The sequence below is a fragment of the Nitrospira sp. genome (assembly GCA_024998565.1).
In the GTDB taxonomy this organism is placed as follows: domain Bacteria; phylum Nitrospirota; class Nitrospiria; order Nitrospirales; family Nitrospiraceae; genus Nitrospira_A.
In genome coordinates this window covers 114663-172333 of sequence record JACOEM010000007.1, presented here as the reverse complement: position 1 = coordinate 172333, position 57671 = coordinate 114663, and the positions used below count along the sequence as shown (strand labels likewise).

Below are 57671 nucleotides of genomic sequence, written 5' to 3'. Positions count from 1 at the left end.
CACGAGAGACGTTCACGATACTCGCGTTACGGCCTCTTGAGCATGATCGCGTCTTCGTAAGCCAGCGGTACCGGGTGGGGGTGCCGGAGCTGACCGCTGCCGAAGACGACATACTTTTCACAGGTGAGCTGTGTCAGCCCGATCGGGCCTCGCGCATGGTGACGCGTGGAACTCAATCCGACATCGGCGCCAAATCCCAAACTGTCGCCGGCATTCAGACGCGACGAGGCATTGACCAGGACCGAACCGGCATCAACTTCTTTGGTGAAGCGCATGGCGGACTCATACGATTTCGTCGCGATGACGCAGGTGTGACTCGGGCCATGCTGCGCAATGTGGGCCAATGCGTCGTCGAAGCCCGGGACCATTTTGATCGCCATGGTCGGACCTTGAAACTGCCGATTCCAATCTGCATCCTGCGCCGGTTTGACGGCCTTGTGTCCGGTCATGAGCATCTGGCCCATGAGCGCCACGGTCTTCGGACAGCCCAGCACGTCGATCTTAAATTCGTCGAGCAATCGCAGAATCAGCGCCGACAAGAGCGGCCTGGCGATGCCTTGATGAACCAGCAACGTATCCAACGAATTGGCGGCCGACGGTTCCTGCACTTTGGAATTCACCACGATATTTTGGGCCAAGGGGATGTCGACGTCGCCGTCGATGTACACGTGGGTGATTCCCCCGTCGTGACACAGGATCGGCATCTTGGCCTGCTCCTGCACCACCTTACGAAGCCCTGCGCCGCCGCGAGGAATGATGGCGTCCAATGCCTTGCCGGACTTGATCAGCTCCAGCGCCGCTTCCTTCTCCGGGCGTTCGATGATCGTACAGGCTCCGGAAGGGATCCCGGCTTCTGCGGCGACCTTCGAGAGACAGGCGGCAATAGTCTGTTGCGTCAGCGTCCAATCCGGAGAACCGCGGAACACACAGACGTTACCGGACTTCAGGCAGAGCGCCAATGCGTCGATCGTTTCGAGCGGCGACAGTTCCGACACGATGCCGATCACCCCGATCGGCACACGGACACGACTGACTTGGAGTCCATTGGGCTCATCGTGACGTCCCAACACCTCACCGAGCGGATCCGGCAGGTCGGCGATCCGGTGCAACCGGTCCACCATGGCCTTGACGTCATCGACCGTCATACGAACCCGCGCGACCGCGTCCCGCACCCGTTCCCGGTTCTCATACCCCGTCATGGACTTCCCGACTGCGTCCACATCCTTCTCATTGGCGGCAAGAATGTCCTCCTCTGCCTCCGCGATCGCGGCCGCCATTCCGCGCAAGGCCTTGTCTCTGGACGGACCGGTCATGAGGGAAAATGGACGCACGGCTTCACGAGCTAATTTCAATAGTTTATCGAGATAGAGCTTAACGGGAACTTCAACCATGGTGTTCCTATCTTTTGACTTAATACCCGGCGGATTCGGTGATGTTCTAACAGGATGCGGAAAAAGTCCGCCAGCAGCGTTCTCGCATCGCTTCGCGGCTCACCCTCCTGCAGGAGTACGATTCGCCCCTTCGCTCGCTGCGGCCTTGCTGAACAGCCTTTTTGCGCATCCTGCGGGTGATTCTGATCCCGACACGGCGCATGAATTGATCATAAGCTATTGCGCAACAACCAGGTTTTTCCGCAGCCTGCTTAGCGGGCAATCGGCCGCCGCATCAGCAGATCAGAAAATGGTCACTGCGTCGCGCAGGACTATACCATGCGATTTTTTTGTGAGTCAAAGACGGACGAGCCCACGGAGGCTCCGTCACTCGACCGAAGGACCGGGAGGAACCTGACCGGTTCGCAGCCGTGCGCGTTGCTGCCAGGCAAGCCAGCGGCCGAGCCAGGCCCAGAGCAGCATGAGCGGAACCAGGACCCATGAAATCTGCCCCGTGGTCACGCCGAGCGCCTTGATGCCGGATACCAGCCAGCCAGTGGACGCATCCCCGGCGCGCGAAATGGCCGTGTCGATGAAATTCTTCGCTTTGTATTTCTCTTCGCGACTCACGACCGTGAAGAGCACTTCGCGGGCGGGTTTGGAGAGGGCATATTCCCCCACCCGGCGCAGCACGGAAAAACTTACATACACGACGAGCCCCTGCCACAGGGCGATGCCGAGAAACCCGATCAGACTGACGACCGGCAGGAACAGCAGCGAGGCCACCAGGCCGTACCGGGCCACCACACGATTCGTAATGAACAGTTGCGTCAGCCAGGTGAGCACATTCGTCGCGAAATCCAGCGTCGAGAAGAGGCGCGTCCTAGCTTCCGGCGTATCGAAGTGCTCGGCCACCAGCCGGACCTGCTCGAAGTACAGGAACGTCGCCGTCATGGTCAGGAAGATGAGGTAGCCGCAGATCCCCAGCAGATAGGGCGAGGACCACACCAGTCGAATACCGGCCAGGAACCCACCGCCCAACGGTTCCCCGCTGTTCTCCCGGTGAGACACCGTCCGGCCACGACTCCAGGCCTCCAGCTTGTAAATGCACCCGATGCAGGCCAACAGGAAGAGCGCCGAGACCAACATCAGCACGGGAACCGGGAAGAGATAGGTCAGTCCTGTCGTGAATAGGGGGCCGAACAAGGCACCGGTGCTTCCTCCGGCGGCAATCACGCCGAAGAGCCGCGCACCCTGAGCCGGCGTAAACAGATCGGCCATGAAACTCCAGAACACCGACACCACGAACAGGTTGAACACCGAAAGCCACACAAAAAACCCGCGGGCCACCCATTCGATGTACTGCCGGCCGCTCATCAGCAGATACAGGCCGACCAGATTGGCGATGAAGAACAGATAGACCGCGAGCAGCAATCGATAGCGGGAATAGCGGGCCGACAACCAACCGAACAGCGGGGTGACGGCCAACAGCGTCAGAAAGGTTCCGGTCATCATCCAGGGCAGATTGTGCACGCCGCCCTGAATCGCCATTTCATCGCGCACCGGCCGAAGGATGTAATAGCCGCAGAGGAGGCAGAAAAAATACCCGAACGACCAGGCCAGCGGCCAGATTTCCTGCGGCTCCGCCTGAACGAACCGGGCGACTGAACGGCGCAATCTCTCCATACATCTCCGGGGAGGGTCCAGTGTAGCAGGCCGGCCATCCCCGGCAAGCAGAAAATTTGCTAGAATGCCGCGCGACCACCATCAGTCGAGAGCAAGTGCCCCCGTGTCAAACACACGTGAACCCATCATCGATCTCCGGAGCGATACGGTCACGAAGCCCTCTGCGGCCATGCGCGACGCCATGGCCCGGGCGGAGGTGGGTGACGATGTCTATGGAGAAGACCCAACCGTCAACCGGCTCCAGGAAGTCGGGGCCGCGCTGGTCGGCAAACGAGCCGCGCTCTTCGTTCCATCCGGCACCGCCGGAAACCAACTCTGCCTTCGTGCCCAGACGGAACCGGGATGCGAAGTCATTGTCGAAGGCACCTCCCACATCGTCCGCTACGAACTGGGTGCGGCGGCGGCACTGGCCGGGGTGCAGCTCCATTGGGTCGCCGGCAGGCGAGGACTCATGACGGCGGAACAGGTCGAGGCCGCTATTCGCCCCAAAGATCCATACAGTATTCAGAGCGCACTCATCTGTCTCGAAAATACCCACAATGCCGGAGGCGGCACCGTGTACCCACTCGCGACGATCCGGGCCATCCGCGAAGTGGCTTCCGCCCACAGGCTTCCCATGCACCTGGACGGGGCCCGCTTGTTCAATGCGGTCGTGGCCTCGGGAGTGTCCGCAGCCGAGTATGCGCAGCACTTTGACACGGTGACCTTCTGCCTCTCGAAGGGACTCGGCGCGCCGGCCGGCTCATTGATTGCCACCGACGACTCCCTGCTCTTGGAGCGAATCCGCCGGTTCCGTCGCATGTATGGAGGGGCCATGCGCCAGGCCGGGATCCTGGCGGCAGCAGGACTCTATGCATTGGAACATCATATTCATCGACTCGCGGACGATCATGCCCATGCGCGACAACTCGCGGCGCGGCTGCAACAGATGCCCGGGATCTCGATCGATCCCGAAACCGTGGATACCAACATTCTGTTCTTCGACGTGATCAGTGAGAAGTGGTCGGCGAAGGAATTCGTTGCGGCACTGAAACCGCATGGCCTGTTGCTCAACGCCGTCGGTACCCGCAGCTGTCGCGCCGTCACGCACCTCGACATACCAGCCGAAGCGATCGAACAAGCCGCCGGGAAAATCGCACGTGTACTCGATCACTAGTCCATCCTCACATTGACAGTCCGCCTGCCCCCTCATAAAATGCCTCCACCGTAAATACACCAGAGGGGGATGCGTGCCGCTCGAAGTCGTCTCGTTTCAACTGATCAGCCGGATTCTCGATGTGACAGACGGCTTAGGACTCAATCGCGAGTGGGTGGAAATTCCCCTTTCGCCGGAATCCCCGGGCCGGGTCCGCAAACTCCCGAATGGAAAACTTGAAATCATCGTCGATGCCGACCAGCCGTTTGAAGACTGGCTCGGCACCCTCGAGCAACAGATACGACACGCGCAGGCCATCTGACACGTCGAAGGATAGACATGGAACCACAACTCGCGACCGCCTCCCCTCAGTCCACCCCGGCGCTTCCGTCCTCGGAAGAGTTACAGGCTGAGTTATTGGATATTCCTGAACCACCCGAAATGCCCCCGGCCGTGACGCCGCCCGGCTACGAGGATGCCCTCGCCGGCGCCGTGAAATACGTCCGCGCCAAACGCGGCGGCGACCTGGTGGGCATTATTCTCGTCGGATCGGGCGCCCGACGGGCGGTGACCGCGCATAGCGATATCGACCTGATCGCCCTGGTCAAAGGCCCGGCCGACGGACAGGAAATGATTCGCGTGGGAGACCGGCTCGTGGACATCCGCTATGGCGAGCATAAGACCGTCGCGGAGGATCTGGCCTATTCTCCCCGCCTTGCGCCATTGTTGCGCAAGGGGCGGATTCTATTCGACCACGAAGAGACTGCGGCACAACTCATCGCCAAGGCCGCGCAACGGTTCCGGCAGGGGCCGCCTCCGGCCGGCATTCATGAACGCATCCGCCTCAAGGCGGAGTGTCTGCACTGGCTGGGCAAAGTCGAGGACCTCCGCGATAAACCCAACACGGCGCAATATCTCCTGCAACTGTTCTTTGAAGACTGCGTGACGGCCTTCTTCCGCACCCGGGGACTCTGGTTTACAGCCCCGGTCGATACGCTCCGGTTCCTGGCCTCACGCGACCCGGCACTCGGGGAACTGGCCAGCCAGTTTCTCAGCGCAAGCACCCTACATGACCGACTGACGGCCGGCCGACGCTTTGCCGACCTCCTGTTTCGCGACATCCCCCTTCCGCCTCGCGTGGATTGACGGGGCCCGTCGAGGCGCTCGAATGCCGCCATCCGCTTGCATCGGCGTCCGGGCGTGCTACCATCGGTACTCCAGAGGGTATGGACGGCGACTGACCGTTTGAGACTCGCGCAGCCCCAAATACCACACACCGGCAACCACCAGAGAGGATGACCTATGGAACTCGGATTTGTCGGACTCGGGAAAATGGGCATGAACATGGTCACGCGCCTGCAGCAGGGCCGGCATCGCATCGTAGCTTACGATCGCACGCCTGAGGTTGTGAAGCAGGCGGAGGGCAAAGGTTGTATCGGCGCTGCATCGCTGAGCGACCTCGTGGCAAAACTCGCCGCTCCTCGCGCCGTGTGGATCATGGTCCCGTCGGGCGCTCCGACGGAGGAGACCATTCAAGCCGTCAGCGCATTACTGCAGCCCGGCGATACGATTATCGATGGAGGCAACACCCGTTTCCACGATGATACCCGGCGCGCCGCCGAGCTGAAACAGCGAGGCCTCCACTATGTCGATGTCGGCACCAGCGGCGGAATCTGGGGGCTGACGGTGGGCTATTGCCTCATGATCGGAGGCGAGAACGAGCCGGTCCAACGATTGACACCGATCTTCCAGACGTTGGCGCCTGAACAGGGCTGGGCCCATATGGGAACACATGGCGCGGGCCACTACGTGAAAATGGTCCACAACGGAATCGAATACAGCATGATGCAGGGCTACGCCGAGGGCTTCGAACTCATGGCAAAAAGCGACTATCGGCTCGACTTGGGGAAAATTGCCGATGTGTGGATGCACGGCAGCGTCGTGCGATCCTGGCTGTTGGAGCTGGCCGTCGGCGCCCTGAAACAGGATCCGAAGCTCGAACAATTGAAAGGCTACGTGCAGGATTCCGGCGAGGGACGGTGGATGATTCAGGATGCGATCGATAAGGACGTGCCGGTGCCGACCCTCACGGCGGCGCTGTTCACCAGATTCCGATCGCGACAGGAAGAGTCCTTCGCGGAGAAAATGCTGGCGGCTTTGCGCAACGCCTTCGGTGGACACAGCGTCCGCCGCTGAGGCCTTAACCCAACGGACCACCACACCATGTCTTCTCCAACGTCTCCCGTGGACATCAAGCCTCTCCCCGAAGCCATCACGCCCGTTGAAGCCTGCACGCTCGTCATTTTCGGCGGCTCCGGTGACCTGGCGCGGCGACGGCTCATCCCGGCCGTCTACAATCTGCTGCTTGATGGTTTGTTGCCGGACAAATATGCGGTGATCGGACTGGGCCGCAAACCGATGACTGATGCGGAGTTTCGCAATCTGGTGCGGGAGGGGGTCATCGCCCATTCACGGCAAGCCCTGGTGGAAGACACCTGGCAGGCATTCGAGCGCCACCTGTTTTATATCCAGGGTGAAAACGAAGACGCCCAGACCTATCGCGCGCTCCGTGCCAAGGCCGAGCAGATCGAGCAGGCGATGCAGTTGCCCGGCAACCGGATTTTTTATCTGAGCATTCCCCCGAGTTCCTTTGCGTCAGTGTGCGAAGGACTGGCGCAGTCCGGCCTGGCGACCCCGCCCGCCGGCTCAGCGCCCTACTCCCGGATCATCGTTGAAAAACCTGTCGGTCGTGACCTCGCTTCCGCGCAACAGATCAACGAAGTCACCGGCAAAGTCTTCGACGAATCGCAAATTTTCCGCATCGACCATTATCTGGGCAAAGAGACCGTCCAGAACCTCATGGTCGTCCGGTTCGCCAACAGCATCTTCGAGCCGATCTGGAACCACAAATATATCGACCACGTCCAAATAACCGTCAGCGAAGCGGAAGGCGTCGGGACCAGGGCCAGTTATTATGAAGAAGCCGGCGCCCTGCGGGACATGATTCAAAATCACCTCCTGCAACTGCTTTGCCTCGTCGCGATGGAGCCACCCTACTCGCTCGATCCCAACGTGGTGCGCAATGCCAAGATGGAAGTGCTGCGCTGCCTCCGGCCCATCGTCGACAAGGATGTCGAACAGTATACCGTCCGGGCGCAGTATGCGCAGGGAACCGCGCATGGCCAGCCCGTGCCGGGATACCGTCGTGAGAAGGGTGTGAGCCCCGACTCCATCACCGAAACGTATGTGGCGGTGAAAGCCTTCGTGGAGAACTGGCGATGGTCCGGCGTGCCGTTTTACCTTCGCACCGGAAAAGCCTTGCCGAAGCGCGCGAGCGAAGTCGCCGTCCAATTCAAAGACATTCCACAGATCCTCTTCAACGCGAACCCCGCCAATCCTCAACCGGCGAATGTCCTGACGCTGCGGATCCAGCCGGATGAAGGCCTCTCCCTGCGCATCATCTCGCGTGTCCCCGGCACACGCGCGCAGACGCATCCGGTAGAAATGGACTTCCAGTACAGCGACGTATTCGGGTGCCCGTCTCCGGAGGCCTACGAGCGCCTGCTGCTGGATGTCATGGCCGGCGACGCCTCACGGTTCATGCGCCGCGATGCGGTGGAAGCCTCCTGGGACTGGGTGACCAAAATCCTGGATGGATGGGCTCAGCAGAAACTCCGCTGGTTGCCGGAATATTCCGCGGGAACGTGGGGACCTGTCGAGGCCGAACGCATGATCCAAAACGACGGACGTACCTGGCGCATTCTTTAAGTCAATTTGAGCTGCTTGCGGATCTCGTCTTTTCTGCCGATTCCTCCGATAAACCGCACGAACTCGCCTCGTTCGAACAGCGCGAGTGCCGGCAATGAACTGATCTCCAGTTCCGCGGGAATCTGAAAATTCTCCTGCACATTCATCTTCACGATCTTCAGCACCGGCGCGACCTCCTCCTGCAATTGCTCCAACTGTTTCAACAGGGCCAGACAATGACCGCAGCCCGGTTGCCAGAATTCCACCAGCACCGGCATCGGCGCCTGCTCGACTTCGCGAGGAAAATCGCGGTCCGTGACATCCCGGATCATGGGTCAGACGGCCTGGAAGGTGTGAGGAGAGAGCCAGCCGCCGTCGGAGCCAAGAGCTGCTCGTAGAGCAGCCGGCCGAACAGCCGATAGCCGCTGGTCGTGAGATGGAGGCCATCGTTCGAGTAGGGTTCGGACAGCATGAGTGAGTCCGGATCGGCCGTTGCGGTGAACAAATCGAAATAGGACAAGCCCTTTCGACCGGCATAGTCCGCGATCAACCTATTCAACTGTTGCCGCCGCTGAATATGCCCGGCGAGCCAGGCGGCGGCATCGCGATCCTCCGGTCCCGCATCGACACGAATCGACGGGACGGTCACAGGAACCGGAACGATCGACGCGGCCCTGGCCGATTCATACATCTTCACGAGATTCCGCATGATTTCTGCCGGATCGGCGTTCCAGCCCAAATCATTCGTGCCTCCAAGAATGATGACCAGCTGAGGGTTGCGGTCGAGCACCGTGCCGCGAAACCGCAGGACCATTTCGCCGGTGACTTCGCCGCAGATCCCGCTGATCTCGACCCGCCCCCGCTGGCCGAGGCATTCCTGCAAGACAAGACCATAGGGAGTCTCTCGCTCATGAGCGTTGGCGGGGCCGGGAGTTTGATACCCTGCCGTAAGGCTATCCCCGAAACAAACAATAAGCGGCGGTTGGGTTGATGCAGTCACGAAGCGATTCTACTGTCCCGGACAGTGCGACGCAATGCGTGCGTCCGGCGATCGACCGGCGCGTCTCGACGCCCGGCAGGTTTCCGGAACACCTGCGCGGACCGGCTATTTTCTTGACGAAAAAGAGACCTCACGGTACGACTGACTACATATGGAACCGACAGCACCGCTCGAAGAAGGCGCTCCGCTCGTCCCCTTTGTGAAGGCCGGGGTTGATCCGGAGGTAGCGGCGATCAAGCAGCTGCTCAAGCTGCTCGACAAAGCGGCCAAATCGGCACGGACCTACGGCACAAAGAACCCCGTCGCACAGCGATTCTTTCAGCAGTTTTACGACGACCTGACGAGCCATCTCGCAACCCACAGCCGACTCCCTCTTCTAGTACAACGCAATCAACTGTTCTTCAAAGACGAAGTCGTCTATCAACCGGAGCGCGATGCGACCGGCGATAGCTTCGCGTTCAAGATGTACTCGGACGGAATCCGCGAATTGAGCTTCCATCAAGGCCTCACGCAGGAGGATCTGGCTTACTTCCTCGACGCGCTCTGGGGGACACCCACTGACGAGGCAGGATCAGTAGAGCAGCCGGCCGACGTGGAAGAAGACGACGATATCGTGACGCGGTTGTGGGCCAGGAATCTGGACACCATCACCCTGGTCACCGCAGAGGAACTCGTTCGGTCGTCCGGTTTCGGACCGGACGAGCTCGAACTGCAGACACAGGGCTATATGAGCATGTCGGTCACCTCGCTGCGCGAACTACTCGACCGTGAGCGCGCGGCAGCGGTCCCCGAGCCAGCGGGACAACCGGGTACAGCCGATCAACCGGGCGGGGGAACCAGCGGCGGCGGCACAAGCAGGAATCGGCGATTCCAGGCCAACGTCGTCGGGTATGACGTCTCTCAGGAGGAGCATGACGCGCTCACGCAGGAAATCCAGCGGGAAACCGAGCGTGACGCCACGGCCTACATCCTCGACATCCTGACCGCCGTGCTGGCGTCCGAACCCTCCCCCGCTTTGCTCAGCAAACTGTTCGACGTCTGGGATAGCGTGCTGGATGTGCTGATTCGCGGCGGACACTGGACACAGATCGAAACGGTCTTGACCCTGTTGCAGGATGCCGATGCGGTGCGACCCGATCTGTCGGACACTCACAAACAACAGCTCGCCGGCCTGTTCGAGGGATTGAGCCGCCCCGAACGGCTGAAGGCGATCGGACTTCACCTGAATCACGCCCTCCACGCCAAGACAGAAGGCCTGCTGACTCTCCTCCTGATGATGAAACAGGATTCGATCCCGGGACTCTGCTCGTTGCTCGCCAACCTGGATGGGCCTTCGCATCAAGCCGTCGTCATGGAAGCGTTGCAGACGCTCGCACGAGACCATTCCGATGCGATCGTGCGCGGCTTGACCGACAAACGGCCGACCTACGTGAGAAACCTGCTGACACTCATCTCCAGATGGAACGATGCCCGCTTTGCCGACTGCATCGAGAAAACGCTCCGGCACCCGGAATCGACCGTGCGGCGTGAGGCGCTCCGGATCCTGGCCACGCTCCGCCCGTCCGGCAACGGAACTAAGTTAGTCGGCCTGCTGAGCGACAGTGATGAAACCGTCCGCCTGACGGCCATGAAGGTGCTGTCCGGCGGACAATACAGCGCCGGTTTCACCGCCTGGGCCCCGTTCGTCACCGCCGATGACTTTCACGACCGATCGCCGGCCGAAAAGCGGGCAATCTACCTGGCCCTCAAACAGACTGCCGCCGATGAAGCCGTGCCCTATTGGCAACGACTGTTGACCGAATGGTCCTGGACCAACCGGAAGAAGAAAGAAGAACTGGCGTTGCTGGCGGCGGACATTCTCGGCAAGCTGGCCTCACCCGCAGCCGTCGCGGCCCTCGAAATCGGGCAGAAAAAGGGGGGCGCATCCGTCCGCCAGGCCTGCACCGCCGCGCTCTCGGTCGCTAATCGGCAACACCGGCAGTCCATCCCATCGGCAGCTAATTCCTGAGTGCGAGGAGACAACCTGTGAGCGAGACGCTTTCCCCTGCCAATCCGCTCCCCACCCCGGACAATGCCCATCCGATTCTTACTCATGAGCGGTCCCTGGCCAATAAGATCGCCAAAGGCTCAGAAGCCGGGGACATCCTCGACCAGCAACTGGCCATGCTGGGCATTCAGCTCGTCACTCAGCTGAACGTGCTCATCAAGACATCGCGGATTCATGGACGAACGAATGCCGCGCTCGACAAACCCGTGGACTCCATGCTCACGTTGGTGAAAACCCTGGCGGCGGATCATCCGGTCGTCTTGCGGCTGCAAAACGATTTTTTGTTTCTGGGAGACAGTCACTTGAAGATGAGCTCGCAACAGATGGCCGTGTTTGCGAGCATTATTGAAGCCCTGAACAAGTGGCACATCGGCGGGGTGTCGTTCGCCTCGACGGCCGACTCGAAGGATTTTCGAGAATTTGCCTATCTCTTCGTCAGCCTGGACCCGGACACGCATACCCTCGCCGAACTCCAGGAAGCCATGCAGGCCGCGGGCATCAAGGGCATTGAACTGGAAGAGCCTCGCTCGCTTCAACTTCAGCATCTGAACGACGCGGAGTTGGCCGGAGGCAATACCGGGGCGCATACGAATAGCTCATCGAACGGCTCGGAGGGGTCGAAAGAGAAACGGAAGGCCCTGGCCAAAGGTGGCTATGTGAAAGCATCGGCTGCGCTCGGCGACCTGGTCAAGAATACGCGCGGCGGCGGGACCGTCAGCTTCAAACAGGCCAAACGCGCGATTCAGAACATCATCGAGCTGATGATGCAGGATGAATCCACCCTCCTGGGCTTGACCAATCTGCGCTGTCACGATCAATACACGCACAATCACTCCGTCAACGTCTCATTGCTCGCCATGGCCCTCGGCAACCGGGCCGGTTATCCGAAAGTCGAGCTGGCTGACCTCGGACTATCGGCGCTGTTCCACGACGTCGGAAAATGCGCCATCTCCCTGGACGTATTGAACAAACCCGGAGAATTCACGCAGGAAGAATGGGCCGTGATGCGATCGCACCCGATTGAAGGGGTGTTCACCCTCGTCAAATCGCGTGGCATCAACAATGTTCCTGCGCGCATGGCGGCCGCCTCGTTCGAGCACCATATGAACTACGACTATTCAGGATACCCAAAACTCAAGGTGCCCTGGACGCAAACGGTCGCCAGCCGGATCATCACGATCGCCGATTGTTACGACGCGATGACATCGTCTCGGGTGTACCGACGGGAACCCATGTCCCCCGCGAACGTGCTGAAGTTTATGTTTGGAAAGAGCGGTCAGTCGTTCGATCCGATCCTGCTCAAACTCTTCGTGAACTGCGTGGGGATCATCCCGATCGGCAGTCTCGTCCGACTCGACTCCGGCCCTCTGGCCGTCGTCATCAAGCCCGCGCAGGACAAGACCAATGCCGAACGCCCGTTGGTGCGAGTGATTACGGAGGAGAGCGGCGCACCCATCGAGGACGGTCCTGAACTCGACCTCACCGAGCAGGATGCGGCCGGAAACTACGCACACAGCATCCTGCAGCTCGTCGATAACGCCGAATATCACTTCGACACCGGCCGCTACTTCGTCTAGCCTCCTCCGCTCTCTCGCCCTCGTCGGCCCCCTGAATCGCTACCGCTTGCTCTCAGGCGGAGGCCAGTCCATGACGATCTGCCTGCCGCAATAAAAACAGGCCACCCGATATTTAGCCTTGCGGCGCGGATTCGGCATAGAGATAAAAACAACCGGCGTCTCGTCGAACGGACAAACCGGCTGCTGATGCATGAGATGTTCGTCGGCCATCAACTCAAGGGCGGCGTTGTCCCACGGTGGGGTGAGTTGTTCCTGCCCCGTGAGACGCGTGTGCCAGCCGCACCGCTCACAGCGCAGGTCGAATGTTTTCACCCGATCGCGCGTCTGAGATTGGTCGACCGTCTCGACCGGCCCCGGACATCCGGCATGCTCACAGCTGATGGTTTCGTGTTGGAGTGCGCGCACGAAGAGTCGATGGGTCTGCTGTTGCTCCGAAGGTCGCATGAGATCCTTTCTCACCCGCTCGGTGGGAACACCTACCCGGATGTCGGAACGATGGTGAGCGTTGCCAGGCTTATAGCCACCGGCATCCCTCCTGTCAATTCGCCTGCCCCCTCGACGGCGCCCTCCTTGACACGATCACGACGGGCGGCTATCCTCCCGAGGTTTGTGGCAGACATTTTTTTCGGCGAAAGGAGTCCCGAGATGGGTGTGAAGTGGCAAGGAGCAGGCCAGCGCGCGGCAGTGGTCGGAGTTCTCGTCGCAGCGACCCTCGGCCTGTTCTCGACAAGTCCGGCGGCGGAATTCAAGATGGGGGTGATCGATCCTCAAGTGGTTCTGGAAAAGAGCAAAGCCGGTAAGCGGGCGCTGGACGGGTTGCGGGAGTATGTGGCGACACGCCAGAAGCTCCTGTCCCGGGATGAGGAAGAGTTACGCAATACTGAAAAGCAGATCAAGGAGCAGGCCTCCAAGCTGACCGACAACGAAAAGAAAGAGAAGGAAACCTCCTTCCGCGCCAAAATTCAGGATTACCAGAAGCGCGCCCAGGAGTTTAATCAGGAACTGCAGGGCAAGCAGAAGGAACTCGTCGACGACTATATGAAGAAGATTGCCGTCGCCACTCAGGCCGTCGCCGATAAGGGCGGCTATCAACTGGTGCTGGACAAGGGCAGCGAGCAGACCGTGAAGATCGTGATCTTCAACAAAGACACCATCGATTTGACCGAGCAGGTCATCAAGGAATTCGACCGCACGAACAAGTAATACTTATACGCTGAGCAGCTCCCGCCGAATATGCTCCACCAGCCGTTCAAACGCTGGTGGAGCCGGGTCCACCGCCTCCGTAACAAGCTCAATGTCCTGCCCTGATCCGACCCCTAGTCCCAACGCCGCCGCGCGTTTGATCTGCCGCTGATCCCCGATTCGCTTGCCCTGCAGCTTCGGCCAGGTGCCGAAAAACCGCAACAGCGCGATGGCGACCAGGTCTACCGCGACCCGGTCGCCGCTGCAGATTACCAGATCCGTTTTCGACGGGGTGCCGGATGTCGGACCCCCTTCGATCATGGTCGTCGTCCCGTCGGCCACGGTCAGGCCGGGGTGCACAGCCAGATTGATCTCGGCAATGCGCTCGTGCCAGTCACCGGTCCAGAACGTCACCGATGGGCGATACCGGGGATGAACCGCCCCCACAAAATTCTTGAGGCTACAGGAATACTCGGCAAACCGATGGGTCTTGATGACCGGCATATTGATCACCACATCGGACTCGTAGACCGGCCGGGAAAAATAAAACTGCCGGAGGGCCTGAGCCTCAGGGGCCTCGATCTTCACCCAGGGTTCATCTTCCAACGCCAGGACGCGGGCCCCGGCCGCTTCCGCCGCGGCTCGCATCCCCGTGCTCGTCAGGTTGGCGGACGTGGGAAGCCGGATGATTCCCGATCCATCGGCCACCACCACTTCGGCGGCCCCGTTCGCTTTGGCCATGGCCGCCATGACCGCGACCACCTGCGGATTCGTCGTGCATGGAGGCGGCTGGTCGTTCAACACATTGGGCTTCAGCAGCACGCGTTTCCCGCGCATCCCCATTAAATCAAGCCCTCCCAACAGATCGACGGCGCGTGGAAGCATGCGGCGGGGATCCTTGCCGTACACGATCGCGACGATCGACCGGCCGTTGCGCCGATACGGATTGTCGGGGATTGGTTTGAGCGGAACGAGAGGGCCGTCCGGATCGAACAGCAGATGGCCGAGAATGGTCCTGGGGGAGCGCATGAGGGCCGGTAGCAACAGGAGACCGAACCCCGCGTTGTTGAACAATTCGCGCCTGGAAAATGACATACGCTACGGACGCCGGCCCTTCTCGATGGGATACCCGGCGGCGCGCCAGGCCTTGATTCCCCCGTCCATCGAGATGACATTGGTGTAGCCCATGAGGCGTATGCTGTCCGCAGCCAGCACCGACCGGTACCCGCCCCCGCAATACAACACGATGGACTCGTGCTTATCAGGCAGCACCGTTTCAATATCCCGCTCGATGACGCCCTTGCCGAGGTGAATCGCCCCGGCCGCATGGTCCTGCGCATATTCATCATCTTCGCGGACGTCGACGAAATGAAACCGTTCGGCGCGATCCAGCCTGGCCTTCACATCGGCAACGGTACATTCGCGTACGCGTCCCCGTGCCTCCTCCACAATCTTCAAAAACCCCGGGTTATGACTCACGACTCTCCTCCTAATCGAACAACGACTGCTGCGCTGTCGGGCGGCGGAAGGTTCCGGGAACCGGACGGTCGTCCTCGACGAATCCGGCACGACGGCGGCCCACGTCAAATAACTGTTCGACACAGCGCCAGTAAGTCCCGTTCCCATGATGCCGGCTGAAGAACTCGCCCTCGCTCAGTTTCCCCCCACGCACCTCTTGAAGCCGGTGGATGATCTTCGAAATCCGGTCAGGAAACGCTTCGCGCATACGATCCAGAAATACGGCCTCCACATTCCCCGGCATTCGCAACAAGCTGCAGGTGGCCGAAGTCGCTCCGGCTGATTTGGCACGAGACAGCAGCTCGGGAATGGCTTCTTCATTCAAACCTGGAATGATCGGCGCCACGGAGATCCCCGTGGGAATACCGGCCTCCGAGAGAATCCGCATCGTCTCAAAACGTTTGCTGACGGTCGGCGCCTGCGGTTCGACCAGACGGGCCGTCTCGTCGTCGGCAAACGCGATGCTGAAATACACACGGATCCAGGCCTGTTCCTGCAGTTGTTTGAACAGATCGAGATCGCGAACCGGAAGCGCGCCCTTGGTGATGATCCCCACAGGATTCCGGTAGGCAGCACACACTTCGAGACAGGCCCTCGTCAGGCCAAGGGTGGACTCGATAGGCTGATAACAATCGGTGTTGCCGGAAAACACAATCAACTCACCGTCCCAGGTTCGCTTCTCAAACGCCTGCTTGAGAAGATCCGCGGCACGGCGCTTCAGTACAATCTTGGATTCGAAGTCGGAGCCTGCGCCGAACCCCCAGTATTCGTGCGATGGCCTGGCATAGCAGTAGGCGCAAGCATGGAAACAGCCACGATAGGGATTCACACTCCATCGAAACGGAAGGTCCGGGCTGTCATTCCGACTCAGTATCTGGTGCGTGTCGTCTTCAAAGAGCTGAATCTCGACACGCGACGACGGCTCAAGCGCCTCCCGCCGCGTGGATTCAAAGCGATTGGGTGGGTTGGAGACAAGCTTCACGGCCACTATGGTGCCGCCCTCCCCACCCGTTGTCAATTGCCTTTCCCCGGCCTCGCTTGGCGACTGGTTTCATTGACTACGCACGCCTCCGGTGTTAGATTTCTCGCCGCTTCAGAGGGGAGAGTGTATGTACGACCTTCGTGTATTGCGGGACAACCTGGACATACTCCGTGACCAATTGGGGTCACGAGGGAAGGATGTCGCCTGGGAAGACCTGAGAACACTCACGGAAGATCGTCGAACCCGCACCATACAGGTCGAAGAACTGAGGCACCAGCTGAAAAAGGGATCGGACGACGTCGCCCGGCTGAAACGCGAGAAGCAGCCGGCCGATGAAGCTATGGCGGCGATGAAGGCCCTGGGAGAGACGATCAAGAGCCACGAGGAACAACTCCGTGTCGTGGAAGAACAGTTGGCCCATATCGCGCTGCGCATTCCGAACCTCCCCCACGCCTCTGTCCCGGACGGCCGGGATGAGGCCGGCAATATTGAAGTGCGCCGATGGGGAACGCCGCCGCAGCTCTCGGCTCCGGCCCAATCCCACTGGGATCTTGGCGAAGCGCTCGGCATTCTGGATTTCGACCGCGCCGTGCGCATGGCCAAAGCCCGCTTTGCCGTACTGACCGGATTGGGAGCCCGACTCGAGCGGGCGCTCATCAATTACATGCTGGATATGCACACCACACAGCATGGCTACCGGGAAGTGCTGCCGCCGCTGCTGGTCAATCGCACGGCCATGACCGGGACCGGACAATTGCCCAAGTTCGAGGACGATCTGTTTCAACTACGAGATGAAGAACTCTTCCTGATTCCGACCGCAGAGGTGCCGGTCACCAATCTGCACCGGGAAGAGATCCTGGCCGAGGAATCGTTACCGATCCGGTATACGGCCTATACCCCTTGCTTTCGACGAGAAGCGGGATCTTACGGGAAGGACACGCGCGGACTCATCCGGCTCCACCAATTTAACAAGGTCGAGCTCGTCGCGTTCGTAAGACCGGAACAATCCTATGACGAGCTGGAGAGATTGACCTCGCACGCCGAGGCCGTTCTGCAGGGGTTGGGACTTCACTATCGAGTGATCACACTGTGCAAAGGGGATATGGGGTTTTCTGCAGCGAAGACCTACGACATTGAAGTATGGTTACCATCGCAGCAGACGTTTCGCGAAATTTCCTCCTGCAGCAATTTCGAAGCGTTCCAAGCGCGGCGGGCGAACATTCGCTGCCGGACAAAGGCCGGGAAGAAAGACAACAAGCCAGAATTCATTCATACACTGAACGGATCCGGGTTGGCGGTGGGAAGAACCCTTGTCGCCATTCTTGAAAATTACCAGCAACCGGATGGGACGGTGACCGTCCCGACAGTGCTACAGCCCTACATGGGTGGAATTCAGACAATCGAACGATCCTGACGCTGAGTGTGCTACGGCCTGGTGTGGAGGGGTGACGGAGTGGCCGAACGTGCCGGTCTTGAAAACCGGAGATGGGGTAACCTATCCGCGAGTTCAAATCTCGCCCCCTCCGCCATAATTCAATAGTGGCTGCAACGCAAGCCGATTTGCGAGCAAAGTCGGTCACGGATCCCCTGGGCCAGATTTTTTGACAAGCGACCCCATTTCCGCACGGTTAGTGACCTCTGATCTTCATCGCATAGCACGAGGGCCCCTGACCGCAAATTGCGGGCTGCGGGTCGTTGAGAGTCACGGGAATTCGTTCCGGTCCATCTGCGAGTCGGCCAGCCTCCATCCATCGGCACTGCGTCACCCTGGATCCGTAACAGACGAACCGAATCTATCAATACCACGAGTTACATCCGCCGAATGACAAGCGCCTCACGCAGACAGACCTCTCACCCTTTCATACCTATCTTTTCCCACTGAGCGGTTTCCGGATACTGAACATTCCACGCACAACAGATATTAGCTAGGATTGCCCCATGCTCGACCTGATCGGATTGGGTATTCTCGCAGGAGTCGTTCCGGTTTACCTGGGCATTGCGGCGGCCTTGGTGCTTCGTCGTGCCCTGCCCCGGACGTGGGAAGCCGGCCTGATCGGACTCGCCACCGGGGTACTGACCTATCTTTTCTTCGACTTGATGCACGAAGCGGTGGAATTGATGGGAGTGCGCGATCCCTTCTCGTGGCTGCTATTTCTGGGCAGCCTGTTTCTCAGCTTTGTCGGCCTTGTCCAACTCGAACAACATCAATTCCTAAAGGGCCGGCACGCCGGCCAGGCATTGACACTTCCGTTCGTCATCGCGGCAGGCATGGGTCTTCACAACCTGGGTGAAGGACTGGCGATCGGAACCAGTTACGCCGGCGGAGAATGGGCGTTGAGCGGACTCCTTGTGGCCGGTTTCGCCCTCCACAATGGAACCGAAGGGTTCGGCATCGTCGGGGCGGCCGGACAATCTCCGATCGCTCCACGCAAGGCTCTCCTACTCGGCTTGACCGGTGGCGCGCCTACATGTGTCGGAACGGTCCTAAGTGGACTCACTGTGTCGCCTTACCTCTCTCTCGTCTGGTATGCGTTAGCCGCCGGATCACTGTTGTATGTCGTTTTTGCTTTGGTCGCGATGACCTACACCAGTTCTCGCAAGCTCTACATGGCCTACGGCGTCTGGACAGGTATCGCACTCATGGCGATAACGGCCATGTTTCTGACATTAGTCGGCGGACATCGCTCCTGATCACCGCTCCGTTCCTCTTAACTTTTCAAACAATCCCCCGACGGCCTGACGCTTCGCTCCACAGCCCCCTTGACACGCCTTTCTCTATTATGATATTGAGAATCGTACTCAATAACGAGATAGTCTCTGCCAGTACTCTCAGCAGAGGCCCGAGGAATTTAATTCCCAGAGCCCACGGTCATACGATCGCGGGCTTTTTATTTCTTTGCGGGGAAATCATGCACCAAGACCGCCGGGCACGAACTATCGATACATCCATCATCGGGATCGTCTCATCCGGAAACCAGCCGCTTTCGATCAAAGCATCGCGGCAACAGTCATTGACTGACAGCCTGAGGACCAAGCCACAACCTTTCTGGCCGACGCCGCAGATCACGCCGCTCAATTCCGTTACCCCGGCGGCACGCTTGTCGGCCCTGCTATCCAAGCACAGCGGGAATCGCCTGACGTTGAAGGAACTCTCCACTCTCCTGGGGTACTCGGAGAAATACACCTCCGAGATCTTTCGCAAATATATGGGGCTCTCCTTTTCCGAATACCTCAAGCAACTGCATCTCGACAAAGCAACGACACTCCTCAAGGACCAGAATCTCACGATTGCCCAGATTGCGGAATCGGTGGGATTCAGCGACGCGTTCGCGTTCAGCCACTTCTTCAAACGAGCCATCGGATGTTCGCCGAGCGAATTTCGAAAACAACAGACGCCGGAAGCAGGTTTGAGATGAACGACAAACGCGAGTCTCTGGCGCGAATGGGAGGATGGCTGGTTTCGCTGACCCTGCATGGCCTGAGTCTCGGGACCGCGTTGGTCCTCGCGGCTGAATTCTCCATTCTCCCGGAGCCGCGCCCCTTCCGCTGGGACGTTACAATGGTGAGCGCGCCTGCGTTACAACCTGTCGCAGCGGACTTACCCACCCCCTTTTCCGCATCGTTCGTCTACCCTTCCGTCATGCCGAGGGACAGGTCTCCACGGCAGGTCCGGTCCCGTCCGAACGCCGCCAATACCGAAGCGGCTCGCCCGCTGGAGGCTCGTTCCGGAGTCGTCTCACCTGCGCAAAATGGATTCGTCCGCCCACAAGCTACCGAGAACCCCTCCCTGGCCATCGACAGTGCCTCGCCTGTCCTTCATACCCCATCAACGGACCTCACGTCCGACGAATCAATGCACAAGGCGTCTCAAACCACACCTGTAGATCTTCCAATCACCACCACGGAGCCGTCCGAAGTACCGCCCCCGACCGTCGATGCAGCCGAAGTATCCCTCACGACCTCCATGCCTTCCATTCCTGAATCGATCCGACTCGTCAATCGTCCGACGCCTCGCTCCCGCGAGGCCACCGTCTCACGGGTGCTCCATGCCGATTACGGATGGCTCGCCGAAATGTTGTTCGCAAAGGTCGAACAGAGCAAACGCTACCCGACATTCGCCAAAAGCCGTCGCTGGCAGGGCAATGTCATGCTTCAAGCCGTGATCCATGAAGACGGCAGCATCAGCGACATTACGATCGTCACGCCATCGGGCCACTCAATTCTCGATCTCGACGCGATCGCCCTGCTCGAACAAGCGTCTCCAATCCAGTTGAAGTATCCACTCGGTCAATCCCATGTTGTCGTCCACATCCCCATCGGCTACCGCCTGGAATAGGATCCATCATGCAGAATGAACAGACACTTCCCTGTCTCAGGGCCTTCGAGGAACATCACAACGATCTCTTGAGGTTCTTCACCCACAAGCTCGGCTGCCGTGATCTCGCCGCCGATTGCACTCAGGATACCTACATGCACCTCGTGCGCATGAGGCCTTCAATCGATGTGCAAAACCCGCGAGCCTTCCTGTTTAGGGTCGCGGCCAATCTCGCGGTAGACAATCTGCGAAAACTTCGCACCCGTCGGGGGGCGCTCAGCATCGAACCACCTCCTGAAGAAACAGCCAGTCCGGCCCCGTCGGCCGAGGCTACCTTGGACGCCAAGCAGCGGGTCGCCCAATTGGAAGTCGCCATGCGCGAACTGTCGCCCAAATGCCGGCGGGCCTTGCTGCTCAACAGGTTGGAAGGGAAAACACACCGAGAAATCGCCGACAGTCTGAAGGTGTCCGAGAGTATGGTCGCGAAATATATCGTCCAAGCCTTGCGGCACTGCCGCGCCCGCTTGCATCCGGAGGAATCCACCAGATAATCCTGACTGTTGAAAGCCGAGCGCCATCCGTCTTATAGAGTACGCGTACATCGACCAGGATCCCGTTCAGGGGCAGTCGTGTGCACAACGGTATGATGGATGCCTGACTCGACACCTCCAGATTCCTCCTCTCCACTGGTCGACGAAGCCCTCGCTTGGTTGGTGCGCATCCACTCCGGTCAGGCCTCCGAGGAAGAGCGCCGAGCCTGCACTGCCTGGCGGATGCAAAGTTCCGCCCACCACCTTGCCTACGCAGAAGCAGAAAAGCTCTGGCGGGATATCGGCTTGGTGCCGAATGACGATTGCGCCGGTTCGGCCGACCTGACGGCATCGATGCCGCACGGCACGCTCCCGCGTGCACGACGCGCGATGAAGTGGGGACTGGCCGCTTGTGTTGTACTCGCCGCCGGTTGGCTCTCGTGGGGAATCGTTCAAGAACGACTTGACCTTGCATCGGCCGATTTCCGCACAGCGGTGGGGGAACAACGACACGTCAGGCTTGAGGACGGGAGTCGTATCCATCTCAACACCGATACCGCGGTGGCCATCGCCTTCACTCCGCAGCAGCGAACGATCCGACTGCTCACCGGAGAAGCCAGTTTCACCGTCACTCCCGAGACAGTACGGCCGTTCACGGTCCAGAGCGGAGATGTGAGCACCCGCGCGCTCGGAACGAGCTTTCTGGTTCAGCGCCACCAAGATGCCGTCACCGTGACCGTTACGGAGCATGCCGTTCAGGTATCGGCAACTGACGGCCGCCAGGTCCCCGCAACGGTGGTCCGGCAAAGCGAGCAGATCTCCTACAGTGCCGAGGCCGGACTGGGTCTGGCCCACGCCGTCGACGCCAATGCCATCGCAGCCTGGCAACGTGGGAAAATGATCTTCGAAGCCCAGCCGCTGGCCGCAGTCGTCGAAGAGCTCAACCGATACCGAGCCGGGCGCATTATGATTCTGAACCCGGCGCTTCGCTCACTGAACGTGACAGGTGTGTTCGACATTGGCGACCCGGATGCCGCGCTCCGAATGATTGAACAGACGTTGCGAATTCACGACACCACCCTGACGCCCTACCTCGTCCTCTTGCACTAACAGACACCGCAGTTTTCCTGAGACGTCATCCATCCTCTTCACAATTAGACGCTGTCTTCCGTCATCTCCTTCAAGTTTTTTTTCAACGCACACGATTTCGATTACAAGTTTTTCGGCCCGGTCCGTCTTTACCTAATGAAACGCCGAGTACGCGTCGCTCGGCCCGTGCCCGGATACGTGCGCTTATTCATACCGGACTAATAGAGGGGGAATGATGCATCTCTCATGGCAAGTCGTCGTCACACTCTCCGTATCGGCCGTGCTGGTGCATACGGCCGGAAACCTGGCTGAAGCGCGAAGCGAGCGTCTCACCACGCCGAACAACAGTCCACTTCTCCTTGCGCAGGCCACAGGGGCTGCTGAAACATCAGACACGGTGGACTTCAATATTCCACCGCAGGCCTTGGGGTCCGCCCTCACCGCGTTTGGCGATCAAGCCAACTATCGTCTCTTGCTGCCATCCGACCTGGCTGAAGGAAGGAGCACCAGCGGCGTCAGCGGTCGTCATACTCCGGAGGAGGCCTTGGCGCTGATGCTCGCCGGAACCGGCCTTAGCTATCGAATGACCGAGGCCCGAACGATGACGTTGGAACCAGTGGCGGTCACGCCGATGCCTCCAGCCCCCCTGAGCCAAGACCCAGTACCTACCAATCTCAACATCCAAGCGAAGGCCGCACCCAAGCCGGTGAAGGTGCCGGAAATCGTCGTGAAGGAAGTCGAAGATCGCGGGTATGCCGTCGACGAATCCTCTTCGGCCACGCGTATTCCCGCTCCGATCCATGACACACCACGCTCCGTGGAGGTCGTGACCCGACAGGTGCTGGACGATCAAAAAGTGATTCGTTTCAGTGAAGCCCTCCGGAACGTCAGCGGCGTCTCGCAGTCCAGCACGCAAGGCGGACAAGGCGGTACCTTCATGATTCGGGGCTTCGCCTCCGATCTGAACGTCTTCAAAAACGGCTTCCGGGACGACAGTACATTCAGTGCCCGTGCGCAACGCGACATCATCAACATCGAGAGCGTCGAAGTCGTGAAAGGTCCGCCGTCCTACCTGTACGGCCGCTCTGATCCCGGCGGAGTCATCAACCAGGTCACAAAGGCTCCGTTGAGAAATCCCTACTATTCCGCAGAGATGATCGTCGGCAGTTACGGACTGTATCGCCCCACGATCGACATCGGCGGTCCCCTGAACGAGAGCAAGACGCTCACCTACCGGTTCAACGGCATGTATGAATCGGCGGAGAGTTATCGAGATGGCGTGAAGACCGAACGTATCTTCCTCGCCCCGACCTTCGGGTGGGAAATGAGTTCACGGACGACTCTGCGGTTCGAAGCCGAATACATGTACGACCGAGCGCCCATCGATCGAGGGCTCGTCGCCATCGGCAACGGGGTCGCTCCGATTCCGGTCTCGCGCTTCCTGGGCGATCCCTCCCGCAAGCTGGAGACCCATCATGGGAAGGCGACTATCACTCTGTGGCATGACATCAGCAGTATGTTCCGGTGGCGAACCGCGTTCAGAACCGCCGTCACCAGCGGCCGCTATTCAAGCCTTGAATCCAACTTCCTGGTTGGAGCCGAGAGCGACGGCATCTTGAATTTGGCGAGGTATGAGATTCCGACGACGGTCCAGAGCCACTACTTGCAAAATGAACTCCATGGCAACTTCACGACCGGCTCGATCAAACATAAAACGATCATCGGAATCGAACTCGGCCGAGAGAACTCATCGGCTACGGCCTCGGGAGATTTCGGCGGCGACACGAGCACGCCGGGCGCGTTCAGCTATATCAACATATTCAATACCAACGACCGGTTATTCTTGAATCCGGCCCTCACCAAATTCAGTGACGCCAGCCAACAGAACAACATCCTGGGTGCGTACTTCGGCGACCAAGTGGACCTGCTGGATAACCTGCATGTGCACTTCGGCGGACGGTTCGACCTCTTCGATCAAACCATCACAAATCATCCCGACGATTTTACCGCCACCAGCAGCCAAAACAACAAAACCGATTCAGCCTTCAGTCCCTCAGTCGGTGTGGCCTATCAACCCTGGAAGCCGATTACCCTCTTTGCCAACTATACGGAGTCTTTCGCGCCGCAAAGCGCAGGTTCCAGGAGCATCAACGGCAACCTGTTCAACCCGGAACGCGGCAAGTCCTATGAGGGCGGCATCAAATATCAGGCGTTCGGAGGACGGTTACGTTCGACGGTCGCGCTCTTCGATACCAGGAAGAAGAATGTGCTCACGGCCGATCCGCTCAACGGCTTTTTCTTCTCCGTTGCGACGGGAGAACAACGCAGCAAAGGCGTGGAGTTCGACCTCGCGGGCCAGATCCTGCCCGGATGGGACATCATTGCAAACTATGCCTACATCGACGCGCGTGTGACCAAGGATCTCCTGTTCGCCGAGGGAAGTCGGGCGCCGAACAGCGCCTTGCACCAGGGAAGTGTGTGGACGACCTATTTTTTCCAGGAAGGTGTCGTGCAGGGTTTCGGCGCCGGTATCGGGATGTACGCACAGGGAAAGCGAAACGGCATTTTCCAGTGTCAGGATCCCGCCAATTGCCAAGCACCATTCGAGATGGCCGGGTATGTCCGCATGGACGCCGCGCTCTACTATCGGAAGCAGGAAGTCTTCAACAAGACCAACCTGTTGGCAGCCATCAATTTCACCAACGTGCTCGACCATCGCTATTTCAGCGGTGCGCAAAACTTCCGCGAGATCGTGTACACGGGCGCGCCGTTTACAGCCATCGGATCCCTCAAGTTCGAGTTTCACTGACCTCGTCGCCCTTCCGACTGCCGCAACCGCAACAGGGGAGTCTCACATCGAGACTCCCCTCCTCCTTTCATGATCCCACGGGCCGGCTCACAGACACAGGCAATCCTCGGGCCGCAGGTCACCCCAGAGCCGCCGCGACGAACCACGTCATCAGTCGGGTTATTTCACGGAATCAGAGGACGGACAGGTGAGGAATTTCTTGAACTTTGAGAGGGGAAAGACCACCAGCTCTCCGCAGCGATGGCACTTCACGACCACTCCTCGCTTCTCGAGCCGAGCCGTGAGTCTGCCACAGAGACACCGTATGTCTTTCCCCGTCTGAGAGACTGCCACTTTATTCACCATGGTTGGTTTCTACCCACGCAGGCGGTCACTGCCCCTTCTTATTAGGACGCATGAGCGACACAAAACCCTACCCTCTGGCTCCCTGTCTCCGGACCGATCCGCCCTTGCCCTCCTTGTGGCTCCAAGGTGTGGTTTCAGGCTGGTCACGCGTCTTATTAAAAAGGGGCTCATGGTGTTCGCCACAGGCGCGAATCTCCTGCACCGGCCGCCGAGGGAGACCGGAGACAGACAATGATCGTCAGCCAGCTCCAACCCGTGCGCGTGCCTTCGAACACGTCCCGTCCGCAGACTTCCGCGCCCCCAGCGGTCGCGGCCTTGCCCCAGCCTGCCCGTAAGGTCTGGCGAAAGGTATGGCTAAACCTGCACCTCTATATCGGCCTGTTGGGCGGCGCGCTCTTCGTGCTGACGAGCCTCACCGGCAGCCTGTTGGTGTTCTACAAGACGATCGACGAATGGGTGAACCCGGAGCAATTGATCCGGACAGCCGGCAGCGATCAATCCCTGAGCGACATCGTAGCGGGCGCCCGGACCGTGCATCCGGATTGGTCTCCCCCTGACACTCTCATCTTTCCGCTCCACGAGCGTGACACGTTCCATGCCTGGTTCAAGGATCCTGCTGCCACTCCTCCCGAAGAGCGCTGGCACGTCGTCGCCGTCGACCCGTCCACCGCCCGTCCTCTGAGCGATCGGCAGTGGGGCAATTTTTTCGTCTCATTCATTTACGAATTGCACCAGGAGCTCTTGCTCGGGAAACCAGGCGAGATCTTTGTCGGGATCATGGCCGTTTTTCTCCTCGTTTCGATCGGGACCGGGCTGTATCTCTGGTGGCCCGCCCCGGGCAAACTGCGCCGTGCCCTGTCGTTTCAATCCGGCGGCAGTCCCATCAGGAGACACTACGACGTGCACAAACTCACCGGCCTGGCCGGCGCCCTCCTGCTAACCCTGCTCGCCTTGACCGGGTTCTATTTGGAGTTCCCCGACGCCGTCACCTCGGTCGTGCGCTGGTTCTCACCTGTGCGGGACACCTTGCCCGAACTGCAGCCACAGTCCGAACCGCAGGCCGCCGTATCCAGGATCCAGCCCGAGCAGGCCATCGCAATCGCCCGCACCGCCTTCCCTGACGCCAAGCCGATGTGGATCGGCTTACCGCAACATGAGCGGGACAGTTATTCCGTGGGGCTTCGTCAACCGGGAGAAGTCCGACAGACGGGGGGGCAAACCGAGGTGTGGATCGATCAGTACAGCGGGGCGGTGCGACGGGTCCAGGATTGGCGAGAGTTCACCGGTGGGGAAATGTTTCTCGCCTGGCTCTTCCCGCTTCACAACGGCGAAGCGTTCGGCCTGACCGGACGCTGGCTCGTGTGCGTCACAGGCTTCATGCCGTTGATCCTGTACGTGACGGCGTTACGTATGTGGTGGCTGAAGAGAACCGCACGATTGCGGCAGCGAAGCAGATAACGGGCGGTGCCGGCGTGGAACGCCGGCAGACGACGCTCACGCCATGGCCGGTGATGCCGGTTGAGAGCGGCAACCGGCACAGAGCCCGTACAATTCGAGATTCCGGCCGGTGAGATGGAAACCGTTCGACGACGCGACCTGCTGCCGCAACCCTTCGATGGCCGGGTCTTCAAACTCGACGATATGACCGCAGCCTGTGCAGATCAGATGATCGTGGTCTCCTTTCGCTGAAATGTTGTCATACTGCGTTTCTTCGCCGAAGCGTCGCGTCTGCGCGAACCCGTTGTCACACAACACCCGCATCGTCCGGTAAATCGTATTCAGCGGGGCCCGACGCCCGTTTCGATTGAGGAATCCATACAAGCTGCGGATGGTGATGTGATCCTGTGTGAGAAAGGCCATCACAATCTGTTCCCGCTGTGGGCTCCATCTCAAACCGGAACGCCCCAGGCTCGACCGGACCCGCTCGAGCGCTTCTTGAGTCGCGAGTGCTCGCTTTCCGGACACAGTATCCGGAAGTGCCGATTTCCTGACTGCAGCAGTTGCACGATTCACCTGTCGCCCCCCTTCGCTCGTCCAGTCCTTGCTGAGTAAGACGTATGCGGGGGCTTCGACCACACCCCAATATTCGGCTCCATCCAAATGCACCTGGAAATCGAACATTCCCTTTTGCGTCTGCCCGCCACTACTATCCAACCGCCGCGAATCACGATCGCACAACCCTGTTCTGCGACGGAACCATACTGAATGGAAGCACGTACCCACCTGGAAATGTCGACGCTGATCCGAGATCACGGCCACGACCTGCAGCAATTCCTGACTCGCCGCCTGGGCTGCACGGAAACCGCCAAGGACCTGGTCCAGGATACGTTTGTTCGCCTGCTGCAGAACAGGTCAGGCGAGGTCCTCACCAATCCGCGCGCCTTTCTCTTTCGCATCGCCACGAATCTCGTCATCGACCACCATCGTCGGCAGCAATACCGCGAGACCGTGACGCTCGACAATCCTGAACGCCCGATCGACCAGGCAGATCCCGCGCCCTCGATTGAAACCGTCGTCTGGTCGAAACAGCAGGTCACACACTTGAAACTGGCTATCGATGAACTTCCCCCCAAATGCCGGCAGGTGTTTGTGCTCATCAAATTTCACCACTTGAGCCATGCCGACGTGGCCGTCAAGCTGGGCATTTCCCAAAGCACCGTCGTCAAGCACATGATCAAGGCGGTGGACTTTTGCAGAACCCGACTCCAGGATCTCACATCCTGAATGTGCCGACTGAATAGATGTTCTCCTCGCCTCGCTCGCCTACTGTTAATGGGAACCTGTCGAAGCGGAAGATGACAGGGTAACGACCGACGCGCTACCATGACCATCTCGATGAACACACCGGAACGCGACAGCCTCGCCTCGACTGCATCCGAGTGGCTGGTACGAATAGAGTCCGGCACGATCACGGCCGACGAGCGGCTGCGCTTGGCTGAATGGCTCTCGTCCGATCCTTCCCATCGGGAGGCCTATCGGGAGGCTAAACGCTTCTGGCACGAGCTGGACAATATAGATCCCGACGACATCCGCGAGTTCGATCGGTACCTTACAGAGAACACGATCACCGATCCGCGGGGAACATCCCGCTCTTGGCGGCGTGTTGCGGCGCTGGCGGCAAGCCTCGTGCTCGTCGCAGGCATCGGTCTCTGGATCACGACCGCCTGGTTGCCGCTCGGCGATTACCGCACGGCGGTGGGAGAAGAGCGAACGGTCACCCTGGCCGATGGATCGATCGTACAGCTGAATACGGATACGGCATTGTCCGTGTCGATGACGGAACAGGGACGGAGGCTGACGCTCCATCGGGGAGAAGCGTTCTTCACCGTCGCGCCGGATGCGACTCGCCCCTTTGAGGTCGAAGCCGGCAGGGGCACAATCCAGGCGTTGGGGACGGCATTCAACGTGAGAACAGGTCCCGATCGCACCATTGTCACGGTCACCGAACACAGCATCCGGGTCCGCTTGGGACAAGAGACATTCGCCGACGTGCACGCGGGAGAACACCTTCGGTATCGGCCTGATGGAGGGATCGACCGGGTTGAAGCCGCGGATTTGAACCGCGCGCTGGCCTGGCGCCACCATCGCCTGATCTTCGAGAACCAACCCTTACCCGAAGTCCTCGCTGAATTGGCACGATACCGTTCCGGCCGGGTCGTCATCTTCCGTGATGAGTCCCTGAAAACCCTGCCCGTCACCGGCTCGTTCGACACCGAGCGATTGGATCATCTCCTGCCCGCCATCGAAGAAAGCCTTCCCGTCCGGATCGTCTCGTTGGCCGATCGCGTCATCCTCCTGTATCGGGGCCTCCCCAGGAAATCCTGAAATTTTCTTCGCGCACTAGACCTTTCTTCCGTCCCGTCCGTCGTAGTGAGTGGGCCGTCAAGACGGCCGCATCACCCATCGCCCCACGACGGAAAGGACCAAGCAATGTTCCGAACCATCACGACGCTCCGCACTCGTCGGGAAGCCTCATCCAGACCGGGCTCCTGCACCACGATTCACATACTGCTCTGCAGCCTTCTCCTCATGCTTTCCAGTCAAGGCTCCTGGGCCCACGCGCAAGAGCCGTCTTCCACGGCCTCGCGATCCTTTGCAATTGCCCCTCAGCCCCTGTCTTCTGCCCTGCTTCAGTTTTCGGACGCAACAAACATCGAAGTGCTGTTCGATGCGACCATCGCCCGCGATCTCCAGACGCAAGGCGTTTCTGGAGACTACGCACCGGAGGAAGCCTTGCGGATGCTGTTGCACGACACGGGCCTCTCCTATCGCACCACGAGCGCCGGAAGCGTCACCCTCGAGCAGGCCGTCGGCTTTCCGGCTCTGTCGGCTCCGACGATTCAAAGTCCGTCGACAGACCCCATGCCTCAGGCTGTGCCGCGTCCCGCTGCTCAGAAATCGGTGAAGGTCCCCGAGATCGTCGTGAAGGATATCCGTGAACGAGACGACGATACCCAGTCGTATGTTGCGGAAGAAGCCACCACGGCCACCAGAACCGACACGCCGATTCGCGACGTGCCGCAATCGATTCAGGTCATCACGCGCAAGGTCATCGAAGAACAACGCACCTTCCGGCTCCAGAACACGCTGGAGAACGTGTCCGGCATCAACGCCACGGAGTCTGCGGCCTCCCTCTATGACTCGCTCATCATTCGGGGCTTCAGCGCGACGGATCGCAGTTACTTTCGCAACGGCTTGCTCGATCCCTTCGCCCAATTCACCGCCTCCGACACCTACAATATCCGACGGCTTGAAGTCCTGAAGGGTCCGGCGGCCGTCCTCTACGGGCAGGGAGATCCGGGCGGTGTGATCAACATCGTGACGAACAAACCCCTGCCGAATGCAGGCTATTCAGCCAATGTCACGTTAGGAAACTTCAACTTCTACCGATCCGAGCTTGATGCCACCGGCCCGCTCAATGCCGATAAGACCGTCTTGTATCGATTAAACGTAGCCGGGCAGAAAGCCGGCAGTTTTATCGACTATGCCAATCGCGATCTCGCAGCCATCGCGCCGAGCATCACCTGGCTGATGAGCTCACGGACCACGCTGACCGTCGAAGCCGATTATCTCAGACGGTGGAGCAATGACCCCTACGGCCTGCCGGCTCAAGGGACCATTCTCCCCAACCTCAACGGGCCCATTCCACGCAACCGTTCCGTGACCCTGGGAGACTTCAGTACGTTCAACCGTACGTCATATCGCTTCGGGTATGACCTCACCCATCAGTTCAACGACAAGTGGTCCATTCGCAATGCGTTCAGACATACCATCGTGGAGGACGACAAGAATAATTTATACGCAGGCGGATTCTTTCTGGAGCCGGACGAACGCACGTTCCAGAGATTTCAGGTCCTGCAACCGGCCGTAGCCCGCCGGCACGCCAATTCGATGGTGACCAACGTGGTGGGCCATATTCGCTTTCTGGAGATGGACCATACGTTGTTGACCGGTGTCGAATTGCGGCAGGAGAAGACCGATCAATTCATCTTCACGTCGGGTTCGGCCCCGTCACTGGATCTCTTCGCGCCGAACTACTCACTGAGCCCGCTGCCCTTCGACGGAGACCGGGTCAGTTTCCAGGCCGACAACAAGACCGCGGCGTTCTACGTGCAGGACCAGATCACTCTTCTGCCGAACCTGAAGTTCATGGGCGGCCTGCGTTTCGATTATGTGCATCAATCCACGCAATCGACCACGGCAAGTCATGCGTCGGATAACCATGCGGTCAGCCCGCGCTTGGGGTTGGTCTATCAACCGATCAAACCCATTTCGCTCTATACATCCTGGACCAAGGGGTTTCAGCCGAGTTCCCCTTCCTCCTTCAACCCCAACGGTAACCTGTTCAAGCCGGAACGGTCGACCCAATACGAGGTCGGTATGAAAACGCTTTTCTTCGACAATCGCGTGTCAGCCACCCTCGCCTGGTTTCACCTGACCCGTGAAAATCTACTCACGCCCAACCCTGATCCGGCGCTGGCGCTGCAAGGCTTCTCTGTCCAGACAGGTGAACAACGCAGTCAGGGCGTGGAATTGGACGTGACCGCCCAAATCACCCCGGGGTGGAACATCATCACCGGCTATGCCTATACCGACGCCGAGGTGACCAAGGATAACGATCTGTCACTGGTGGCGAAACGGCTCGCCAACGTGCCCTACAACAAGTTCACCCTCTGGTCGACGTACCATTTTCAGGAAGGCCCGCTGCAGGGCTTCGGATTCGGCGGAGGACTGTTCGCCTATAGCAGTCGCAATTCCACCATCTTCGAAGGGCAAGTGGACATGCCCGGCTACATCAGAGCCGATGCAGCCCTGTACTACAATCGGGATCTGCAGAAGGGCAATTGGCTGGGAGCGAAGGGCATGAATGTCGCGCTCAATATCCGGAACCTTCTGGATCAGCGATACGTCGCCACCTCCTACAACGGCTCATCGCAGTTCTTCTTCGGCGAGCCTCGGACGGTGCTGGCCACAGTTGGATTGCGATTCTAACGCACTTCCGCCGAGAAGAAGCCGGGCGAATAACCGATAGTGATCTGTCATTCGCCCGGCAATCCCTTGAGAGTCACCACCACTGAACCGCTCAAAAGGAATTCCATGCATTACCTCGCGCCTATTCTTCTCCTCTTCCTCTCCGGCTGCGTCGAAGGCCGGTGGGTTCATCCGGAGAATACCGCAGACCAAACCGCACAGGACTGGGAACACTGCAAGGCTGAGGTGCTCTCAGGGCAGGAACATAACAAAGAAACCCTGGCAGGCGGCATCAACCTGAGCGGCTGCATGCATGGTAAAGGGTACGCCTACGTCGAAGACCGCCGGCCGCAGGCCGTGGCCGACACCTCGACGCGACACTGAGAACAGACGTGAGGACGCGCAGAGTTACCACCCATCATCCTACCAGCCCCTTCAAAACATAAAGTATTGCTACAAGATATGACACCAACTGCCTGCACCATCAAGGCAAGGCACTATTCTATAAAAAACTTCGCCCATGGGTGCGGAATGGGCAGGCTCGTACGTCGTATGTATACGGGTCTGTGCGTCCATCATCCATGTGGCCTCACGACCATCACACGTCGCCGAACAGAAAGGGATGGTTCCGTGGAGAGTCTCAAAGGTTTTGTCGATTACGGCATTATCGGTCTGCTCTTAGTCCTGAGCATGTGGGCCATAGCGGTTGCCGTGGAACGGTGGGTCTTCTACCGTCGCATCGATCTCCGTCGATACCGCTCGGAGCAGGAATTCGAAGTAGCCCTCACGAAACGATTGGTCGTCATCGGCACCGTTGCGGCCAACGCCCCCTACATCGGTCTGCTCGGGACCGTGCTCGGGATCATGTTGACGTTCCATACCATGGGCACATCCGGTGCCATGGCCGTCCAGACCATCATGGTGGGACTGAGTCTCGCCCTCAAGGCCACGGCGGTCGGGCTACTCGTCGCGATTCCCTGCGTCGTTCTCAACAACGTGCTTCGTCGGCGCGTCACGGAACTCCTCACCCAGTTCAAGGTTCAACATGGGACGTGACATCGACCAGATCAATGTCATCCCTCTGGTGGACGTCATGTTGGTCTTACTGGTGATCGTCCTGACCACGGCGACTTTTATCACCACCGGCCAGGTACCGGTCCAACTGGCCAAGGCCAAGGAATCCGGAGACCGAAAGGACGTACCGCTCGTGATTACCCTGACGGCCGAAGGCTCGCTCTTCATGAACGACCAGCCGGTGCCGCCCGACGGACTACGGATCGTGCTCAATCCTCATCCACGCGAATCTTCCGTGCTGGTGCGCGCCGACCGGGTGACGGTGCTGGATCGATTTGTGGCTGTGGTCGATGAAATTCGCGGACTTGGATTTCAGCAGGTCAACTTGGAGGTGGTACGTTCATGAGCCTGACAGCCCACTGGGACTCGTCGCCGCGCCAACGTACTTCGCTGTGCTGGGCGTTCTCCATGACGACGCACGGCCTCTTCGTGGGCATGGCCATGATGCTCCTCACCGAACTGCCTCCGCCGCCTCCGCCCACCTTCAAGTGGGATGTCGCGGTCGTGCAGTCTCCGCCTCCTGCGGCCGAACCGGCTCCTCCCCCTCCCGTCGAATCGCAACCACCGCCCACACCGCAGCCGGTCACGCCGCCGACCCCCAAGCAGGTTCAACCGGTGAAGACCCAGCCCGTGGTCCGGCCCGTCCAGCCCACCCGTGAGGTGCAGCCGGTTCAACAGATCCAGCCGGTCCAGGAGAGCATGCCTGTGCAGACCGCTCAGGCCATTCAACAGGTCACCCAGCAGCAAGTGGAAACGGTCACACGGCCGATACAGGAGGCGGTCAGTCCTACGTCTGAAGTGGTGCAGACCGTCGTAGAAAGCACCGCGCTAGTCGAAGAATCGGCTCCGGTCGTACAGCAGTTCTCGGCGCCTCAAGCCGTGGCTTCAGCCGAACCGGTCAGCCGACAGGCAGAGCCCATCACTCAGGCGGCCGCCGTCGTGAGCGACACCCCGGCGATCGAGTCGGCACCCGCACCGGTGGAAGCTCGTCAACAGATTCAACAGGCCGTCGTCCAGCGCGAGATCCAATCGGTACAGCATCGGGTCGTGCAGCAGAGAGCGGTGCAAGGCCGTCCGGAGGCCCAAGCTGACTTCGGCTGGCTTGGCCAGGCGGTCTGGTCTTCGGTCGAGCAACGCAAGCGCTACCCGGCGGAGGCGAAACGGAACCATTGGGAAGGGCGCGTCATTTTGCGCCTGACGATCGAGCAGCGAGGAGCGGCGGTCCATTTGCTTGATCTGGTGCTGGAAGAAAGCTCCGGACACAGCATTCTGGATCGACACACATTGGACATGGTGCGCAATGCCTTTCCCCTACAGGTGAAACATCAATTGGCGCAATCGAAAGTGCATCTCAATCTGCCGTTTTCATATCGTATGGAATAATCACCATTCTTGACCGACCTATCGGAGGGACTCATGTTGTCACGCCGCCATCTCTTACAATCAGTCTTCGTTGTTACCGCCGCTGTCGCCGCCTCTCTCTGCTGGAACGCCGCGCCCGCTTCTGCGCAACAGAACGGCGATAAACCGTTTCACGCGCTGGTGACCGATGCGAAAGACATGCAAACCGACCTGAAGAATGTGCTTTTTTACTGGGAAGAAAAGGTCAGCGAAACCTCGTTCATCCCCCACGAATTGAAGCACCTGCCGGTGAAACGCGGCACCGCCACGGTGAACATCAAGTTCGACGGCGTCAAACAGGTCGAAGTCACTCCCGGAGCGGACAAGGGGCTGCCGACACTCCACATTACCTTGACCAACGGCAAGACGGGCGACTTTCCCCTGGCGATCGACGGCAGCTTCAAAGGCGACTCGGATTTCGGACAGGTTGAACTGCCGGTCCACGGTCTCAAGAAGCTCGAGTTTAAGTAAACAACACCGGGGCTCGTTCCCGATCGATAGTTCGTGAAACGTCGTTCCTCTCTCGTCCGCAGAAAACAGCCTATGCCATGAAGCGCCAAGTTTCTCGTTTGTGACGATTCTGGTTTGACGTTGTACGTTTGACGATTCTCTCGTTTCACGCTGTAGGAGCCAGGACCAGCCACACCGCTCATGACGCTCCGTCGTACCACCTACCTCGTCATCTTCGCGTTGCTCGCACTCTCCGCGATGCTCGCCGTGAAATGGACCGTGCTGACTCCGGTCCCTGCCTCAGAAGTGACCGAAAGCGTGCCGGCAGGGACGGCCGTCGTGCTCGCCCCGGTCACTGCCGAGGCGATCCGGCACACGATCAAAGCCGTCGGCACCTTGCGGGCCAATGAGAGCATCATGATCCGTCCGGAAATCGCGGGACGAATCCGCCAGGTCTGGTTTCAAGAAGGTCAGACGGTGGAGAAAGACCAACTGCTCATCGAAATGGACGATTCGGAACTCCAGGCGGAACTGGCTCAAGCCGCGGCGCAACTCAAAGTCAGCCGCCTCACCTACGAACGGCTCAAACGACTCGACCTCGACGGAAAGCGGTACGTGACGAAACAGCAACTCGATGAAGTGGCCGGCGCGCTGCAAGTCTCTCAAGCCAACCACGCGCTCTATGCGACCAGACTGGCCAAAACGAAAATTCGCGTTCCCTTCACCGGCGTGACAGGCATCCGGCGCGTCTCCCCCGGCGACTTCGTCGGTGCCGGCCGGGATCTCGTGAACCTGGAAGATCTCGACACCTTGAAGATCGATTTCAAGGTGCCGGAGACCATGCTGCGCCATCTGGCACCGGGTCAGTCCCTCGAACTGACCACGGACGCCTATCCGGGGGATACATTCCACGGCACGGTGTACGTGATCGATCCTCAGGTCGACCCGAGCACGAGGTCCGTGCAGGTGCGGGCGAGAATTCCGAATCCACAGCTGCGGCTCAGACCCGGCATGTTCGCGCAAGTCCTCCTCACGTTCGGACAGGAAGAGCGGGCACTGCTGATTCCGGAAGAGGCCGTCATGCCGAAACAGGACAAGGCCTACGTCTACCTCGCCCAGGACGGAACCGCCCAACAGCGAGAGGTCACGCTGGGCACCCGCACCAGGGGCTTCGTGCAAGTACTGGACGGACTCACGGAACAAGATACGGTGGTCCGGGTCGGCCACCACAAGCTGCAGAACGGCGATTCCATTCTGGCCCTGTCCTCGTCGCCTCACTAACGACAACCTATCGGACCTCCCCATGAGACTCTCCGCCCTCTCCATTGAGCGACCCGTCCTCGCCGCCGTCGCGACGCTCCTGCTGATGCTCTTCGGACTGCTCTCCTATTCCCGCTTGCCGGTCCGCGAGTATCCCGACACCACCTTCCCCATCGTGTCGGTCATGACCGTCTATCCGAGCGCCGACGCCCAATTGGTGGAAACGGATATCACCTCGGTGCTGGAGGATGCCCTCAGCGGCGTGGAAGGGCTCCGGACGTTACGCTCGACCAGTCGTGAGGGACTCTCCACGATCGGTCTCGAATTCTCCTTGACGCGCAACCTGGATGCGGCGGCCAACGACGTGCGCGATCGTGTGACGAGAGTGCAATACCTGCTTCCGCAGGGCATCGAAGCGCCCTTGGTGATGAAGGAAGACAGCGACTCCGACGGCATCATGTGGCTGGCGCTGATCAGCGACCGCCACACCGAACTGGAAATGACGGACTTTGCAGAACGGCAGCTGAAGGATCGACTCGCGCCCCTGCCCGGCGTCTCCAGCGTCATGCTGGACGGAGGACGCCGATATGCGATGCGTGTCTGGCTGGATCCCGACCGACTTGCCTCGCGGCTCCTCACCGTACAGGACGTCGAAGATGCGCTCCGGACTCAAAACGTCTCCATGCCCACCGGCCGGATCGAAAGCACCCAGCGGGAGTTCAGCGTGCGCATGGGCGGAGGGCTGGAGAAAGCGGCGCAGTTCAATCAACTGATTCTGGCCTATCGGGACGGCTATCCGGTCCGGCTGCAGGACGTGGGTGCCGCGGAGATCGGCCCGGAAGACGATCGGAAACTCGTGCGCGTGAACGGCAAACCCGCCATCGGCCTCGGCATCATGAAACAGTCGAAGGCGAATACGCTCGAAGCGGCACGCGCCGTCAAGCGCACCATCCCGGCCATGGAGGCGTTGCTGCCGGAAGGGATGCAGCTCGTCACGGCGTTCGACAGCTCGATCTACATCGAGCGGTCGCTGCATGAAGTGTACGAGGCCGTCGGCCTGTCCGTGCTGCTCGTCGTGCTGGTAGTGTTCCTGTTCTTGCGCAGCGCCCGCGCCACACTCATCCCCGCCGTCGCCATTCCAGGCTCCATCCTGGGCACTTTCGTGATCATGCAGATGACCGGCAGCTCGATCAATACGATCACCCTGTTGGGATTCGTGCTGGCCATCGGATTGGTGGTAGACGACGCCATCGTCGTGGTGGAAAACGTCTACCGCCGCATTGAACAGGGGTTGAGCCCGACGCAAGCCGCAATCGAAGGCAGCCGGGAAATCGGGTTTGCGGTCATCTCAACGACCCTCACGCTTGCGGCGGTCTTCTTTCCGATCATATTTCTTCCGGGTATCGTCGGTCGCCTGTTTGCCGAACTGGGCATCGCCGTCGCAGGCTCGGTGCTCCTCTCAGGGTTTATCGCGCTCACCCTCACTCCGGCCATGTGCGCGCGCTTGCTGGGCAAGACCGGGGGAACCGCGTCCCCGGCGCGAGGCTCCGCGCTGGACGCCTCCGCCTGGCTCCGCTGGCTCACCCATCGATATCGTCTCGCCCTGGAGATCGCGTTGGAAAGGCCCTCGACCATCTTCAGCGGGGCGGTCTTGTCACTGATCGTCAGCGCGGCCCTTATGTTGGGACTCCCGAGCGAACTGGCGCCCCTTGAAGATACCGGTTGGTTTGCCGTCCACGTCAGCGCGCCGGAGGGATCCACGCTCGACTACACAGACCGGTACGCCAGGGACACCGAGGGCACCGTCGCACGGATCCCCGAAATGGATTCCTACTATACGGTGGTCGCGCGAGGCTGGAGGCCGACCCTGGTGAACCGGGCCGTGACCTGGGTGACGCTCAAGGATTGGTCCGATCGCAACCGCGGCCAGCAGGAGATCGTCGATGACGTGCAACCTGCCCTCTCCGCCATCCCCGGTGCCACGGTCTTTGCTCTCAATCCGCCACCGTTTAATCAGGAAGACAGCAAAACGTCGGTGCAGTTGGTGGTTCGCGGCCCCTCCTACGAGGTGTTGGACAAGATCGTGACACAGATCCGGCATGACCTCACCGGAAACCAGGAGGTGGTCAATGTCGAGAGCGATTTGGATTTGAACAAACCGGAACTCCGGGTGGAGATCAACCGCGACAAGGCCGCGGACCTGGGCATTCCGATCGAGACGATCGGCAGGACGTTGGAAGTGTTCCTCGGCGGGAGAAAGGCCTCCATGTTCATGCGCGAAGGCAAAGAGTATCCCGTCATCATGCAAACGCGGCCCCATCAACGCGGCACCAGATCGGATATCGACGGGCTACACGTCCGTGGGACCCAGGGGGATTTGATTCCCCTGAGCAATGTCGTCACGTTGCGGGAAACCGTGGCCCCGAAACAGCTGAACCATTACGAGAAACTGAGGGCCGTCACGATCAGCGCGGGAGTGGGAGCCGATTCGACGCTCAGCCGGTCCGTCGAGTTATTGGAACAGACGATCCGCAAGCACCTGCTTCCCGGTGCAACCATCAGTTATGCGGGAGAAACGAAAGAGTTCAAGGAGTCGTCGGGCAATCTGCATCTCACGTTTCTCCTGGCCCTGCTTGTCGTCTACCTCATCCTGGCCGCGCAGTTCGAGAGCTTCCGCCATCCGATCACCGTCCTCGTTTCGGTTCCCCCGGCGCTGGCCGGCGCACTGCTGGCGCTGCTGCTGTTCCGCGGCACCTTGAACATCTATAGTGAGATCGGGTTGATGATTCTGATCGGCCTCGTCACCAAAAACGCCATCCTCATCGTCGAATTTGCCAACCAGCTGTGCCAGGAGGGAAAAACTCCGCGCGCTGCCATCGTCGAGGCCGCCGTGTTGCGCTTGCGACCCATCGTCATGACGACACTGTCCACCATTCTGGCCGCGCTGCCCTTGGCGATGGCGACGGGCGCCGGCGCGGCCGGACGCTGGCACATCGGCCTGGTCGTGATCAACGGGCTCGTCGTCTCAACGCTCCTCACCCTCTTCCTGGTGCCGGTGGTCTACCTTTTTTTCGCCAGGACCGCTCCGGTCCGACAGTCCGCGCCGGCACCTGAGCCATTTCCGGAAGTCCTGCCACGTCACTCTCCTTCACAAGGTTGAACGTCCGCGCGTGGCAGGTCCGGACGGATGTCTTCCGGATGAGATCACGAAGGACTGTAAACGCGGAGGACCACGGAGTCTTCTGCCTCAGTGGCCGCAAGAGAGGCGTGAAACCCGCATCGGGACCGAACCGTCTGGTTCGTTATGCCGTGGGCGCGCGAATGCCGGCGAGCTGGTCGCCGATCCGCTGGTGTGCGTGGATGCTGTAGACGGCGTCCACGTGATCTCCGACCACCGTATCCACCGACACGAGACCTGTTGTATGGGCCGACCAGTCGACCGGGCCCTTGCCGTGTCTCGCCAAGGTGCTCGTCGTCCACCAGACGTGGATCGGCGCCTGAATCGGATTGGATCGGGTCACGGTCAAGAATCGTGCAACCTCTCGCGCCAGGGCATAACCGAGCTTCAGGGATCCGATCGAGGCCTGGGCCTCCTCATCGGAAAGAAAGTTCCGTTCCCTCGCCCATTGAATGGCATACTCCAGGCGGTCGTCGTCCGGCAGCGACGCCAGATGCTGCTGGAGCGCCTCTCGTTCCTGCTGAGGGATCGACTCGAAATTGCCTCTCCGGTCCTGCCGTATGTAGGCCATTAACTCCTCGACAGGCGTTGCGTCACCGGCCGCAGAGACGGCCTGGTCCGGTTGCGTGTCCAACAGACCGAGAAACGCGACCGCGTTCCCGCCCTGCTCCAGCAGTCGTGCCACCGCCAAGGCAAGGACCCCGCCGTTCGACCAGCCCAGGAGATGATAAGGGCCCTGTCGTTGACGCTCACGAATCAGCCGGGCCTGTCGTTCGGCAAGTTGGTGAATGGAGACATCCTGCCAACGCATGGTGAAGAGATGGCTCAACGACAATCCGTAGACGGGACGTTCATCCTCCATCGAGAGTGCGAGCGGGCGATAGGCCTGAACATGCGTGCCGGTCGGGTCAAAACAAAACAGCGGCGGCGCGGCGCCTCCCTCGTGCAGCACGAGGATCTCCGGTGATATGTCACGACGCTCCCCTTCGAGGTGCTCAGCCAAAGTCGCCAGGGTGGGAAACTGAAACAACTCCATCAGGGCCAGCGGGCGATCGACCAGGTTCTGGATGCGGGCGATCAGCTGAACGGCGAGAAGGGAATGTCCGCCCAAATCGAAAAAATTGTCATGGAGGCCGATCCGGCCAACAGCCAGCACCTCGCTCCACATTACGGCCAGCCGGCGCTGCAACGGCGTTGCGGGAGCCACATACGATTGTCGGCTGACGGCCGACCAGTCGGGCGCAGGTAAGGCCACTCGATCCACCTTGCCACCCGGTGTCCGCGGCAGCTCGGTCAGCGGGAGAATCAGGGAAGGGATCATGTAATCCGGCAGGGTCGAAGCGAGCCAGCGGCGGAAGTCCGGTTCGTCGAACTGCGCGCCCTCTCGAACCACGACATAGGCCACAAGCCTGATCCGTCCCTCAGCATCCTCCCGTGGAACAACCAGACCGGTTCGCACGTCCGGATGACGGCGCAACCGCTCTTCGATCTCCCCCGGTTCGATACGGAACCCGCGCAATTTGACCTGATCGTCAAAACGGCCATGGAATTCGATGGTGCCGTCGCTTCTGACCAATGCTCGATCTCCCGTCCTGTACAGTCTTGCGCCGGGCCGTCCCCCGAAGGGGTCTGGAATGAACAGGCCGGCGGTCCGTTCCGGATCGTCGAGATAGCCGCGTGCCAGCGTCTCACCCCCGATATACACTTCGCCGGGCACGTCAAACGGCACCGGCTCGAGGTGCCGGTCGAGGACGTACATCGACCGGCCCGGCAACGGCCTCCCGATCGGAACCGTATGAAGGGCAAATTCTTCCACTGACAGCGGAGGCTCATACAGGCTCGCGGTAATGGTCGTTTCCGTCGGACCGTAGGCATTCAACCATCGTACGTTCCTGTCGACCTGTCGCCGCCATCTCTTCAGATCCGATGATGCCACCGGCTCGTTCCCCACGATCAATTCGTGCTAGACGCCAAAGATGTACAGCCTATAGACGATGACGGACAGATGGGGAAGGTCTGCGAACTATCCGGTTCAGGAGGTTGGGAAATCGGTCTGTAGCCGCCGGTTGAATCATCACGCGGCTGAGAGTGCAGTCGTCATGAGTTGCTCACAATTCACGACAGCCCCCCATTCGAGGGACACCTCTCGCGGAATGACATCGTTCGATCCCGGCATATACTTGGACCATAACGAGACATGAGGGGCTCACCTAACCAGGAGGCATTGTGAAACAGCGATACACCAAGCGCGAACCGGTCCAGAGCACTTGCATCCTCTCCTGTGAAGGTATGATGGGACAGGGACAGCTGGTGAATCTCTCCGTGCCGGGTTGCCTGCTGAAAACCAGCATGAAACTCAAGGTGGGGCAGTATGTGGACCTGCGCCTATCCTTCCCGACTAGTGCGACGGCCCTGCAGGTCAAATTGGCGGCTGTTCGATGGGTAAAGAACGGACAGGTCGGGCTCGAATTTATCCGGATGTCTGAGACCGACCAAACCCGGCTCCGCTTTCTCGCCGGCTATATCGAGAAACGGACGCCTCAACAGGCTTGGAGTGAGAGGGTTGTCTGCATGGGCACCACCGCGGGATAGCCGGTTGGAGCCCGATCAGCATCCGCCATGGGAATGGTCTCCCCCCTAAGCGTCCCGCATCAAGAGGCTCCTCTCCACGATGGGAATGCGCCCCGAAAGTGCATTCCCATCTCCCCCCATATCTCCACCTCCGAACAACTACGGACTTGCACGACCACCTGACGGCATGGTTGACTGAAAAAGGGTGAAGGTGTCTGCTTTGGTTGTGCCCACCCAGGGCGGCAAGAGGTCTCGACATCCTCCTGGCGGGATCTGCCTTCACCCCCGAATTTATCTTCCTATTCTCTTTGCCCTCCCGGCGCTCTCAGAACCATCCCTCATCTTCAGCTTCCTGGCCCTGGCAATATCTCTCAAATAACATCATCTATATCGCATATGTATTTGATATTTAAATATTACTAGATACAGGCACAAAGGCAATATTTCCGCTTCACCGCACCCCCCTCCTTAGATCACAACCCCTCCCCTCCTCCACGGTATTCTCAGCATCCCGCTTGCTGGGTATTGTTGAGCATGCACGAGTCATTACAAACCCTGCCCCAATCCCCCGGCAGGCTCCCCCAAATGACTCTCCCCTTTCACCGGAGGCACCATGCATAAACAAGTCGGAAGAATCGGATCCGTGCGCCGAGAACTTCATGGTAAGGCCTGCCCGTTCTGTGGAGGGCACAAGTATCAATTGGTGCTCCGTTCTCAGACCTCACCCGGTACCGATGGCCTCTTCGCCCGCTGCAGCCAATGCCAACGAGCCAAGGAACTCGACGAAGATCTGGGCCGTATTCTGTGGATGTAGTGATGTTCGTCCACCCGGTGTCACGACCCACACACACTGCACCACGAGGATTCATGGCCAGTTCGAAAAAGGTGATAAGCAAATCATCCCAACAGAAAGCGCATGCGCTGCGAATGCTTCTGACCAGCGGGGTGATCCGATCCGCCGAGATCGATCCCCCTGGCATGGGAACTTCACACGCACAGATGAGTCCGTCTCGGACCTTGTCTCCGGGGAGATCAGTGTACGGAAAGCTCGTTCACACCACAGACCACAAACGACACATGGGCCTGCTCGCCCAGTGGCAGAGCACTTTTCTCGATATCCTGAAGGAATTCGGAAAAAGATAGTTGAAGATCACGGCACGTCCCCACGTCCACCTCACTCCGCTAAAAAGCCGGCCGCTCCGGCGTCAAAATCATTCGCGAGAATCACTTGAGTGCGCTCCATGCTCTGGGGTATGATCCCACCTCTTCTTCGAGAGGGTTCGTATTCGAAGGATCTAGGCGCGGGAACTCAATACAAATTCTGCGGGTAGCGACTTGCGGAGAGGTGGCCGAGTGGCCGAAGGCACCGGTTTGCTAAACCGGCACAGGTCAAAAGCCTGTCGCGGGTTCAAATCCCGCCCTCTCCGCCACGTCGAACATCAAGAGTTGATTTTTCTTCGGTGATCCTGTAGACAGAAACCCCTCCAGCATCCTGCCGAAATGCCGAGGTAGCTCAGTTGGTAGAGCACAGCCCTGAAAAGGCTGGTGTCGACAGTTCGATTCTGTCCCTCGGCACCATAAAATCGATACTCTAGAAACTCACGGTATGAACGACTGCGCGCGGCCCTCAACTGCTCGCGCACTTCCCGGTTTCCCTCCCGACTTCAAATGGTTTCCGCAGCAAGACAGTGACAAGTCTTCATGTGGGCCACTCGATCGAGATTCTCTGCTCCTAACACCCCCCGCCATTCCCTGTGGACGCGAAACGTTTCAAGTACGGCACGGTCAATTCCCATTCAATCATAGAGACCGCACCAACAGCACTTAGATTTGACAATGGCACGATCGAGTGCGCGACCCGGCAGACACACACCTTAGCCTCAATCAGTGATCACAATTTGCTAGCGCAACAGGCGACGCGAGACACTGACCTCACGAAGACCCGTCGGTCGCTTCTGGTCTAACGGATGGGACACGGTTGAGGGGACCTTACAATTTCTCCGAGGCTGTTCTCGGAAACCGGAAAGAGCGGGCGCCCACCATTTCCCGGCAGAAATGAACCAGGCACACGAGAGAGAGCATGTATCGGCGTCCTGCGATTGGTCTGAAAGTGGATCCGACGGGAGGAGTTTTCACACTCGCAGGGTTGGAAAGAACTTGGAGGAACGTAAATGGGGCCGGTCGTGGAAGAAAAGCGTTGGCGTTTTGGTGCGGGAGGCGGGACTTGAACCCGCACACTTTTTACAGTACAGGATTTTAAGTCCTGGGCGTCTGCCGATTCCGCCACTCCCGCAGTAAAAACTGCCGGGGCGAAATCTAACATCGGGCTCCCGGGGGGTCAAGCTTCCAGGACGAACATCTGCTCATGCCACAACGGCCTGTCCCTCGCGAGACAGGCCGCTGCAGTAGGCGCCTTCTATCGGAACCGGACCGGCAAGCCACCAGGCTTAGGCGGCCTCTTTGTGATCGTCTCTTTTCACCAATGCCTTGCTGCGTTCCACCATGGTGGAAACACCGCTCTTCACAGAACGGCTGAAACGGGTAGCCTGAACCTGCGCCCGCTTGGCATACCGCGCAACATCCCGCCTCGTTTCCGCCCCGGTCTTCGGAGCCAGAAGTAATCCCAGCGCCGCCCCCACAACTGCGCCCCCTCCGATGATGGCTGCAATCTTCGCTGCTTCACGCCCCTTGGTAGACATCGTGACATCCTCCCTTTAGTACCACAAGGTTTACTGTCCACTGACTTCCGGCGAGAGCTATCGATGAGTACAGCATCAACCGTGCCACCGCCGCGCGATGCGGATTCGTTGGGATTTCTGCGTTACGGCGACACCGGGTTAACGACTTCTCATAAAGGGTGCTGTTTTGTGAACAACGGAAGGAGACAACCGTTTCAGAAAAGCGACAGGTGTGCGTAGGGAAAACATCTGAACCGGCGGCAGGCCTTAGCCGGCGCGGCTTCGCGCCTTGCCTTGCATTGCAGAACAGGCTCACATAAGATCGCGAAACTATGTGGAGTCCTACTATGCTGTCCTGGTTGCACGCCATCCCCTATCCCGATATCGACCCGGTCTTCTTGCGCGTAGGGCCGCTTCAGTTCCGGTGGTACGGCCTGATGTATCTCATCGGCCTCACGCTGGCGTACTTCATCATCGCGGCCCGAGCCAGGGCGCAGAAGCTGCCGCTGAACAACGATCAGGTCTACGACATGATCGTCTACGCAGCAGTCGGCGTGTTTGCCGGCGGCCGGTTGGGGTATGTCCTGTTTTATAACCTGTCTTACTACCTGGAGAATCCGCTCAAGATTTTTGCCGTCTGGGAAGGCGGCATGTCGTTTCATGGCGGGCTGATCGGCACCATTGTGGCGTTGATACTGTTTGCCAGGCGGCAAGGTATGACGGTTCTGACCATTGCCGACCTCGCCGCCGGTGTGACCCCGGTGGGTCTCGGACTGGGGCGAATTGGTAACTTTATTAACGGCGAACTCTACGGCCGCCCCACAGATGCGGACTGGTGCATGGTGTTCCCGGCCGGCGGTATGGCCTGCCGCCACCCGTCACAGCTCTATGAAGCGTTCCTGGAAGGGCTCCTGCTCTTTACCGTACTCTGGCTGATCACCCGCCGCCTGCCGCCATCGGGCACCGTCTTCGGCGCCTTCCTAATGGGCTATGGGATCTGCCGGATTGTCGTGGAGTTCTTTCGCGAGCCGGATGCGCAGATCGGATTCATCGTCGGGACGATTTCGATGGGACAGATGCTCAGCATTCCCATGATCGTGGCGGGAGCGGTGATCCTGGCGATCGCGGCCCAACGGAAACGTCCGCTTCAGCCGGACTCAGGTACAGCCGCCCCGCTCTGACGCATGGGCGGCCGGTACGGCACTGCTACTTGGGATTGGCATCCATCCAGGATTTTCTGTCCAATCCGAGCTCGCGGTCGTATTTCCGAAGCGGCGGGGCATCCCAAATCACCTTGTTCCCTGGAGCCAGGTTCGCCGCGGCGACATAGTGTTTCCTGGCTTCCGCTTTCTCGCCCAATCGCTCCAGCGTCAACGCAAGATTGTAGTGAGCTTCTGCCAGCGTCTGGTCGGCCTGGATCGTCGCCAGATACACCTGTTGAGCACCGGCCCAGTCCTGTTGTGCAAACAACTGATTGCCCTGCTCCAATTGCTGACTCACCACCGCGCTGGTCCCCGCCGCCGCATGCAGCGGCCGCACCTCCACCTTGTGTTGACTCGCACAGCCGACGATCGCCGTCATGACCAACACCGCCCATCGAAACGCCCTCATGCCACCCTCCTTTGCACTCAGACCGTGACCGTCACTCCATGTCGCAGGAAAATAAACTCAAAACCCGCCACCGGTTCGCCCAGCGACTGTTCGACCGCCACCCGATACAACCGCGCCTGTTCCCGATAGAGCTCAGCCCTTGCCGCCACCTGATCCGGCGGGATCATATCCGTCTTATAATCGGCAATCCAGAGCGCGCCGTCGATCCGGTAGAGCAGATCGATGACCCCTTCCATGATCTGGCGACCGTCGTTCCAGGGCACGAGAAACGGCACCTCACGCCCGATCACCGTCGCCCGCCGCAGTCGATCGTAGGCCGCAGATTGGGCGAAGGTTCGCAACAGGTCCCGTACCTCCTCGATCACAGCCTCCTGCATCCCCGTATCCGGTTCATCAAGCGCCAGCGAAGTGTGGTCGATCAACGCTACCTGTGACGCCACATCAGCGGTGAAATCCCAGTATTGTAGAAGCCGGTGGGCGATGGTCCCCACGGTCTTCCCCGGCGTCACCCGTCTCACCTGCCCTGGTTCCCTCTCGGATGCCGGTGCCGGTTTCTGAATGAAGTCCGACGGAGAGACCAGCAAGGGTTCCGATCGCTGCGCCTGCCAGTTCCGGTCGCGCTGCATCCAACGTTCGGAGAACGCCCGGTCCATTACCGCGCCTTCTAATGCGACGGGACGTTCGCGCTGCCTGGCGGGCGGACGATCATCGCCCTGCAGAACGATCTGACGCAATCCGACAGCACCGACCGGAATGTCCTGCTGTTCGGCCAGGCCGAGTTCCGCTCCGGCCGCTTCCTCCAACAATTCCAACAACGCCCCCCGCACCCGCCGCCGCGGCAGGGCTCCGGACAACACCAGACACTCCCGTGCGCGCGTCATCCCGACATAGAACAGCCGACGCCGTTCCGCTTGTTCACGCGTGCGCGCCTTCTCGGCCACCAGCACCGCACCCAGGCTACAGCGATCGCCCAAGTCGAGCCCCTGCACGCCCGTCGACCAGTCATGCCAAATGAGCGGTCGCGCAGAACCTCGCCCCGCGCCGTCGCCATGGTGTAACCCGGCCAGAATCACCAGCGGGAACTCCAGGCCCTTGGCTTTATGGATCGTGAGCACGCGCACCGCCTCCAGCGTGTCCTCGGAGAGCGCACTCTCCGCTTCTTCCGGTTGCTCCCTGAGCCGCTCCAGCATGAGTGAGACAAAGCCGTTCAACGTGAGATTCGGACGATCGGCCAGCTCGGCCGCCATCTGGCGAACCTTGAAGAGATTGGCCACGGCCTGTTCTCCGTGCAGGGATGCCGCTGCGAGTTCGAGGACAGGGAGCTGCGCAAAAATGAGGTCCAGCACCTCAGGCAACGGAGAGCAGCACGCCTGCTCATGCAGCCGTGCCAACGCGCCATACAACCGGCGAAGCGGCTCGGCATGCGGACTGCTCCAGTCTGTCAGGCGAGCGACTTCGCGGTAATCCAGCGCCTGCCGTTCCTGCAGGCCGACCAGCGCGTCATCAGGCAGCCCGCCCACTGCCGACCGGAGCAACCCCACCAGGGCAATGCGGTCGTGAGGATTGTCGACGCACCGGAGCATGTTGACCAGGTCGATCACCTCCTGCCGGCGGTAAAAATGTTTCTCTCCATCGATGATGTAGGCAATGCCATGCCGCCGGAGGGCTTCCAGATAGTGCTCAGCCTGGGTCAATTTTCGAAAGAGGAGCGCGATATGCCCGGGGCGAAGCCCGCTTTCCGGTCCCCTCGCTTCGCCCCCTTGCCCGGCCGGCCGCAACAAACCCGACACCATCAGTGCAATCTGTTCCGCCTCCACACGCGTGGCCGCTGCCGAATCCAAGTCGCCGTCGCCTTCCGATGCGACCAACCGGAGCTCCACCCCGGGATTACGGAACTGACTCGATCGATTGGGCTGCACCGTCAGCGGAACGTTCGGCGGCTGAATGGCAGGTTGCGCCACCAGAAGCCGGTTGAATACGCCGTTGACTAGATCGAGCACCTGCGCATGGCTGCGAAAGTTCGTGGCCAGTTCGCAGCGCAACGCCCCGCTGCCTTCCAGCCGATCGACGACGTGATCGAACGCTTCGATATCGGCCCGACGGAAGGCATAAATCGATTGCTTCGGGTCACCGACGATGAACAGTTTTCCCGATTCGAGTTCCGTCTCCCGCCATGAACCGGCTTGTGTGCCGGGGCGCTCCGCCAGATAGAGCACAATCTCGTACTGCACGGGGTCCGTATCCTGAAATTCATCGACCAACAGCGCGCGATAGTCCCGTTTCAACTGCTCACGTATGGGCGGATGATCGCGAAGCAGGGTCCGGGCCTTACCGACCAAGCCGTCGAAGGTAAGCCAGCCGGAATCCAGGAACGACTTCCGCACTGACTGCACGAAAGGCGAGAGCAGGGCCAGCAGATGCTGCAGGAGTTCATGATCGACCCTGAGCAACCGTTTGGCGATCCGCTGCAATGACTCCACCGCCTCATAGTCGTCTTCCTCCCAACCGGTCGGGGCGGCGCCGAGATCTTTGGCCAACAATTCCTGCGACTCGCGTGGGAAAGACCGCAGCGCGCCCAACCCCTCGGCAAGCAGGAGGGCGAACAGTTCCGCGACCGCGGCGAGCATCAGTTCGATTTTGCGTCGCTTCGGGCGGTCATATCGTGCGAGCAGACGTTCCGCCTGCGCCTTACGGAGGGAGAACCAGTCACGCAATCCCGGATTCAGGCCGGTCTCGCCCACCTGTTGCATCAGCCCATTCAAATCAATCAAGTCACTGTGGAGGCTGTAGGCCAACTCGCGTAGTTCGTCCAGGCTGAACGTATCCAGGAGTATCCGCCAGCGACCGTGATCACTCCCCGCCGCCCCCAGCTCACCATCCAGCCACAACTCCCACTCATTGGTAAAATGTTCCTCAAACCGTGAACCGTCTTCGTCCGTTTGAAACGTCGGTGTGACTCCGGCTTCAATCGGGTACAGGCGCAAGAGATGCGCGGCAAAACTATGCAGCGTTCCGATCTGCGCTTTCTCGACGTCACGGAGTGCGGCATCGGCCCGGGCCACGATCTCATCGGTCGTCCAGCCATACCGCATGCGCAGGTCGGCGATCGAAACCGTGCCACTACCGGCCGCAGGATTGTCGCGACCTTCCACGTTCACCAACGAGCGAAGGCGCTCCCGTAAACGGAGTTTCATCTCAGTGGCGGCTTTGTTGGTGAAGGTCAGGGCCACGATGCGCGACAGATCCAACGGATCGGTCCGGCGCATGAGTAGGTACAATAACCGGTTCACCAGCAGTGTGGTTTTCCCGGTTCCCGCCCCGGCGATCACGACGACATTCCGATCGAACGTCGTGGCGGCTGCTTCCCTGGCCGCCTGATCCGGAATTTGCGTCGGTTCAGTCACGCGGCACCTTCTGCGATCGCACGTCCCGTAACGTCCTGGCCTGCGAGGACCGATAGGCCCGCCACCAGCTCGGTTGATGGGCGCGGCGGCAGGCGGTTGAGAAGTCACAATGGGTGCAGTGGGCGTCCGGGACGATGAAATATTGTGCGGCGCGTATGCCATCGAGCAGCACCTGCATCGTCCTGCTCAACATCGGACCGGAGGGTCCCTGCCAGGCCGAAGCGGCGAAGGACACACGCTCAACCGCAGGAGCGGCATGCGGGAGCAAATAGAGAAACTCGACCTGTTCCGGCTGAGGCCCCTGCCGGCCGCCGGACGACCCGACAGCGGTCATTAAGGCATAGAGCGCAGGCTGCAGCCGTTGAGCACGCAGGGCCGCTTGCAGGAGATTGCGATCCTTGGCCTCCACGCGGTCGTTCGCTCGATACTTATAATCGATGACCCTCACCGCGCCGGACCCCGGATGCCGATCCACCCGATCCCATCGTCCACGTAGCGGAATGTCCTGCCCGCCTGAACCATCCGGCAAAATCCCGGTGGCATCCAATTCGAATTCGGCGGGATGGAACCCCGAGGCCAACGCCGCTTCACGATCAAGCACGATCGTCGCTTCGATCAACCGCCGGACCGATTCCTGTGCCAACTCCCAGATCAAGGCATACCCGGTGCCATGCGTGGTGGCATAGGCTTCAAAGGCCTGCAGGACTGCCCGATTCACCTCCGCAGTGATGACGGAGGCAGACAACGTCGTCGCCGGCCAGCCCTGTTGGATCAGCGCCAGATAACAGCGTCGCAACGCGTCATGACAGAGTTGGCCCATCGCCGGAGGCGTGAGTTCCATGGAGGGGACGGGGCGCACCGATTCAAGCTTGAGCACCTGTCCGGAAAAATATTGAAAGGGACAACGGGCATAGGTTTCCAATGCCGTCGGCGAAAACCCTCGTTCGGTGACCGTCTTCCAATGGGCGCCTGCATGTTCAAGCATCCCGTCGTACGCGCTCAGCGCCGGATGACCGCTTTCAATCACTCCTTGCGCCCCCAGTCCATGGGAAAATAACAACCCGTCACGTCCGACCGCCTCCAACAGGGCTGTCACGTCGCGCCCCTGCAGTACCATGCTCACGGCCAGTTCCTCTCTCGTCTGCAGGTGGGGCGTGAAGAGCGGAAGATCGACACGATCCGGCCACCGACGTGGAAGGGCGAACAGAGACTCAGGATCCGAGGGGTGTGGCACCACCCCGACCGCATCCAGATAACCGGAGGGCGCCAAGGGGCGACCGGCGGCATCCGCCCGTTGATAGGAGAGATACAGGCGTTCCCCGGCCGACGCTCGCAACAGCTCGAACAGCAGCGCCTCCTCCCCATAGCCCTGCAGCTTCTGGTCGATCTTGTAGCCCAGGGTTTCGCTCAACACCAGTCGGTGCCGGTCACGAAGAAATCCATCTTCATGGATATACCGGGGAAACAGTTTTTCGTTCATTCCGATCAGAAAGAGGGCACGAAATCCCACGCCGCGGGCCGCCATCGCATCCAACACCTGCACGCCGTGGTGTGAGGACGGCGCCAAGGCGCGGGTCGCGCGCGTCAACATCTCCGCAAACGTATCCGTCCATTCGTCCCAAGTAACGTGGACGTCGAGGCGATCGAGGGCCCGCAGCTCGGCGAAGACACGGGAGAGCGCCTCATGCACATCCGGGGCATCGTCCCATTGCGCCGTCGCGTCAATGGCTGTGGAGGCTCCCAGGGAAACGGTCAGATGGGTCTCAGCGAGGGAGCAGAAGGCATCGGTCAGAGCGCTGTATCCGCCCTGCTCAGGAAGGCGCTTCACATCCTCGATCAACGGTGAAAGGCAGTCCCACAACAGACGCAGCTGCACGCCATCGATTGAGAACGACTCGAGCGCTTCCGTCACGGGGCCGTCGGCATCGGACGACCAGGATTCCAGACGGCCCAATTGCGCGAGCCGTCGCCACTCCTCCTCGCCACGGGTAATCCCAAGCGCCAGCACCGCCGATCGCCAAAGGTCCGGACGCGGTTCAACCCCGCCACGGTCGGCCGTCAGGCGGCGATTCCATGGGGAGGTTATCACCTCCAACATGGCCGGCCGATGCAGCCCGCTCCCCTTGAGCCGGGCCAGGTGAAGCAGCGTCTTCACGGCCGGCTCCTGTAACAGCGGCACCGTCGCACTGGAAAGAAACGGAATGCGATGCTGGTCGAAGATTCGTCTCAGAGACACCTGGTACGGCACGAGGGTGCGACCCACCACACCGATCTCGTCGAACGTAAAGCCGTTAGTTTCCACCAGCGACAGGATCTGTTTGCAGACCAGCGTCAGCTCATCGTCGATCCCGGCGGCATTGCGCACCTCAACCGATACATTTAGTTCCTGAGAATTCTGCGCACCATCACCGGAGGCAGCCTCAGCTGGTTCCTCGGCCCCTCCGGCGATCGGGTAGAGGTGCCGCTCCAAAAACTGTCGCGCAAAACCGTAGGCCGGTCGTTCGCTGAGCGGGAAATACACCGTGACCGGCAGGGAGAGGCTGAGCGATTCCAGGAGAGTCAGCTGGGTTTGCGTCAGGTCGTACGACCCGTAGTACCAGAGACCGCTGAGACCACGGAGAAAGGGAGAGGCCGGTACAAAATCGGTGACGAGCGCGGCCAAGTCATCCGGAGATCCCACACCCAACGCGGCACTGCCGTCCCGCAGCGCCGCATATAGGGTAAACAATCCCTTCAGCTTGTCACCGTCCTCAGGCGGGAACTGACGTTCCTCCACCGCGCGTAACGCCAGGGCGGAATCCACCGTGGCATCCTTGAGGTCTCGCACGCTGGCCCACAAAGCCGGCCAGGCGCCGCACGGCAGCTGGGACAAACGAAGCGCCCCGGTCTGAGGCACGTTGCGCTCCCCGAGGTGTTGAAGCAGGCGCTCGAAAAACGTGTCGGTGACGAGTTCAATCTGCCGCACCGCACCAGACGCTCCGGCTGTCGTGAGGCGCTCGCGCTGCAACTGTAGCGCGAGCTGGTGAAACGAGAGAATGTGGACGTTCAGTAATGCCAGCCCCCGCTTGACGACCAGCAGCCGCTTGAGCGAGCGACGCAACTGATCCGAAGGCACCACCAGCGCGACTGCGGCTTGGGGTTTGCCGGACTTGAGAACACGCAGATCGTGAACGAGTTGCGATTCGAGTGTGGGATGAAACGGGCCGGTGACGAGGCGGAGCATGGAGACCGTGGGCCGTTAATCGTAGAGCGCGGAGCGGAAGGCCGCAGAGAGTATCTCGGCGACGCTCCGCACTACACGCGTGAGAGGCCAAGAACGCCGGTGGCTGCTAGCCGGTTTCCGGACCGAGCAGCTCACCGTTGCAATCGACGCAGGCCCAATCGCCATCGATGAACTTCATCGGGTCTCCGCACGTCCCGCATTCAGGCGGCGGCCCCTTATCGATCATAGGAAGAATCGGCAATTCAAAATCGTCATCATCAGGAACGGTCATATCTCTCCAGTCTCACGCACCCTGCGGTTTCATCTTCAGCTGCAACGCCTTCTCGGCGCTTTGACGAGGCGGCACCCCGACGAAGGTCAGACGGCCGTCGATAATCGTCGCGGGCACGGCCCGGACCGAATGCCGATTCGCCAATTCCTGACCATCCGGGGTCGTGATATCGACCTCGCGATAGCTAAAGCTATACTTTACCCTAAGTTCCTTCCACAGGCGTTTCGCTGATGGACAGGCTCCGCAGGTCGGTGAGTGCAATAAGGTAATATTCGGCATGGACAACCCCTCTCCTTAACGTGAGCGGATCTTAACACCCGCGCGGAGGACCGCGCAAGCAAACGCATGCCTGACATTGCTCATCGAGCCGTATATACTGAGTGCGGCGTCATTCTGAACCGCCTCATCCACCCATCATCATTTGCCGAGGAATCTATGGCTCTCCACCCTCGTGCCGGACAACCGGCACAACCGGAACAACTGGTCAATCTCGAGAAACTTGAACAGGCCTACTATGGCAACGTACCGGACGCCTCCGATCCCCAACAGCGGGTGAGTTTCGGCACGAGCGGACATCGTGGGTCTTCCCTTCGTTGCACCTTCAATGAAACGCACATTCTTGCGATTACCCAGGCTATTTGCGAATACCGGACTCAGGCCGGAACGACCGGCCCCCTGTTCATCGGCAAGGATACGCACGCCCTCTCCGCGCCGGCTCAACGGAGTGCACTGGAAGTCTTGGCCGCAAACGGCATTCAGATCCGCATGGATCGCGACGACGGGTATACCCCCACACCGGTCATCTCGCACGCAATTCTGACCACGAATCAGGGCCGCGCGTCCGGTCTTGCGGATGGCATCGTCATCACTCCTTCGCACAACCCTCCGGAGGACGGCGGCTTCAAGTACAACCCGCCGCACGGCGGTCCGGCCGACACAGAGGTGACGAAGGCGATTGAGACCCGCGCCAATGCCTTGCTGGCGGCCAAACTACACGGCGTCAAACGCGTCCCTTATGACCAGGCGTTGAAGGCCGCGTCCACGACGCAACACGATTTCGTCGGCGGCTATCTCGCGGACCTTCCCAATGTAGTCGATCTCGAATGCATCAAAGCGACGAAGTTGCGTCTGGGCGTCGATCCGTTAGGCGGCGCCGCCGTGGCCTACTGGCGTCCACTGGCAGAACGGTATGGTTTAGACCTGCACATCGTCAACGAGTCCGTCGATCCGACCTTTCGTTTCATGACGCTGGATTGGGACGGCAAGATCCGCATGGACTGCTCGTCCCCCCACGCCATGGCCTCGCTCATCAAACTCAAAGACCGCTTCGACCTCGCCTTCGGCAACGACACCGATACCGATCGCCATGGCATTGTGACGCCCGGAGGCGGCTTGATGAACCCCAATCACTACCTTGCCGCCGCGATCTCGTATCTGTTTACCCATCGCCCAGGATGGAGCCCCGGCGCAGGAATCGGCAAGACGGTGGTCAGCAGCAGCATCATCGACCGGGTCGCGGGCAGTCTGCAGCGACAATTGGTGGAGGTGCCGGTCGGCTTCAAGTGGTTTGTCCCAGGTCTTCGTGACGGATCGTTAGGACTCGGCGGTGAAGAAAGTGCGGGCGCGGCCTTTCTCCGTCGCAACGGCAGCACGTGGGTCACCGATAAGGACGGTATCATTATGGATCTGCTCGCGGCGGAAATGCTGGCGGTCACCGGAAAAGATCCCGCGCAACTCTACGCGGACCTGACGGCCCGCCTCGGCGAGCCGGTCTACGAACGGATCGATGCCCCGGCCACCAGGACGCAAAAGGCCGCCCTCCAGAAATTCTCCCCGCAGCAGGTGCAGAGCCGGGAACTCGCGGGAGAACCGATTACCGCCATGCTGACGGAGGCGCCAGGGAATAAGGCCTCCATCGGAGGGTTAAAAGTGACGACGGCCAACGGTTGGTTTGCCGCGCGCCCCAGCGGAACGGAGGACGTCTATAAACTTTATGCGGAAAGCTTCAAGGGCCAGGCCCATCTCAGGCGGATTCAGGAGGATGCGCAAGCGCTGATCAGGCAGGTCTTCTCCAGCGCCGGAGCCTGACCGGATGCCGGAACGTTCCGTAGCAACGTTCACAGGAGTCGTCAAACGTCATTCGTAAAAGGTAAAACGTGGGACGACGTAACGCCTTTTTCCAGACACCTGTTACGTGTAACGTTTCACGTCTTACGAATTTCTGAACGGCCGTGGTGAGCATTCTGTAACTCATTGCTATCGAGCATGATTCTGAAGACCAGCTATACTTAAGTCCGTATGCCAAGATTCTCTCACAGGCTCTGCGTCTTGCTGGTCGGCGCTGCCTTGAGCGCCTGCGCCGCTCCGGCATCCCAGGGTATCCGCCAGGCGGTCACACCGCTTCCTGACTGCTGCCGCACCACCCAACCGGATCCTCGCAAACAGGCGATCGTACAAACGGCCGTCAACCTGGTCGGCGCGAGAACGATCGAGAGCCAGGGCCGCCGTATCTCTTACGATTGCGCCGGAGTGACCCGAGCCATCTACCTCGCCCACGGGATCGATCTTTTCGAAGGAGGAAGCGGCGAAGGAAGGGCCAACGGCGTGGGGTTGATCTACAACCATCTGCGCAAACACGGACAGCTCCACCGCGGTCCGGTCGTGCAAGCCGGCGATCTGGTGTTCTTCGACAATACCTGGGACTACAACGGAGACGGCCTCGTCAACGATCCCCTGACCCATGTGGGGATCGTGGAGAGGGTGGAGAGCAACGGCACGATTGTCTTTATCAGCCGCGTGGCCGGAGCGATCGAGCGATACCGGATGAACGTGGCCCACCCCCACATCCACCGCACCGCCGACGGCCGCTTGCTCAATGACTACATGCGCCGGAAACACTGGCGGGACGGCGAACAGACGCCCTACCTGACCGGGGAGTTATTTGCCGCCTTCGGCACGAGGGTGGTAGAGTCAGCCTCATTACCAGACAGAAGGTAAACACCTTGTCCCCTGCTCCGTTGCGCATCAGCCGCTGCCCCGAATGCCACCAGCCCACTACATGGCAGGACAATCCCTGGCGTCCGTTTTGTTCGGAACGGTGTCAAACGATCGACTTAGGGGCTTGGGCAGGAGAGCAGTACCGAGTCCCAGGACCGAGCCTGACGGTGGGCGGACCGGAATCGTCTTCTCAGGACAACGAGTGACCCGGTCGGTCACGCGCTATTCGCAGCGACAGTTCGCCTTGTAGTCCATACACATCGGGCCGATGCTCCGCTCGCAGTCACAACTGCATTTGGGCGTTTTATCGGCCGGACAGGTGATCTGGCAGGTCTGTTTGATCCCCATGCCGCAGGACACGATCTCGCAGGAATTGGAGCCTTCGGCGAACAACAGCGGCAACGACGGTGCCGCCGGAGCCTGAGTCTGCTGAAGGCCGCTGCCGCGATTTTCCGGTGCCTGGGTGATCGCTGGAATGTTCTCGACGCCAGCTTGCTCCGCCCTGACCGGCACAGTCACACTGATCAACAGGACGACCAGCAGAAACACTACACTCCCCGCCATGCGTCGCGATAGATATCGTGTCATGCCTTCACCTTCCTTTCAGACGGCAGCAGAATAGGAAGAACGGCCTGTAAAATCAAGTCTCGACTCACTCAGTAAGACAGTCGAGCGCCGGATAGCGCCCGGATCCGAAAGACATGGCAGGTAATCTCCACCATTTCTCAATGACCGTGGCGTAGACAGCCCGGTAGTCGAGCGTATGTTTCAGATCCCCGTCCTGCAGATCTCTCAGTGAGGGAGGTGCGCCGTAGAAACCGCCCTTCACCCGTCCGCCCATGAACAAGTGCGGCGCTGCCGTACCATGGTCGGTTCCATGGCTGGCGTTCTCTCCGACCCGGCGACCGAACTCCGAATAGGTCATGACCAGCACATCCTTCCAGGCGCCCAGCTGCTCCATTGCCGCGCGGAAGGCCGTCAGACTTTGCGCCAGTTCCTCCAGCAACCGATGATGTGTCGCCGATTGACCGGCGTGGGTGTCGAAACTTCCTTGCGTGACTTTGATGACCGCGACCGGCACCTGCGCGGCGATGAGCTTGACTGCGACCTCCAGCTGTTTGCCGATCTTATTCGCCGGAAAGCCGACCGTGAGTAACGGCGCCTGCCGCATACGGCCCTGGAGATCGGAAGCCGCCTGGGAGATTTCCCGCCGCACCTCCAGAATATGGGCCAGAGCAGGGTTGCTCATCGAGAGGGAAGCCGGTCTGACGGACCCGGCCTGCTGCAGAAACTGCCCCGGATCATGCAGGGCAATGGTGCGTGCCTTCCCTCCACTCAATGGGCCGCTATCGCCCTTGCCAAGCACAATCCCCTCGGCGGTGAATCGCGCCGGCAGCGGATGTTGCTCAAACACACGCGAGAGCCAGCCGCTGTCCAGCACCTGCTCGCTGTCTGACGCCGTCTCCCAAATCTCGATGGATCGAAAATGGGAACGATTCGGTCGGGGATACCCGACACCATGCAGACAAGCCAGCTCTCTCCTCTCCCAAAACGGTATCAGCGAGGTGAGCGCCGGATGGAGCCCGAACTGAGGGGTGAGCTGGCGAACCTGGTCCCGCGGAATTGCCAGTTGAGGACGAGCCCGATAGTAGGCGTCCTCTCCGTAGGGAATGAGCGTGTTCAAGCCGTCGTTCCCGCCGTGCAATTCAATCAACAGCAACACACGCTCCCGACTGCCTACTCCAGCACC

Annotated in this window: 51 protein-coding genes and 4 tRNA genes (2 of these 55 cut by a window edge); 35 read left to right on the top strand and 20 right to left on the bottom strand. The window is 60.0% G+C overall.

Annotated features, from left to right (window positions below; genetic code table 11):
- From H8K11_13000 to H8K11_12990, 3 genes are all read right to left on the bottom strand, one after another.
- Positions 1-16, bottom strand: the 5' end (the start) of a protein-coding gene (locus H8K11_13000) for a methyltransferase domain-containing protein (protein ID MCS6264664.1). It extends 1238 nt beyond the left edge of the window; the window shows 16 of its 1254 coding nt (coding positions 1-16); the start codon lies at positions 14-16; the stop codon falls past the left edge of the window.
- 10 nt (positions 17-26) lie between these two features.
- Positions 27-1391 (bottom strand): glutamate-5-semialdehyde dehydrogenase, encoded by a 1365-nt coding sequence (locus tag H8K11_12995; GenBank protein ID MCS6264663.1) that lies wholly within the window; start codon positions 1389-1391, stop codon positions 27-29.
- A 366-nt stretch (positions 1392-1757) separates the two neighbouring features.
- A complete protein-coding gene (locus tag H8K11_12990; protein MCS6264662.1) occupies positions 1758-3056 on the bottom strand; it encodes an MFS transporter in 1299 nt (432 codons plus the stop codon).
- Between the two features lie 103 nt (positions 3057-3159).
- On the opposite strand from H8K11_12990, the gene H8K11_12985 reads away from it, so the two are divergent.
- The 5 genes from H8K11_12985 to zwf all read left to right on the top strand — a co-directional run bounded on the left by H8K11_12985 (position 3160) and on the right by zwf (position 7959).
- Complete coding sequence (locus tag H8K11_12985) at positions 3160-4212, top strand: aminotransferase class I/II-fold pyridoxal phosphate-dependent enzyme (protein MCS6264661.1); 1053 nt, start codon at positions 3160-3162, stop codon at positions 4210-4212.
- Between the two features lie 73 nt (positions 4213-4285).
- Positions 4286-4513, top strand: a complete 228-nt coding sequence (locus H8K11_12980; protein ID MCS6264660.1) for a hypothetical protein — start codon at positions 4286-4288, stop codon at positions 4511-4513.
- A gap of 17 nt (positions 4514-4530) precedes the next feature.
- On the top strand, positions 4531-5337 hold the full coding sequence (locus H8K11_12975; protein ID MCS6264659.1) for a nucleotidyltransferase domain-containing protein: 807 nt from the start codon (positions 4531-4533) through the stop codon (positions 5335-5337).
- A gap of 156 nt (positions 5338-5493) precedes the next feature.
- Positions 5494-6387, top strand: coding sequence for a decarboxylating 6-phosphogluconate dehydrogenase (gene gnd, locus H8K11_12970; GenBank protein ID MCS6264658.1), 894 nt, complete (start codon positions 5494-5496; stop codon positions 6385-6387).
- 27 nt (positions 6388-6414) lie between these two features.
- Complete coding sequence (gene zwf, locus H8K11_12965) at positions 6415-7959, top strand: glucose-6-phosphate dehydrogenase (protein MCS6264657.1); 1545 nt, start codon at positions 6415-6417, stop codon at positions 7957-7959.
- Here the strand turns inward: zwf and H8K11_12960 are convergent.
- The gene (locus tag H8K11_12960; protein MCS6264656.1) at positions 7956-8270 is read right to left on the bottom strand and encodes a thiol reductase thioredoxin; all 315 of its coding nucleotides are present in this window, start codon (positions 8268-8270) and stop codon (positions 7956-7958) included. The genes zwf and H8K11_12960 overlap by 4 nt on opposite strands.
- The gene (locus tag H8K11_12955) at positions 8267-8938 is read right to left on the bottom strand and encodes a hypothetical protein (GenBank protein ID MCS6264655.1); all 672 of its coding nucleotides are present in this window, start codon (positions 8936-8938) and stop codon (positions 8267-8269) included. The genes H8K11_12960 and H8K11_12955 overlap by 4 nt, the downstream gene beginning before the upstream one ends.
- Before the next feature lie 151 nt (positions 8939-9089).
- On the opposite strand from H8K11_12955, the gene H8K11_12950 reads away from it, so the two are divergent.
- Both H8K11_12950 and H8K11_12945 read left to right on the top strand, forming a co-directional pair.
- Complete coding sequence (locus H8K11_12950) at positions 9090-10946, top strand: hypothetical protein (protein MCS6264654.1); 1857 nt, start codon at positions 9090-9092, stop codon at positions 10944-10946.
- A gap of 17 nt (positions 10947-10963) precedes the next feature.
- On the top strand, positions 10964-12562 hold the full coding sequence (locus H8K11_12945; GenBank protein MCS6264653.1) for an HD-GYP domain-containing protein: 1599 nt from the start codon (positions 10964-10966) through the stop codon (positions 12560-12562).
- 39 nt (positions 12563-12601) lie between these two features.
- Here H8K11_12945 and H8K11_12940 read toward each other — a convergent pair whose 3' ends face one another.
- Entirely contained in the window at positions 12602-13006 is a 405-nt protein-coding gene (locus H8K11_12940; protein MCS6264652.1) for a hypothetical protein, read from the bottom strand.
- A 201-nt stretch (positions 13007-13207) separates the two neighbouring features.
- On the opposite strand from H8K11_12940, the gene H8K11_12935 reads away from it, so the two are divergent.
- Entirely contained in the window at positions 13208-13765 is a 558-nt protein-coding gene (locus tag H8K11_12935; protein ID MCS6264651.1) for an OmpH family outer membrane protein, read from the top strand.
- A gap of 3 nt (positions 13766-13768) precedes the next feature.
- Here H8K11_12935 and H8K11_12930 read toward each other — a convergent pair whose 3' ends face one another.
- Genes H8K11_12930 through H8K11_12920 form a run of 3 tightly spaced genes read right to left on the bottom strand, consistent with a single transcriptional unit; the run spans position 13769 to position 16250 of the window.
- Positions 13769-14839: a DUF362 domain-containing protein gene (locus H8K11_12930; protein ID MCS6264650.1), complete on the bottom strand. Its 1071-nt coding sequence runs from the start codon at positions 14837-14839 to the stop codon at positions 13769-13771.
- Positions 14840-14842: 3 nt separating this feature from the next.
- Positions 14843-15223 carry a sulfurtransferase gene (locus H8K11_12925; GenBank protein ID MCS6264649.1) on the bottom strand — a complete coding sequence of 127 codons (381 nt, stop codon included), beginning with the start codon at positions 15221-15223 and terminating at the stop codon, positions 14843-14845.
- Between the two features lie 10 nt (positions 15224-15233).
- Positions 15234-16250 carry a PA0069 family radical SAM protein gene (locus tag H8K11_12920; GenBank protein MCS6264648.1) on the bottom strand — a complete coding sequence of 339 codons (1017 nt, stop codon included), beginning with the start codon at positions 16248-16250 and terminating at the stop codon, positions 15234-15236.
- A 121-nt stretch (positions 16251-16371) separates the two neighbouring features.
- Between H8K11_12920 and serS the strand changes: the two genes are divergently transcribed.
- The 9 genes from serS (at position 16372) to H8K11_12875 (ending at position 26790) form a co-directional block, all read left to right on the top strand.
- Entirely contained in the window at positions 16372-17658 is a 1287-nt protein-coding gene (serS, locus tag H8K11_12915) for a serine--tRNA ligase (protein MCS6264647.1), read from the top strand.
- Between the two features lie 25 nt (positions 17659-17683).
- Positions 17684-17773, top strand: a tRNA-Ser gene (locus H8K11_12910).
- A gap of 409 nt (positions 17774-18182) precedes the next feature.
- Positions 18183-18935 (top strand): zinc transporter ZupT, encoded by a 753-nt coding sequence (locus H8K11_12905; GenBank protein MCS6264646.1) that lies wholly within the window; start codon positions 18183-18185, stop codon positions 18933-18935.
- 218 nt (positions 18936-19153) lie between these two features.
- Positions 19154-19660, top strand: a complete 507-nt coding sequence (locus H8K11_12900; GenBank protein MCS6264645.1) for a helix-turn-helix transcriptional regulator — start codon at positions 19154-19156, stop codon at positions 19658-19660.
- Complete coding sequence (locus tag H8K11_12895) at positions 19657-20580, top strand: TonB family protein (protein ID MCS6264644.1); 924 nt, start codon at positions 19657-19659, stop codon at positions 20578-20580. Before H8K11_12900 ends, H8K11_12895 begins: the two co-directional genes overlap by 4 nt.
- 8 nt (positions 20581-20588) lie before the next feature.
- Positions 20589-21110, top strand: a complete 522-nt coding sequence (locus H8K11_12890; GenBank protein ID MCS6264643.1) for a sigma-70 family RNA polymerase sigma factor — start codon at positions 20589-20591, stop codon at positions 21108-21110.
- A gap of 99 nt (positions 21111-21209) precedes the next feature.
- A complete protein-coding gene (locus tag H8K11_12885; protein MCS6264642.1) occupies positions 21210-22199 on the top strand; it encodes a FecR family protein in 990 nt (329 codons plus the stop codon).
- 211 nt (positions 22200-22410) lie between these two features.
- On the top strand, positions 22411-24987 hold the full coding sequence (locus tag H8K11_12880; GenBank protein ID MCS6264641.1) for a TonB-dependent receptor: 2577 nt from the start codon (positions 22411-22413) through the stop codon (positions 24985-24987).
- A 576-nt stretch (positions 24988-25563) separates the two neighbouring features.
- Positions 25564-26790: a PepSY domain-containing protein gene (locus H8K11_12875; protein ID MCS6264640.1), complete on the top strand. Its 1227-nt coding sequence runs from the start codon at positions 25564-25566 to the stop codon at positions 26788-26790.
- A gap of 36 nt (positions 26791-26826) precedes the next feature.
- On the opposite strand, the gene H8K11_12870 is transcribed toward H8K11_12875, so the two are convergent.
- Positions 26827-27297 (bottom strand): transcriptional repressor, encoded by a 471-nt coding sequence (locus H8K11_12870; GenBank protein ID MCS6264639.1) that lies wholly within the window; start codon positions 27295-27297, stop codon positions 26827-26829.
- Positions 27298-27537: 240 nt separating this feature from the next.
- Here H8K11_12870 and H8K11_12865 point away from each other — a divergent pair, with 240 nt between their 5' ends.
- The 10 genes from H8K11_12865 (at position 27538) to H8K11_12820 (ending at position 39148) form a co-directional block, all read left to right on the top strand.
- A complete protein-coding gene (locus H8K11_12865; protein MCS6264638.1) occupies positions 27538-28056 on the top strand; it encodes an RNA polymerase sigma factor in 519 nt (172 codons plus the stop codon).
- Between the two features lie 99 nt (positions 28057-28155).
- Entirely contained in the window at positions 28156-29157 is a 1002-nt protein-coding gene (locus H8K11_12860) for a FecR family protein (GenBank protein MCS6264637.1), read from the top strand.
- 105 nt (positions 29158-29262) lie between these two features.
- Positions 29263-31824, top strand: a complete 2562-nt coding sequence (locus H8K11_12855) for a TonB-dependent receptor (protein MCS6264636.1) — start codon at positions 29263-29265, stop codon at positions 31822-31824.
- Positions 31825-31929: 105 nt separating this feature from the next.
- On the top strand, positions 31930-32187 hold the full coding sequence (locus H8K11_12850) for a hypothetical protein (GenBank protein MCS6264635.1): 258 nt from the start codon (positions 31930-31932) through the stop codon (positions 32185-32187).
- Between the two features lie 246 nt (positions 32188-32433).
- Positions 32434-32859: a TonB-system energizer ExbB gene (gene exbB / locus H8K11_12845; GenBank protein MCS6264634.1), complete on the top strand. Its 426-nt coding sequence runs from the start codon at positions 32434-32436 to the stop codon at positions 32857-32859.
- The gene (locus tag H8K11_12840) at positions 32849-33223 is read left to right on the top strand and encodes a biopolymer transporter ExbD (protein ID MCS6264633.1); all 375 of its coding nucleotides are present in this window, start codon (positions 32849-32851) and stop codon (positions 33221-33223) included. The genes exbB and H8K11_12840 overlap by 11 nt, the downstream gene beginning before the upstream one ends.
- A complete protein-coding gene (locus H8K11_12835) occupies positions 33220-34260 on the top strand; it encodes an energy transducer TonB (protein MCS6264632.1) in 1041 nt (346 codons plus the stop codon). Before H8K11_12840 ends, H8K11_12835 begins: the two co-directional genes overlap by 4 nt.
- A 33-nt stretch (positions 34261-34293) precedes the next feature.
- The gene (locus tag H8K11_12830) at positions 34294-34749 is read left to right on the top strand and encodes a hypothetical protein (protein ID MCS6264631.1); all 456 of its coding nucleotides are present in this window, start codon (positions 34294-34296) and stop codon (positions 34747-34749) included.
- Between the two features lie 180 nt (positions 34750-34929).
- Positions 34930-36009, top strand: a complete 1080-nt coding sequence (locus H8K11_12825; protein MCS6264630.1) for an efflux RND transporter periplasmic adaptor subunit — start codon at positions 34930-34932, stop codon at positions 36007-36009.
- Between the two features lie 22 nt (positions 36010-36031).
- Positions 36032-39148, top strand: a complete 3117-nt coding sequence (locus tag H8K11_12820) for an efflux RND transporter permease subunit (GenBank protein MCS6264629.1) — start codon at positions 36032-36034, stop codon at positions 39146-39148.
- 142 nt (positions 39149-39290) lie between these two features.
- Here H8K11_12820 and H8K11_12815 read toward each other — a convergent pair whose 3' ends face one another.
- The gene (locus tag H8K11_12815) at positions 39291-41102 is read right to left on the bottom strand and encodes an AMP-binding protein (protein MCS6264628.1); all 1812 of its coding nucleotides are present in this window, start codon (positions 41100-41102) and stop codon (positions 39291-39293) included.
- Positions 41103-41392: 290 nt separating this feature from the next.
- Between H8K11_12815 and H8K11_12810 the strand changes: the two genes are divergently transcribed.
- The 4 genes from H8K11_12810 to H8K11_12795 all read left to right on the top strand — a co-directional run bounded on the left by H8K11_12810 (position 41393) and on the right by H8K11_12795 (position 43315).
- The gene (locus H8K11_12810) at positions 41393-41758 is read left to right on the top strand and encodes a PilZ domain-containing protein (protein MCS6264627.1); all 366 of its coding nucleotides are present in this window, start codon (positions 41393-41395) and stop codon (positions 41756-41758) included.
- 592 nt (positions 41759-42350) lie between these two features.
- Positions 42351-42551: a hypothetical protein gene (locus tag H8K11_12805; GenBank protein MCS6264626.1), complete on the top strand. Its 201-nt coding sequence runs from the start codon at positions 42351-42353 to the stop codon at positions 42549-42551.
- Between the two features lie 525 nt (positions 42552-43076).
- Positions 43077-43167, top strand: a tRNA-Ser gene (locus tag H8K11_12800).
- 72 nt (positions 43168-43239) lie between these two features.
- Positions 43240-43315: transfer RNA gene (locus H8K11_12795), tRNA-Phe, on the top strand.
- Between the two features lie 628 nt (positions 43316-43943).
- On the opposite strand, the gene H8K11_12790 is transcribed toward H8K11_12795, so the two are convergent.
- Together H8K11_12790 and H8K11_12785 are read right to left on the bottom strand one after the other, a co-directional pair.
- Positions 43944-44030, bottom strand: a tRNA-Leu gene (locus H8K11_12790).
- 154 nt (positions 44031-44184) lie between these two features.
- Positions 44185-44436 (bottom strand): YtxH domain-containing protein, encoded by a 252-nt coding sequence (locus H8K11_12785; protein MCS6264625.1) that lies wholly within the window; start codon positions 44434-44436, stop codon positions 44185-44187.
- 347 nt (positions 44437-44783) lie between these two features.
- On the opposite strand from H8K11_12785, the gene H8K11_12780 reads away from it, so the two are divergent.
- On the top strand, positions 44784-45596 hold the full coding sequence (locus tag H8K11_12780) for a prolipoprotein diacylglyceryl transferase (GenBank protein MCS6264624.1): 813 nt from the start codon (positions 44784-44786) through the stop codon (positions 45594-45596).
- 25 nt (positions 45597-45621) lie between these two features.
- Here the strand turns inward: H8K11_12780 and H8K11_12775 are convergent, their stop codons facing one another.
- From H8K11_12775 to H8K11_12755, 5 genes are all read right to left on the bottom strand, one after another.
- Positions 45622-46026: a tetratricopeptide repeat protein gene (locus tag H8K11_12775; protein ID MCS6264623.1), complete on the bottom strand. Its 405-nt coding sequence runs from the start codon at positions 46024-46026 to the stop codon at positions 45622-45624.
- A gap of 17 nt (positions 46027-46043) precedes the next feature.
- Positions 46044-49430 (bottom strand): UvrD-helicase domain-containing protein, encoded by a 3387-nt coding sequence (locus H8K11_12770; GenBank protein MCS6264622.1) that lies wholly within the window; start codon positions 49428-49430, stop codon positions 46044-46046.
- Positions 49423-52653, bottom strand: a complete 3231-nt coding sequence (locus tag H8K11_12765; GenBank protein ID MCS6264621.1) for a PD-(D/E)XK nuclease family protein — start codon at positions 52651-52653, stop codon at positions 49423-49425. The genes H8K11_12770 and H8K11_12765 overlap by 8 nt, the downstream gene beginning before the upstream one ends.
- A 106-nt stretch (positions 52654-52759) precedes the next feature.
- A complete protein-coding gene (locus H8K11_12760) occupies positions 52760-52924 on the bottom strand; it encodes a hypothetical protein (protein ID MCS6264620.1) in 165 nt (54 codons plus the stop codon).
- 12 nt (positions 52925-52936) lie between these two features.
- Positions 52937-53203 (bottom strand): thioredoxin family protein, encoded by a 267-nt coding sequence (locus H8K11_12755; protein ID MCS6264619.1) that lies wholly within the window; start codon positions 53201-53203, stop codon positions 52937-52939.
- Positions 53204-53359: 156 nt separating this feature from the next.
- Between H8K11_12755 and H8K11_12750 the strand changes: the two genes are divergently transcribed.
- From H8K11_12750 to H8K11_12740, 3 genes are all read left to right on the top strand, one after another.
- Entirely contained in the window at positions 53360-55012 is a 1653-nt protein-coding gene (locus tag H8K11_12750) for an alpha-D-glucose phosphate-specific phosphoglucomutase (protein ID MCS6264618.1), read from the top strand.
- 210 nt (positions 55013-55222) lie between these two features.
- The gene (locus H8K11_12745) at positions 55223-55921 is read left to right on the top strand and encodes a hypothetical protein (GenBank protein MCS6264617.1); all 699 of its coding nucleotides are present in this window, start codon (positions 55223-55225) and stop codon (positions 55919-55921) included.
- 5 nt (positions 55922-55926) lie between these two features.
- Positions 55927-56127: a DNA gyrase inhibitor YacG gene (locus H8K11_12740; protein MCS6264616.1), complete on the top strand. Its 201-nt coding sequence runs from the start codon at positions 55927-55929 to the stop codon at positions 56125-56127.
- Between the two features lie 16 nt (positions 56128-56143).
- Here the strand turns inward: H8K11_12740 and H8K11_12735 are convergent, their stop codons facing one another.
- Positions 56144-56509, bottom strand: a complete 366-nt coding sequence (locus H8K11_12735; GenBank protein MCS6264615.1) for a hypothetical protein — start codon at positions 56507-56509, stop codon at positions 56144-56146.
- Positions 56510-56573: 64 nt separating this feature from the next.
- On the bottom strand, positions 56574-57671 hold the 3' portion of the coding sequence (locus H8K11_12730; protein ID MCS6264614.1) for a DUF1501 domain-containing protein. Its footprint extends 117 nt past the window's final position; only the last 1098 of its 1215 coding nucleotides appear in the window; its start codon lies beyond the right edge, outside the window; it ends in the stop codon at positions 56574-56576.

Bases quoted from the DNA above. Each gene is read 5' to 3' on its own strand.
- H8K11_12995 (MCS6264663.1), bottom strand. From the start codon at position 1,391: ATGGTTGAAGTTCCCGTTAAGCTCTATCTCGATAAACTATTGAAATTA.
- H8K11_12990 (MCS6264662.1), bottom strand. From the start codon at position 3,056: ATGGAGAGATTGCGCCGTTCAGTCGCCCGGTTCGTTCAGGCGGAGCCG.
- H8K11_12975 (MCS6264659.1), top strand. From the start codon at position 4,531: ATGGAACCACAACTCGCGACCGCCTCCCCTCAGTCCACCCCGGCGCTT.
- gnd (MCS6264658.1), top strand. From the start codon at position 5,494: ATGGAACTCGGATTTGTCGGACTCGGGAAAATGGGCATGAACATGGTC.
- zwf (MCS6264657.1), top strand. From the start codon at position 6,415: ATGTCTTCTCCAACGTCTCCCGTGGACATCAAGCCTCTCCCCGAAGCC.
- H8K11_12960 (MCS6264656.1), bottom strand. From the start codon at position 8,270: ATGATCCGGGATGTCACGGACCGCGATTTTCCTCGCGAAGTCGAGCAG.
- H8K11_12950 (MCS6264654.1), top strand. From the start codon at position 9,090: ATGGAACCGACAGCACCGCTCGAAGAAGGCGCTCCGCTCGTCCCCTTT.
- H8K11_12940 (MCS6264652.1), bottom strand. From the start codon at position 13,006: ATGCGACCTTCGGAGCAACAGCAGACCCATCGACTCTTCGTGCGCGCA.
- H8K11_12935 (MCS6264651.1), top strand. From the start codon at position 13,208: ATGGGTGTGAAGTGGCAAGGAGCAGGCCAGCGCGCGGCAGTGGTCGGA.
- H8K11_12930 (MCS6264650.1), bottom strand. From the start codon at position 14,839: ATGTCATTTTCCAGGCGCGAATTGTTCAACAACGCGGGGTTCGGTCTC.
- serS (MCS6264647.1), top strand. From the start codon at position 16,372: ATGTACGACCTTCGTGTATTGCGGGACAACCTGGACATACTCCGTGAC.
- H8K11_12905 (MCS6264646.1), top strand. From the start codon at position 18,183: ATGCTCGACCTGATCGGATTGGGTATTCTCGCAGGAGTCGTTCCGGTT.
- H8K11_12900 (MCS6264645.1), top strand. From the start codon at position 19,154: ATGCACCAAGACCGCCGGGCACGAACTATCGATACATCCATCATCGGG.
- H8K11_12895 (MCS6264644.1), top strand. From the start codon at position 19,657: ATGAACGACAAACGCGAGTCTCTGGCGCGAATGGGAGGATGGCTGGTT.
- H8K11_12890 (MCS6264643.1), top strand. From the start codon at position 20,589: ATGCAGAATGAACAGACACTTCCCTGTCTCAGGGCCTTCGAGGAACAT.
- H8K11_12885 (MCS6264642.1), top strand. From the start codon at position 21,210: ATGCCTGACTCGACACCTCCAGATTCCTCCTCTCCACTGGTCGACGAA.
- H8K11_12880 (MCS6264641.1), top strand. From the start codon at position 22,411: ATGATGCATCTCTCATGGCAAGTCGTCGTCACACTCTCCGTATCGGCC.
- H8K11_12875 (MCS6264640.1), top strand. From the start codon at position 25,564: ATGATCGTCAGCCAGCTCCAACCCGTGCGCGTGCCTTCGAACACGTCC.
- H8K11_12865 (MCS6264638.1), top strand. From the start codon at position 27,538: ATGGAAGCACGTACCCACCTGGAAATGTCGACGCTGATCCGAGATCAC.
- H8K11_12860 (MCS6264637.1), top strand. From the start codon at position 28,156: ATGACCATCTCGATGAACACACCGGAACGCGACAGCCTCGCCTCGACT.
- H8K11_12855 (MCS6264636.1), top strand. From the start codon at position 29,263: ATGTTCCGAACCATCACGACGCTCCGCACTCGTCGGGAAGCCTCATCC.
- H8K11_12850 (MCS6264635.1), top strand. From the start codon at position 31,930: ATGCATTACCTCGCGCCTATTCTTCTCCTCTTCCTCTCCGGCTGCGTC.
- H8K11_12840 (MCS6264633.1), top strand. From the start codon at position 32,849: ATGGGACGTGACATCGACCAGATCAATGTCATCCCTCTGGTGGACGTC.
- H8K11_12835 (MCS6264632.1), top strand. From the start codon at position 33,220: ATGAGCCTGACAGCCCACTGGGACTCGTCGCCGCGCCAACGTACTTCG.
- H8K11_12830 (MCS6264631.1), top strand. From the start codon at position 34,294: ATGTTGTCACGCCGCCATCTCTTACAATCAGTCTTCGTTGTTACCGCC.
- H8K11_12825 (MCS6264630.1), top strand. From the start codon at position 34,930: ATGACGCTCCGTCGTACCACCTACCTCGTCATCTTCGCGTTGCTCGCA.
- H8K11_12820 (MCS6264629.1), top strand. From the start codon at position 36,032: ATGAGACTCTCCGCCCTCTCCATTGAGCGACCCGTCCTCGCCGCCGTC.
- H8K11_12805 (MCS6264626.1), top strand. From the start codon at position 42,351: ATGCATAAACAAGTCGGAAGAATCGGATCCGTGCGCCGAGAACTTCAT.
- H8K11_12785 (MCS6264625.1), bottom strand. From the start codon at position 44,436: ATGTCTACCAAGGGGCGTGAAGCAGCGAAGATTGCAGCCATCATCGGA.
- H8K11_12775 (MCS6264623.1), bottom strand. From the start codon at position 46,026: ATGAGGGCGTTTCGATGGGCGGTGTTGGTCATGACGGCGATCGTCGGC.
- H8K11_12765 (MCS6264621.1), bottom strand. From the start codon at position 52,653: ATGCTCCGCCTCGTCACCGGCCCGTTTCATCCCACACTCGAATCGCAA.
- H8K11_12760 (MCS6264620.1), bottom strand. From the start codon at position 52,924: ATGACCGTTCCTGATGATGACGATTTTGAATTGCCGATTCTTCCTATG.
- H8K11_12755 (MCS6264619.1), bottom strand. From the start codon at position 53,203: ATGCCGAATATTACCTTATTGCACTCACCGACCTGCGGAGCCTGTCCA.
- H8K11_12750 (MCS6264618.1), top strand. From the start codon at position 53,360: ATGGCTCTCCACCCTCGTGCCGGACAACCGGCACAACCGGAACAACTG.
- H8K11_12745 (MCS6264617.1), top strand. From the start codon at position 55,223: ATGCCAAGATTCTCTCACAGGCTCTGCGTCTTGCTGGTCGGCGCTGCC.
- H8K11_12735 (MCS6264615.1), bottom strand. From the start codon at position 56,509: ATGACACGATATCTATCGCGACGCATGGCGGGGAGTGTAGTGTTTCTG.